Annotated in this window: 51 protein-coding genes (1 of these 51 only partly in view); 44 read left to right on the forward strand and 7 right to left on the reverse strand. The window is 39.0% G+C overall.

Annotated elements, in window-relative coordinates; all coding sequences use genetic code 11:
• The first annotated feature begins 10 nt into the window (after positions 1 to 10).
• The 12 genes from purE (at position 11) to purD (ending at position 12,881) form a co-directional block, all read left to right on the forward strand.
• Positions 11 to 499: a 5-(carboxyamino)imidazole ribonucleotide mutase gene (purE, locus tag MKY26_RS20260; protein WP_095370724.1), complete on the forward strand. Its 489-nt coding sequence runs from the start codon at positions 11 to 13 to the stop codon at positions 497 to 499.
• Positions 486 to 1,640 carry a 5-(carboxyamino)imidazole ribonucleotide synthase gene (gene purK, locus MKY26_RS20265; RefSeq protein WP_180317049.1) on the forward strand — a complete coding sequence of 385 codons (1,155 nt, stop codon included), beginning with the start codon at positions 486 to 488 and terminating at the stop codon, positions 1,638 to 1,640. The genes purE and purK overlap by 14 nt, the downstream gene beginning before the upstream one ends.
• 3 nt (positions 1,641 to 1,643) lie before the next feature.
• The gene (gene purB, locus MKY26_RS20270) at positions 1,644 to 2,936 is read left to right on the forward strand and encodes an adenylosuccinate lyase (protein WP_328198908.1); all 1,293 of its coding nucleotides are present in this window, start codon (positions 1,644 to 1,646) and stop codon (positions 2,934 to 2,936) included.
• 92 nt (positions 2,937 to 3,028) lie between these two features.
• Positions 3,029 to 3,748, forward strand: coding sequence for a phosphoribosylaminoimidazolesuccinocarboxamide synthase (purC, locus tag MKY26_RS20275; RefSeq protein ID WP_095370722.1), 720 nt, complete (start codon positions 3,029 to 3,031; stop codon positions 3,746 to 3,748).
• A complete protein-coding gene (purS, locus tag MKY26_RS20280) occupies positions 3,741 to 3,995 on the forward strand; it encodes a phosphoribosylformylglycinamidine synthase subunit PurS (RefSeq protein WP_095370721.1) in 255 nt (84 codons plus the stop codon). The genes purC and purS overlap by 8 nt, the downstream gene beginning before the upstream one ends.
• A complete protein-coding gene (purQ, locus tag MKY26_RS20285; RefSeq protein ID WP_322910217.1) occupies positions 3,992 to 4,678 on the forward strand; it encodes a phosphoribosylformylglycinamidine synthase subunit PurQ in 687 nt (228 codons plus the stop codon). The genes purS and purQ overlap by 4 nt, the downstream gene beginning before the upstream one ends.
• Positions 4,662 to 6,878 (forward strand): phosphoribosylformylglycinamidine synthase subunit PurL, encoded by a 2,217-nt coding sequence (purL, locus tag MKY26_RS20290; protein WP_322910216.1) that lies wholly within the window; start codon positions 4,662 to 4,664, stop codon positions 6,876 to 6,878. Before purQ ends, purL begins: the two co-directional genes overlap by 17 nt.
• Complete coding sequence (gene purF / locus MKY26_RS20295; protein WP_095370719.1) at positions 6,863 to 8,275, forward strand: amidophosphoribosyltransferase; 1,413 nt, start codon at positions 6,863 to 6,865, stop codon at positions 8,273 to 8,275. Before purL ends, purF begins: the two co-directional genes overlap by 16 nt.
• Before the next feature lie 128 nt (positions 8,276 to 8,403).
• Complete coding sequence (purM, locus tag MKY26_RS20300; protein WP_095370718.1) at positions 8,404 to 9,429, forward strand: phosphoribosylformylglycinamidine cyclo-ligase; 1,026 nt, start codon at positions 8,404 to 8,406, stop codon at positions 9,427 to 9,429.
• Between the two features lie 16 nt (positions 9,430 to 9,445).
• The gene (gene purN / locus MKY26_RS20305) at positions 9,446 to 10,018 is read left to right on the forward strand and encodes a phosphoribosylglycinamide formyltransferase (protein ID WP_095370717.1); all 573 of its coding nucleotides are present in this window, start codon (positions 9,446 to 9,448) and stop codon (positions 10,016 to 10,018) included.
• 31 nt (positions 10,019 to 10,049) lie between these two features.
• On the forward strand, positions 10,050 to 11,585 hold the full coding sequence (gene purH, locus MKY26_RS20310) for a bifunctional phosphoribosylaminoimidazolecarboxamide formyltransferase/IMP cyclohydrolase (protein WP_307315343.1): 1,536 nt from the start codon (positions 10,050 to 10,052) through the stop codon (positions 11,583 to 11,585).
• 18 nt (positions 11,586 to 11,603) lie between these two features.
• Complete coding sequence (purD, locus tag MKY26_RS20315) at positions 11,604 to 12,881, forward strand: phosphoribosylamine--glycine ligase (RefSeq protein WP_322910214.1); 1,278 nt, start codon at positions 11,604 to 11,606, stop codon at positions 12,879 to 12,881.
• Positions 12,882 to 12,928: 47 nt separating this feature from the next.
• On the opposite strand, the gene MKY26_RS20320 is transcribed toward purD, so the two are convergent.
• The gene (locus MKY26_RS20320; RefSeq protein ID WP_095370714.1) at positions 12,929 to 13,222 is read right to left on the reverse strand and encodes a YgaP family membrane protein; all 294 of its coding nucleotides are present in this window, start codon (positions 13,220 to 13,222) and stop codon (positions 12,929 to 12,931) included.
• A gap of 160 nt (positions 13,223 to 13,382) precedes the next feature.
• On the opposite strand from MKY26_RS20320, the gene MKY26_RS20325 reads away from it, so the two are divergent.
• From MKY26_RS20325 to MKY26_RS20360, 8 genes are all read left to right on the forward strand, one after another.
• Positions 13,383 to 15,125 (forward strand): adenine deaminase C-terminal domain-containing protein, encoded by a 1,743-nt coding sequence (locus tag MKY26_RS20325; RefSeq protein ID WP_180317018.1) that lies wholly within the window; start codon positions 13,383 to 13,385, stop codon positions 15,123 to 15,125.
• A 40-nt stretch (positions 15,126 to 15,165) separates the two neighbouring features.
• Positions 15,166 to 16,215 carry a DUF3048 domain-containing protein gene (locus tag MKY26_RS20330; RefSeq protein ID WP_322910213.1) on the forward strand — a complete coding sequence of 350 codons (1,050 nt, stop codon included), beginning with the start codon at positions 15,166 to 15,168 and terminating at the stop codon, positions 16,213 to 16,215.
• A gap of 23 nt (positions 16,216 to 16,238) precedes the next feature.
• Positions 16,239 to 16,547 (forward strand): YerC/YecD family TrpR-related protein, encoded by a 309-nt coding sequence (locus MKY26_RS20335; RefSeq protein ID WP_095370712.1) that lies wholly within the window; start codon positions 16,239 to 16,241, stop codon positions 16,545 to 16,547.
• Between the two features lie 434 nt (positions 16,548 to 16,981).
• Positions 16,982 to 17,668, forward strand: coding sequence for a heptaprenylglyceryl phosphate synthase (locus tag MKY26_RS20340; protein WP_341098446.1), 687 nt, complete (start codon positions 16,982 to 16,984; stop codon positions 17,666 to 17,668).
• A 72-nt stretch (positions 17,669 to 17,740) separates the two neighbouring features.
• On the forward strand, positions 17,741 to 19,969 hold the full coding sequence (gene pcrA / locus MKY26_RS20345; protein ID WP_341098448.1) for a DNA helicase PcrA: 2,229 nt from the start codon (positions 17,741 to 17,743) through the stop codon (positions 19,967 to 19,969).
• A gap of 18 nt (positions 19,970 to 19,987) precedes the next feature.
• On the forward strand, positions 19,988 to 21,994 hold the full coding sequence (ligA, locus tag MKY26_RS20350) for an NAD-dependent DNA ligase LigA (protein WP_095370707.1): 2,007 nt from the start codon (positions 19,988 to 19,990) through the stop codon (positions 21,992 to 21,994).
• 12 nt (positions 21,995 to 22,006) lie between these two features.
• A complete protein-coding gene (locus MKY26_RS20355; RefSeq protein WP_322910210.1) occupies positions 22,007 to 23,182 on the forward strand; it encodes a CamS family sex pheromone protein in 1,176 nt (391 codons plus the stop codon).
• A gap of 404 nt (positions 23,183 to 23,586) precedes the next feature.
• The gene (locus tag MKY26_RS20360; protein ID WP_095370705.1) at positions 23,587 to 24,048 is read left to right on the forward strand and encodes an SRPBCC domain-containing protein; all 462 of its coding nucleotides are present in this window, start codon (positions 23,587 to 23,589) and stop codon (positions 24,046 to 24,048) included.
• A gap of 66 nt (positions 24,049 to 24,114) precedes the next feature.
• Here MKY26_RS20360 and catA read toward each other — a convergent pair whose 3' ends face one another.
• Complete coding sequence (gene catA, locus MKY26_RS20365; RefSeq protein ID WP_307315322.1) at positions 24,115 to 24,765, reverse strand: type A chloramphenicol O-acetyltransferase; 651 nt, start codon at positions 24,763 to 24,765, stop codon at positions 24,115 to 24,117.
• A gap of 220 nt (positions 24,766 to 24,985) precedes the next feature.
• Positions 24,986 to 25,693, reverse strand: coding sequence for a class I SAM-dependent methyltransferase (locus MKY26_RS20370; RefSeq protein WP_445293131.1), 708 nt, complete (start codon positions 25,691 to 25,693; stop codon positions 24,986 to 24,988).
• A gap of 161 nt (positions 25,694 to 25,854) precedes the next feature.
• Here MKY26_RS20370 and MKY26_RS20375 point away from each other — a divergent pair, with 161 nt between their 5' ends.
• The 5 genes from MKY26_RS20375 to MKY26_RS20395 all read left to right on the forward strand — a co-directional run bounded on the left by MKY26_RS20375 (position 25,855) and on the right by MKY26_RS20395 (position 33,104).
• Entirely contained in the window at positions 25,855 to 26,085 is a 231-nt protein-coding gene (locus tag MKY26_RS20375) for a heterocycloanthracin/sonorensin family bacteriocin (RefSeq protein ID WP_095370703.1), read from the forward strand.
• Positions 26,086 to 26,280: 195 nt separating this feature from the next.
• The gene (locus tag MKY26_RS20380) at positions 26,281 to 28,179 is read left to right on the forward strand and encodes a putative thiazole-containing bacteriocin maturation protein (protein WP_341098453.1); all 1,899 of its coding nucleotides are present in this window, start codon (positions 26,281 to 26,283) and stop codon (positions 28,177 to 28,179) included.
• Complete coding sequence (locus tag MKY26_RS20385) at positions 28,179 to 30,107, forward strand: TOMM precursor leader peptide-binding protein (RefSeq protein ID WP_341098454.1); 1,929 nt, start codon at positions 28,179 to 28,181, stop codon at positions 30,105 to 30,107. Before MKY26_RS20380 ends, MKY26_RS20385 begins: the two co-directional genes overlap by 1 nt.
• A 24-nt stretch (positions 30,108 to 30,131) precedes the next feature.
• A complete protein-coding gene (locus tag MKY26_RS20390; protein ID WP_341098709.1) occupies positions 30,132 to 31,640 on the forward strand; it encodes a SagB family peptide dehydrogenase in 1,509 nt (502 codons plus the stop codon).
• Positions 31,641 to 31,883: 243 nt separating this feature from the next.
• Positions 31,884 to 33,104 (forward strand): MFS transporter, encoded by a 1,221-nt coding sequence (locus MKY26_RS20395; protein ID WP_341098455.1) that lies wholly within the window; start codon positions 31,884 to 31,886, stop codon positions 33,102 to 33,104.
• Between the two features lie 66 nt (positions 33,105 to 33,170).
• Here MKY26_RS20395 and MKY26_RS20400 read toward each other — a convergent pair.
• A protein-coding gene (locus MKY26_RS20400) for an IS3 family transposase (protein ID WP_224935613.1) occupies positions 33,171 to 34,519 on the reverse strand; the annotation gives its coding sequence in 2 pieces (ribosomal slippage) (positions 33,171 to 34,075 and positions 34,075 to 34,519; 1,350 coding nt in all).
• A 310-nt stretch (positions 34,520 to 34,829) separates the two neighbouring features.
• Here MKY26_RS20400 and pruA point away from each other — a divergent pair.
• The 15 genes from pruA (at position 34,830) to gatB (ending at position 51,791) form a co-directional block, all read left to right on the forward strand.
• On the forward strand, positions 34,830 to 36,377 hold the full coding sequence (pruA, locus tag MKY26_RS20405) for an L-glutamate gamma-semialdehyde dehydrogenase (RefSeq protein WP_095370698.1): 1,548 nt from the start codon (positions 34,830 to 34,832) through the stop codon (positions 36,375 to 36,377).
• A gap of 1,161 nt (positions 36,378 to 37,538) precedes the next feature.
• A complete protein-coding gene (gene aceA / locus MKY26_RS20410) occupies positions 37,539 to 38,834 on the forward strand; it encodes an isocitrate lyase (RefSeq protein WP_095370697.1) in 1,296 nt (431 codons plus the stop codon).
• 227 nt (positions 38,835 to 39,061) lie between these two features.
• Positions 39,062 to 39,835 carry a hypothetical protein gene (locus MKY26_RS20415; RefSeq protein ID WP_341098458.1) on the forward strand — a complete coding sequence of 258 codons (774 nt, stop codon included), beginning with the start codon at positions 39,062 to 39,064 and terminating at the stop codon, positions 39,833 to 39,835.
• A gap of 254 nt (positions 39,836 to 40,089) precedes the next feature.
• The gene (locus MKY26_RS20420) at positions 40,090 to 40,530 is read left to right on the forward strand and encodes a YueI family protein (RefSeq protein ID WP_095370695.1); all 441 of its coding nucleotides are present in this window, start codon (positions 40,090 to 40,092) and stop codon (positions 40,528 to 40,530) included.
• Between the two features lie 67 nt (positions 40,531 to 40,597).
• Complete coding sequence (locus MKY26_RS20425; RefSeq protein ID WP_233435316.1) at positions 40,598 to 41,215, forward strand: helix-turn-helix domain-containing protein; 618 nt, start codon at positions 40,598 to 40,600, stop codon at positions 41,213 to 41,215.
• A 156-nt stretch (positions 41,216 to 41,371) separates the two neighbouring features.
• On the forward strand, positions 41,372 to 42,637 hold the full coding sequence (locus MKY26_RS20430) for a hydroxymethylglutaryl-CoA reductase, degradative (RefSeq protein ID WP_095370694.1): 1,266 nt from the start codon (positions 41,372 to 41,374) through the stop codon (positions 42,635 to 42,637).
• 1 nt (position 42,638) lies between these two features.
• Positions 42,639 to 43,103 carry a hypothetical protein gene (locus MKY26_RS20435; protein ID WP_233435315.1) on the forward strand — a complete coding sequence of 155 codons (465 nt, stop codon included), beginning with the start codon at positions 42,639 to 42,641 and terminating at the stop codon, positions 43,101 to 43,103.
• Positions 43,100 to 44,455 (forward strand): tripartite tricarboxylate transporter permease, encoded by a 1,356-nt coding sequence (locus MKY26_RS20440; RefSeq protein ID WP_095370693.1) that lies wholly within the window; start codon positions 43,100 to 43,102, stop codon positions 44,453 to 44,455. Before MKY26_RS20435 ends, MKY26_RS20440 begins: the two co-directional genes overlap by 4 nt.
• 445 nt (positions 44,456 to 44,900) lie before the next feature.
• Positions 44,901 to 45,425 carry a GNAT family N-acetyltransferase gene (locus tag MKY26_RS20445; RefSeq protein ID WP_341054120.1) on the forward strand — a complete coding sequence of 175 codons (525 nt, stop codon included), beginning with the start codon at positions 44,901 to 44,903 and terminating at the stop codon, positions 45,423 to 45,425.
• Complete coding sequence (locus MKY26_RS20450; protein WP_095370691.1) at positions 45,418 to 45,987, forward strand: hypothetical protein; 570 nt, start codon at positions 45,418 to 45,420, stop codon at positions 45,985 to 45,987. The genes MKY26_RS20445 and MKY26_RS20450 overlap by 8 nt, the downstream gene beginning before the upstream one ends.
• Positions 45,988 to 46,090: 103 nt before the next feature.
• Entirely contained in the window at positions 46,091 to 46,861 is a 771-nt protein-coding gene (locus tag MKY26_RS20455) for a hypothetical protein (protein WP_341098461.1), read from the forward strand.
• A gap of 4 nt (positions 46,862 to 46,865) precedes the next feature.
• Positions 46,866 to 48,116, forward strand: a complete 1,251-nt coding sequence (locus MKY26_RS20460; RefSeq protein WP_341054126.1) for a glycosyltransferase family 2 protein — start codon at positions 46,866 to 46,868, stop codon at positions 48,114 to 48,116.
• Positions 48,117 to 48,582: 466 nt separating this feature from the next.
• The gene (gene gatC / locus MKY26_RS20465; RefSeq protein WP_095370688.1) at positions 48,583 to 48,873 is read left to right on the forward strand and encodes an Asp-tRNA(Asn)/Glu-tRNA(Gln) amidotransferase subunit GatC; all 291 of its coding nucleotides are present in this window, start codon (positions 48,583 to 48,585) and stop codon (positions 48,871 to 48,873) included.
• Positions 48,874 to 48,889: 16 nt separating this feature from the next.
• Complete coding sequence (gene gatA, locus MKY26_RS20470; RefSeq protein ID WP_341098464.1) at positions 48,890 to 50,347, forward strand: Asp-tRNA(Asn)/Glu-tRNA(Gln) amidotransferase subunit GatA; 1,458 nt, start codon at positions 48,890 to 48,892, stop codon at positions 50,345 to 50,347.
• A 16-nt stretch (positions 50,348 to 50,363) separates the two neighbouring features.
• Positions 50,364 to 51,791: an Asp-tRNA(Asn)/Glu-tRNA(Gln) amidotransferase subunit GatB gene (gene gatB, locus MKY26_RS20475; RefSeq protein ID WP_224939000.1), complete on the forward strand. Its 1,428-nt coding sequence runs from the start codon at positions 50,364 to 50,366 to the stop codon at positions 51,789 to 51,791.
• A 220-nt stretch (positions 51,792 to 52,011) separates the two neighbouring features.
• On the opposite strand, the gene MKY26_RS20480 is transcribed toward gatB, so the two are convergent.
• The 3 genes from MKY26_RS20480 to MKY26_RS20490 form a co-directional block, all read right to left on the reverse strand.
• Positions 52,012 to 52,542 (reverse strand): hypothetical protein, encoded by a 531-nt coding sequence (locus MKY26_RS20480; protein WP_341098467.1) that lies wholly within the window; start codon positions 52,540 to 52,542, stop codon positions 52,012 to 52,014.
• A gap of 293 nt (positions 52,543 to 52,835) precedes the next feature.
• The gene (gene eutH / locus MKY26_RS20485) at positions 52,836 to 53,930 is read right to left on the reverse strand and encodes an ethanolamine utilization protein EutH (protein ID WP_307315278.1); all 1,095 of its coding nucleotides are present in this window, start codon (positions 53,928 to 53,930) and stop codon (positions 52,836 to 52,838) included.
• 28 nt (positions 53,931 to 53,958) lie between these two features.
• Positions 53,959 to 54,501: a cupin domain-containing protein gene (locus MKY26_RS20490; protein ID WP_095370683.1), complete on the reverse strand. Its 543-nt coding sequence runs from the start codon at positions 54,499 to 54,501 to the stop codon at positions 53,959 to 53,961.
• A 99-nt stretch (positions 54,502 to 54,600) separates the two neighbouring features.
• On the opposite strand from MKY26_RS20490, the gene MKY26_RS20495 reads away from it, so the two are divergent.
• From MKY26_RS20495 to MKY26_RS20510, 4 genes are all read left to right on the forward strand, one after another.
• On the forward strand, positions 54,601 to 55,710 hold the full coding sequence (locus MKY26_RS20495) for a M24 family metallopeptidase (RefSeq protein WP_341098468.1): 1,110 nt from the start codon (positions 54,601 to 54,603) through the stop codon (positions 55,708 to 55,710).
• A gap of 207 nt (positions 55,711 to 55,917) precedes the next feature.
• A complete protein-coding gene (locus MKY26_RS20500) occupies positions 55,918 to 56,154 on the forward strand; it encodes a hypothetical protein (RefSeq protein ID WP_095370681.1) in 237 nt (78 codons plus the stop codon).
• 236 nt (positions 56,155 to 56,390) lie between these two features.
• Positions 56,391 to 57,527 (forward strand): N-methyl-L-tryptophan oxidase, encoded by a 1,137-nt coding sequence (gene solA / locus MKY26_RS20505; RefSeq protein WP_095370680.1) that lies wholly within the window; start codon positions 56,391 to 56,393, stop codon positions 57,525 to 57,527.
• Positions 57,528 to 57,643: 116 nt separating this feature from the next.
• Positions 57,644 to 57,671: the start of an MOSC domain-containing protein gene (locus tag MKY26_RS20510; RefSeq protein WP_341098469.1), read on the forward strand. Its footprint extends 698 nt past the window's final position; 28 of the gene's 726 nt are visible here — the first part of the coding sequence; its start codon is at positions 57,644 to 57,646; its stop codon lies beyond the right edge, outside the window.

The following is a 57,671-nucleotide window of genomic DNA, read 5'->3' on the forward strand; positions in this document are numbered from 1 at the left end:
GAGGAGAAGGATGAAAATCGAAGTTGCCGTCATCATGGGTAGTACATCAGATTGGGAAACGATGAAACATACTTGTGACATTTTAGATGAGCTTGAAGTCGGTTATGAAAAAAAAGTCGTATCTGCACATAGAACGCCTGATTTGATGTTTGATTATGCAGAAAGTGCAAGAGCTAAAGGAATCAAAGTCATTATTGCAGGAGCAGGGGGTGCCGCACACTTACCTGGCATGGTAGCCGCTAAAACAACGCTACCAGTCATTGGTGTCCCAGTTCAATCTAAAGCGTTAAACGGGATAGATTCCTTATTATCCATTGTACAAATGCCTGGCGGTGTCCCAGTTGCTACAGTTGCTATTGGTAAAGCAGGGGCAACAAATGCAGGGTTACTGGCAGGACAAATTTTAAGCGCCTTTGATGAGGAAATTGCTAAACGGTTAGAAGATAGGCGAGAAAGAACAAAACAACAAGTGTTAGAAAGTAGTGATGATCTTGTCTAAACAAACCATACTACCTGGTCAAACAATCGGCATAATTGGTGGAGGGCAGCTAGGTCGCATGATGGCATTATCGGCCAAAGCGAATGGTTTTCGCATAGCTGTACTGGATCCCACGGAAGATTCCCCATGTGGTCAAGTGGCTGATGTGAAGATTGTTTCAGCTTATGATGATATGAATGCAATAAAACAATTAGCATCTATAAGTGATATTGTGACATATGAATTTGAAAATATTAGTGCTGAGGCGCTTGATTGGCTTTGTGAGAATGCTTATGTGCCTCAAGGTTCACATGTATTATCACAGACACAGGATCGTATAAAAGAGAAGGTAGCGATCACAAAAGCAGGTGCGACTGTTGCCCCGTACGCAGAGATTCACGCAACGGAAGATATTTATGCTAATATAGAAGCGCTTGGCTTTCCTGCTGTTTTAAAAACAGCAAGAGGTGGATACGATGGCAAGGGACAATATGTAATTCATAACGAAGCTGACATAGAAAAGGCGAAAGAATTATTAAATCATGGTGCATGCGTCTTAGAGAAGTTCATTCCTTTTCAAAAAGAAATCTCAGTGATTGTTTTCAGGAATCCCAATGGTGAAACAGCTTTCTTGCCAGTTGGGGAAAATGTTCATAAAGATAATATTCTACATCAAACGATTGTACCGGCGAGAATTTCCAAATTAGCTTCTCAAACGGCCTTAGAAGAGGCGAAAAAAATTGCCGATGATTTTGAGCTAGTTGGTACACTTGCAGTGGAAATGTTCCTTGGAGAAAATGATGAGATCTATATTAACGAACTAGCCCCAAGGCCGCATAATTCTGGTCACTACTCTATTGAAGCATGTGAAACTTCACAATTCGAACAGCATATTCGTGCAGTTTGTAATTGGCCATTAGCAAATACAGAATTACTAAAACCAGCTGTAATGGTCAATATATTAGGAGAGCATGTTGAACCTCTTATTCGGTCCATTCCTACGGTAACGGATTGGAAGGTTCATTTATACGGGAAAGCAGAAGCGAAGTTTAAACGAAAAATGGGTCATGTGACATTGCTTCGCGACAATGTAGAGGAAGCTTTACGTGAAGTAGAACAAAGTGACATATGGCAAATTGCTGCAGAAAAGATCGGAGGATAAATCATGATTGATCGTTATACTCGCCCAGAGATGGGAGCTATTTGGACAGAACAGAACCGTTTCCAAGCTTGGTTGGATGTGGAGATTCTTGCTTGCGAAGCCTGGGCTGAGCTTGGAGATATTCCTAAAGAGGATGTAGCTAAAATCCGTGAAAAAGCTTCATTTGACATTGAGCGAATTAAAGAAATAGAAGAAGAAACAAGACATGATGTCGTTGCCTTTACACGTGCCGTTTCCGAAACACTCGGTGAAGAACGTAAATGGGTCCATTATGGCCTTACTTCTACAGATGTTGTCGATACTGCACTTTCATATATAGTAAAGCAAGCAAATGATATCTTACTAAAAGACCTCGAGCGTTTTGTAGAAATTCTTAAAGTAAAAGCACAAGAGCATAAAAACACAGTAATGATGGGACGTACACATGGTGTGCATGCGGAGCCGACTACTTTTGGTTTGAAAATGGCATTATGGTATGAAGAGATGAAACGTAACTTGGCACGCTTTAAAGAGGCGGCTGCTGGCGTTGAGTTCGGTAAAATTTCCGGCGCTGTCGGTACGTATGCGAACATCGATCCATTTGTTGAACAATATGTTTGTGAAAAGCTTGGTATTCAGCCAGCACCTATTTCTACACAAACACTACAACGTGATCGTCATGCACATTATATGAGCACGATTGCATTAATTGCTACGTCCATCGAGAAGTTTGCCACAGAGATACGGGGCCTGCAAAAGAGTGAAACACGTGAAGTGGAAGAATTCTTTGCAAAAGGACAAAAAGGTTCTTCAGCCATGCCTCATAAGCGTAATCCGATTGGATCAGAGAATATGACAGGGATGGCAAGAGTCATTCGTGGTTATATGATGACCGCGTATGAAAATGTGTCATTGTGGCATGAGCGTGATATTTCTCACTCTTCAGCGGAGCGCGTGATTTTACCAGATGCAACGATTGCATTGAATTATATGCTTAACCGCTTTGGCAATATTGTGAAGAACTTAACGGTATATCCTGAGAATATGAAACGAAATATGGATCGTACGTTAGGGCTTATTTATTCTCAACGTGTATTGCTCGCATTGATTGATAAAGGCCTTGTGCGTGAAGAAGCGTATGATACTGTTCAACCAAAAGCAATGGAATCATGGGAAAAACAAGTACCATTCCGCAGCTTAATTGATCAAGATGAAAAGATCACTTCCCTTTTAACAAAAGAAGAGATAGATGATTGCTTCGATTATCATCACCATTTGAAGCATGTAGATACGATCTTTAATCGTTTAGGTTTATAAAAAATAATGGGGAGAAGAAGTTTTTCCTCCTCTCCCCATTCATTTCACCTAGTAAGAATATTGCTAATTTTCATGATTGGGAGGCGCAAGTCATGCAAAAAGGTTCACTTGTTTATGAAGGAAAAGCAAAAAGGGTTTACAACACAGATGATGCATCTATCGTTTGGCTAGAATACAAAGATGCTGCTACTGCTTTTAATGGAGAGAAGAAAGCAAGTATTGACGGCAAGGGCCGTTTAAATAATGAGATTACTAGCTTGCTATTTTCAAAACTAAAGGAGCTTGGTATTGATTCTCATTTTGTGAAGCAAATTTCTCCGAATGAGCAACTTGTAAAGAAAGTGGACATCATTCCATTAGAAACTGTTGTGAGAAATACTTCAGCAGGCAGCTTTGCAAAAAGGCTTGGCGTGGAAGAAGGAAAACCATTAACAAGACCAATTGTCGAATTTTATTATAAGGACGATGATTTAGGTGATCCATTATTAACAGAGGACCATATAGAAATCATGGATTTAGCAACCGAAGAAGAAGTCGCATTTTTAAAAGAAAAAGCATTGAAAGTAAATGAATTATTATCACAATTTTTTAAAGAGTTGGGCATCCGCCTCGTCGATTTTAAATTGGAATTCGGTAAGGATGCATCAGGTGCTATTCTGTTAGCAGATGAAATTTCACCTGATACATGCCGCTTTTGGGATTTAAAAACGAATGAAAAGCTCGACAAAGATGTTTTTCGTCGCGACCTTGGCAATTTAACAGATGCTTATGAAAATATTTTATCCAGACTGGGAGGAAAACTTCATGTATAAAGTAAAGGTGTTCGTCACATTAAGAGAGAGCGTATTAGATCCACAAGGAAATGCTGTTAAGCACTCCTTGCATTCCATGAATTACAACGAAGTGTCAGATGTGCGCATCGGAAAATACTTGGAGCTTTCGATTGAAAAGTCAGAGCGTCCTGTTGAAGAAGTAGTAAAAGAAATGTGTGAAAGATTACTTGCGAATGTCGTGATTGAAGATTATCGTTTTGAAATCGAGGAGGCTGTTGCTCAGTGAAGTTTGCTGTGATTGTTTTTCCAGGATCGAACTGTGATATTGACATGTATCATGCAGTAAAAGATGAGCTGGGCTGTGATGTGGAATATGTTTGGCACGATGAAAAAAGCTTAGATGGTTTTGATGGCATTCTATTACCGGGAGGATTTTCATACGGTGATTATTTGCGAAGTGGAGCCATTGCACGATTTAGTCACGTGATGAAGGAAGTGATTAAAGCGGCTGAGGCAGGGAAACCGGTATTAGGCGTCTGCAACGGTTTTCAAATTTTACTAGAAGCAGGCTTACTGCCAGGGGCGATGAGAAGAAATGAAAGCTTAAAATTCATTTGTCGTCCAGTTCAATTAAAAGTCGAGAACAATCAAACAATGTTCTCGCAAGGATATGAACAAGATGAAGTGATTACCATACCAGTAGCTCATGGTGAAGGAAACTACTATTGTGATGAAGTGACACTTGCTAGTTTAAAAGAAAACAATCAAATTGTTTTTACTTACCATGATGCCAACCCGAATGGTAGCTTAAGTAATATTGCTGGTATTACGAATAAAGCGGGCAATGTGCTTGGCATGATGCCCCACCCTGAGAGAGCGGTAGATGAGCTAATAGGTGGCGCTGATGGGTTAAAACTTTTTCAATCAATTGTGAAACAATGGAGGGAATCACATGTCGTTAATGCTTGAACCAAGTCCAGAACAACTAAAAGAACAACAAGTCTATAAGGAAATGGGTTTGTCAGATGACGAATTTGCAATGGTTGAAAAGATTTTAGGTCGCCTACCTAACTATACTGAAATCGGACTTTTCTCTGTTATGTGGTCAGAACATTGTAGCTACAAAAACTCTAAGCCTGTATTAAGTAAGTTCCCTACAAAAGGCGAGCATGTGTTGCAAGGTCCAGGAGAAGGTGCCGGAATTGTTGATATAGGAGATGAACAGGCTGTTGTATTCAAGATTGAAAGCCATAATCACCCATCTGCGATCGAACCTTATCAGGGGGCAGCAACGGGTGTGGGCGGTATTATCCGCGATGTATTCTCGATGGGCGCAAGACCTGTTGCACTCCTCAACTCTTTACGCTTTGGAGAATTGGATACTCCTCGTGTTCGCTACCTTTTTGAAGAAGTAGTAGCGGGGATTGCTGGATATGGTAATTGCATAGGCATTCCAACAGTCGGTGGAGAAGTGCAATTTGACGCTTCCTATGAAGGGAATCCACTTGTTAATGCGATGTGTGTCGGCTTAATTGATCATAAAGATATTAAAAAAGGGCAAGCGCATGGGGTAGGTAACACAGTCATGTATGTGGGAGCCAAAACTGGACGTGATGGCATTCACGGTGCTACTTTTGCTTCTGAAGAATTAACGGATCAATCAGAGGAGAATCGTCCGGCTGTTCAAGTAGGTGATCCATTTATGGAGAAGTTGCTATTAGAAGCATGCCTTGAACTTGTAAAATCTGACGCATTAGTAGGGATTCAAGATATGGGCGCGGCAGGATTAACGAGTTCATCTGCAGAGATGGCAAGTAAAGCTGGTTCAGGGATAGAAATGAACCTAGACTTAGTTCCACAACGCGAAACAGGAATGACTGCTTATGAAATGATGTTATCGGAGTCACAAGAAAGAATGTTAATTGTAGTGACGAAAGGAAGAGAGCAAGAAATTGTTGACCTTTTCTCCAAATATGATTTAGAAGCAGTGGCAATCGGCCGTGTGACTGATGATAAACAACTACGTTTGATTCATAAAGGCGAAGTAGTGGCAGATGTACCAACAGATGCACTAGCAGAAGAAGCACCTGTATACCATAAGCCTTCCAAAGAACCAGCTTATTACCGTGAATTCCAGGCGATGGAAAATGATATTCCCGCAGTTGATGATCATAGAGAAACTCTAATGTCATTATTACAACAACCAACGATCGCTAGTAAAGAGTGGGTATATGACCAATATGATTATATGGTAAGAACCAATACAGTCGTAGCTCCAGGGTCTGATGCCGCAGTTATCCGTATCCGTGGAACGAAAAAAGGACTAGCGATGACTACGGATTGTAATTCACGCTATATGTATTTAGATCCTGAAGTAGGCGGAAAAATAGCTGTAGCTGAAGCAGCACGTAATATCGTTTGTTCTGGTGGCGCGCCGTTAGCAATTACGGACAACTTAAACTTCGGTAATCCGGAAAAGCCAGAAATCTTCTGGCAAATTCAAAAATCTGCTGATGGCATCAGTGAAGCTTGTCGTACATTAAATACGCCGGTCATTGGTGGTAATGTTTCATTATATAACGAAACAAACGGCACAGCGATTTACCCTACGCCAGTTATCGGGATGGTTGGTCTAGTGGAGGATATTGAGCATGTGACAACACAAGACTTCAAACAAGCAGGCGACCTGATTTATTTATTAGGTGATACGAGAGCAGAATTTGGTGGCAGTGAACTACAGAAGCTAAGCTACAAAAAAATCTTCGGGCAAGCACCAGCAATCGATTTAACAGTAGAAGCAGCCAATCAAGAAAAAGTCTTAACAGCTATTCACCAAGGGTTACTATCATCTGCACATGATCTTGCAGAAGGTGGGTTAGCAGTGGCAGTAGCTGAGAGTTTATTTGCGAATCAATTAGGTGCAAAACTTAAGTTAACTGGTGAAGCAACAACACAATTGTTCAGTGAATCTCAATCTAGATTCCTTCTAAGTGTGAAGAAGGAGAACAAAGAAGCATTTGAACAATTAACAAATGCTACACTCATTGGTGAAGTAACAAATGAGCAAGCACTTGAAATTACTGTAAACGACGAACTTGTAATCAAAGAGCAAACAGAAGTGCTAAATAAGGCGTGGAAGGGAGCTATACCAGCATGCTTGCAGAAATAAAAGGTTTAAATGAGGAATGTGGTGTCTTTGGTATTTGGGGTCATCCGGAAGCAGCACAGATTACTTATTACGGATTGCATAGCCTTCAGCATCGTGGTCAAGAAGGTACAGGTATTGTTGTAACAGATGGAGATAAGTTGAAGGGTGTAAAAGGAGAGGGCCTCGTCACTGAGGTTTTCTCTCAAGATGCTATTCAAGAACTAAAAGGAACTTCAGCAATTGGTCATGTCAGGTACGCTACTGCAGGTGGCGGGGGCTATGAGAATGTGCAACCACTTTTATTCCAATCACAAAATGGTGGTCTAGCTCTATGTCACAATGGAAATTTAACGAATGCTACAGCCCTTAAATATCAACTAGAAGCACAGGGAAGTATTTTTCAAACGAGTTCAGATACCGAGGTATTAGCTCATTTAATTAAACGAGGCGGTGTATCTTCTCATAAAGAGCGTGTGAAGAATGCCTTGTCCATGGTAAAAGGCGCTTATGCTTTCTTAATTATGACTGAAAATGAAATGATGGTTGCGGTTGATCCGAATGGTCTCCGTCCTCTATCTCTAGGCAAAATTGGGGATGCTTACGTAATTGCTTCCGAAACATGTGCTTTCGATATTGTCGGAGCTGAGTTTGTTCGTGATGTATTACCTGGAGAGTTATTAGTCATTGATGATAATGGGTTCCGTTCTGAAATGTTCGCAATGGCTTCAAATATATCTATGTGTGCGATGGAATATGTGTATTTCTCCCGACCAGATAGCAATATTAATGGCATCAATGTCCATACAGCGCGAAAAAATTTAGGGAAGCAGCTTGCTGTCGAGGTTCCGATTGAGGCAGATGTCGTAACTGGTGTACCTGATTCAAGTATTTCCGTAGCCATTGGTTATGCTGAAGCAACAGGGATTCCTTATGAGATGGGTCTCATTAAGAATAAGTATGTTGGTCGGACATTTATCCAACCATCACAGTCATTGCGGGAACAAGGAGTGAAGATGAAGCTATCACCTGTAAGAGGTGTTGTTGAAGGGAAACGAGTTGTCATGGTGGATGACTCCATTGTACGTGGAACAACGAGCCGCCGTATTGTGACGATGTTAAAAGAAGCAGGCGCGACTGAAGTACATGTAATCATCAGCTCGCCACCGATCAAAAACCCATGCTTCTATGGCATTGATACTTCAACAAAAGAAGAATTAATTGCTTCTGATCGTTCTGTAGAAGATATTCGCGAAATTATTGGTGCTGATACACTTACTTTTTTAAGTCCAAAAGGGATGATCGATGCCATTGGAAGAGAAGAAGAAGGCGAGACAAGAGGTCTTTGCTTAGCTTGCTTCACAGGGAAGTATCCAACGGAGATCTATCCAAGCACGCTACATCCGTACGAAAAAGTATAAATAATAAAGTAGCAACATGGTTTGCTACTTTTATTCTTAGAAATTAACAATACGTTTTGGTGCGAATACTTGGCGTATGATGCTAGATTGAAAGAATACCTGTTAATAAATTGGTGAGGTGGATAGGAATGGCGAATGCTTATAAACAAGCTGGCGTAGATATTGAAGCGGGTTACGAAGCAGTGAACCGTATGAAGAAGCATGTGGAGAAAACGATGAGACCAGGTGTAATCGGTGGTCTTGGCGGTTTTGGAGGCATGTTTGATTTGTCATCACTTGGCTTAAAAGAACCTGTGCTTGTATCAGGGACAGATGGTGTCGGAACAAAGCTGATGCTAGCTTTTATGATGAATCAGCATGACACAATTGGGATTGATGCCGTTGCTATGTGTGTCAATGATATCGTTGTTCAAGGTGCAGAACCTCTTTACTTCTTAGATTATATTGCTTGTGGGAAGGCTGAGCCAGAAAAGATAGAAGCCATTGTCAAAGGGATAGCTGACGGTTGTGAACAAGCAGGTTGCGCGCTTGTTGGTGGAGAAACAGCGGAAATGCCTGGAATGTACAGTGAAGAAGAGTATGATTTAGCGGGATTTTCTGTCGGTGCATGTGAAAAGAGTGATTTAATCGATGGTTCAAATATTCAAGAGGGTGATGTTTTAATCGGCCTTGCATCGAACGGAATCCATAGCAATGGTTATTCTCTCGTACGGAAGATATTTTTAGAGGATGCGAAACTCTCATTGCAAGAGTTTAGAGAGGAACTAGGGAGCACGTTAGGTGAAGAACTCCTAAAACCAACGCGAATCTATGTGAAATCAGTGTTATCGGCATTAAAGCAATTTGATGTAAAAGGCTTCGCTCATATTACGGGTGGCGGATTTATCGAGAATATCCCTAGAGTGTTACCTCAAGGCTTAGGAGCTGAATTAATCGAGGGTAGTTGGGAGATTCAGCCGATTTTCAAGCTGATGGAAGAAGTAGGTAAGCTTGAGCGTAAGGATATGTACAATATATTTAATATGGGCATCGGAATGGTGGCAATTGTTTCTGTTAAGGATGCTGAAAAAGTAGTCAATCACTTTAATAAGATTGGTGAAAAAGCAAGTGTGATTGGTAAAGTTACACAGCAAGAGGGGATTTCAATCCTTTAAATAGACGGAGGTTATCATGAAAAATATCGCCATTTTTGCATCTGGCAGTGGAACAAATTTTCAAGCGATTGTTGATGCCTTTAAAAACGATGAATTGCAGGTAGACATTAAACTACTGGTAAGTGATAAGCCAGAGTCTTACTGTATTCAACGTGCTGTAAATGAAGGGATTCCAACCTTTGCTTTTCGTGCGAAAGATTTTACGAGTAAAACAGCATATGAAGAACAAATATTAGTAGAATTAGAGAATGCAAACATAGATTTTATTGTTCTTGCAGGTTATATGCGTCTTATTGGGGATGTTCTTTTACGTGAATATGGCGGAAGAATTGTAAATATCCATCCTTCTTATTTACCAGCATTCCCTGGTAAAGATGCTATTGGACAAGCGCTTTCTGCAGAGGTGAAACAAACAGGTGTAACCATTCATTATGTAGACGAAGGGATGGATACGGGTCCGATTATTGATCAAAGAAAGGTAGCCATCCTACCAGGTGATACGAAAGAAGCATTGCAGAATCGAATTCATAAAGTAGAGCATCAATTTTATCCAGAAGTATTACAAAAGCTTTTAAACGAAAACGCCTAAGAGGAACATCTTACAGGGAGGAAAATGGACGATGAAAAAACGTGCGCTTATTAGTGTATCAGATAAAAATGGTGTAGCAGCATTTGCGAAAGAACTTCACGAATTAGGGTTTGAAATTGTTTCAACAGGTGGAACAAAAAAAGCAATAGCTGAAGCTGGGGTTCCGGTAATCGGTGTAAGTGATGTTACAGGATTTCCTGAAATTTTAGAAGGAAGAGTAAAAACATTAAATCCGCTTATCCATGGTGGATTACTAGCTAAGTTCGATGATTCATCTCATCAAGCACAGTTAGAAAAACATCAGATTAATCCGATTCAAGTGGTATGTGTGAATCTCTATCCTTTCCAACAGACCATTGCTAAGCCAGATGTGACAGTGGAGGATGCAATTGAAAATATTGATATCGGTGGTCCTGCGATGTTACGTGCCTCTGCTAAAAACCACGCACATGTGACAGTTGTTGTAGATCCCATTGATTACGAAACAGTCATTACACAATTAAAAGAAAATGACATTGTAGATGCTGCAACCAAACGCAAGCTAGCAGCAAAAGTATTCCGTCATACAGCTGCTTATGATGCAATGATAGCTGAATATATGACAGAATTAGCAGAAGAAGAGCAGCCAGAAAAGTTGACAGTTACGTATGAATTAAAACAAGCATTACGTTATGGAGAAAACCCTCATCAAAAAGCTTCCTTTTATCGCAAACCATTAGGGTCGGTCTTTTCGATTGCTAACGCTACACAGCTACATGGCAAAGAGCTGTCTTACAATAATATTAATGATGCTGATGCAGCGTTACAAATTGTTAAAGAGTTTGACGGACCAGCTGCTGTTGCAGTAAAACATATGAACCCATGTGGTGTCGGTATTGGCACAGATATTTATGATGCTTTCTCTAAAGCTTTTGCAGCTGATCCTGTGTCTATTTTTGGGGGGATTATTGCCCTTAACCGTGAAGTAAATGCACAAACAGCAACGAAACTTCATGAAATCTTTCTAGAAATCATTATAGCGCCTTCTTTTTCAGCGGAAGCACTTGAGATTTTACAAGGGAAGAAGAATTTAAGACTATTAACTATTCCTTTTGAAGGAAACAAAAAGACGGAAAAACGTCTAACTTCTATTGAAGGCGGTTTATTAGCGCAAGATTACGATACTTATGGTCTTGAAGAAGCGAATATTACTGTGGCAACAACAAGAGAACCAACGGAGGAAGAGTGGCAATCACTCAAACTTGGCTGGAAAGTAGTGAAGCATGTGAAGTCGAATGCGATTGTTGTCAATAATAGCGACCAAACATTAGGTATTGGTGCAGGCCAAATGAATCGTGTCGGCTCTGCGAAAATTGCGATCGAGCAAGCAGGAAAAGCAGTTGAAGGAGCAACAATGGCATCCGATGCCTTTTTCCCAATGAATGATACAGTTGAAGCAGCAGCTAAAGCTGGTATTACGGCTATTATTCAACCCGGTGGTTCGATTAAAGATCAGGAATCGATTGAAAAAGCAAATGAGTATGGCCTGGCAATGGTATTCACTGGTGTGAGACATTTCAAACATTAAACTGGGGGAGAACATGAAATGAACGTATTAGTAATCGGTAGAGGCGGACGTGAGCATGCCATCAGTAGAAAGTTAAGTGAAAGCAGCCAAGTGGAAACAGTGTTTGTTGCACCAGGAAATCCAGGAATGGAAGATGTAGCAACGATTATTGATATTTCCGAGAACGAACAAGAAGAACTGATTGCTTTTGCGCTCGATAATCATGTTGAATTAACAGTTATTGGACCTGAAGTTCCTTTACTTGAAGGTTTGGCTGATAAGATGGAGGGAGCTGGACTTACTGTTTTTGGACCGAAAAGTCGAGCGGCTGAAATTGAAGGAAGTAAATCCTTTGCAAAAGAGCTCATGAAGAAATATGCCATTCCAACAGGAAGCTATGAAGTGTTTGATCAGTATGAGGCTGCAAGTGCTTATGTGAAAGAACAAGGAGCGCCAATAGTTATTAAAGCGGATGGATTAGCTGCTGGAAAAGGCGTCGTTGTTGCGATGACAGAAGATGAAGCATTAGCAGCGTTAGCGGATATGTTAGTTGGAGAAAAATTTGGTGAAGCTTCTGCTACAGTCGTTATTGAAGAATTTTTAGCTGGTGAAGAATTTTCATTAATGGCTTTTGTTAATGGAGAGACAGTTATCCCCTTAGAAATTGCTCAAGACCATAAACGCGCTTTCGATGGAGATAAAGGACCAAACACAGGAGGAATGGGTGCTTATTCACCTGTTCCACATATCAGCAAGGAGACGGTTGAAACAGCGATTGAAACGATTTTAATTCCAGCTGCAGAAGCATTAGTTAAAGAGAATCGCAGTTTTTGTGGCGTTCTCTATGCGGGACTTATCGCAACAGAACAAGGGCCAAAGGTGATTGAATTCAATGCCCGCTTTGGTGATCCGGAAACACAAGTCATTTTACCTAGAATGAAGTCAGACTTATCCCATGTCATGTTAGAAGTAATTGCTGGAGGTAAACCAGTGATTGAATGGGATGAGGAGGCAATGCTTGGGGTTGTGGTCGCAGCCAATGGTTATCCGGAAGCATATGAGAGTGGTGCCGAACTAAAAGGAATCGAAAAAGTAGCAGAAGAAGCATTTGTCTTCCATGCAGGAACGGCGAAAAATGCCCAAGGTGCATTCACAACAAATGGCGGCCGAGTCTTACTTGTTGGTAGCAAAGCAAATGACTTAGTATCTGCACAAAAGCAAGTGTATGATGCGCTAACGTATCTAACAACAGAAGAAGTCTTTTACCGCAGGGATATTGGCTATAAGGCGATAGCACATTCGACTATAGAAAAATAGATAGGGAAAATGAAAATGCCCCCCAAAAAAATAAGGGGGCATATTTTTCATTCAAAATCAGTATCCTTTAATAACTTTTGCTCTTTTAAAAAATCCATAGGTGGTTTAAACTGGTGGTCAGAATCTTTTATATTCTCTTTCCCTTTTTCAAATAAGGCAATGATAGGACAATAGCGGACAATACCTTCTGCAACCTTCATTGCACCAAGTGAAATAAGAATGAGAAAGCGATCACTCCAAGGTTTTTTAACGAGCTTTGTGGCACTCCAAGCAATAATGGTTAATCCACAAGTAATACGGATTAATGCCTGAATGATACCAATATTGGGCTTAACATTCATAAAAGGACCTCCTTCACAAAAAATTAACAAATATTTGTTATTCTTTACTGCGTTAAAAAGTTATATATGTTATGATAATAGGCAACATGAATGCTGCTTCATTATCGTAAACGAAAAATAAAAATAGATAATTGTAGTTACCATAAAAGGAGGAAACAGAGTGCTAGAACAGCGATACCGTTGGAAAAACAAACATCTACGTGAACATGTATCTGTTCTAGATGGGCGTATTGCACCAACGATGTTACTGAAAAATGCTCGTTACTTAAATCAAGCAATTAAAAAATGGGTACATGCGAATATCTGGATTCTCGGTGATCGTATTGTTTATGTCGGTGAAAAGCTTCCTGATAAGTTAGAAGGCTGTGAAATTGTTGATTGTAATGGAATGACGCTTGTTCCAGGATATATTGAACCACATGCACATCCATTTCAGTTATATAATCCCCTTTCCTTTGCTCGTTATGCAGCGCAATTTGGCACGACCACTTTGATTAATGATAATATGGTGCTAGCATTACAATTAGAGAAAAAGAAAGCGTTTTCATTTTTGAAGGAAATGAGAAATATTCCTTCAACGATGTATTGGTGGTGCCGATTTGATGCGCAAACAGAAATTCAAAATGAAGAGACAACATTTTCGCATGGTAATATTAAATCTTGGTTAGAGCATGATGCAGTATTACAAGGTGGAGAGTTAACTGGCTGGCCAAAGTTACTCGACGGTGATGATTTAATGCTCCATTGGATGCAAGAAGCGAAAAGAATGAGAAAGCAAATCGAAGGTCATTTTCCTGGGGCGTCAGAAAAGACTTTAGCAAAGTTAATGCTGCTCGGGGCTGATTGCGACCATGAAGCGATTAACGGACAAGAGATTATGAATCGTTTGATGCAAGGATATACTGTATCGTTGCGCTATTCATCAATTCGACCTGATTTACCGCAGTTATTGGATGAAATGCATGAATTGGGCATTGATCATTATGAATCATTTATTTTTACGACAGATGGCTCCTCTTCATCCTTTTCCGATCAAGGGATTATTGATCAGATGATCCGAATTGCCCTTGAAAAAGGGGTACCGACAATAGATGCGTATAATATGGGTACAATTAACGTAGCTAAGTACTATAACATCCAACATCTGCATGGAAATATCGCTACAGGTAGAGTGGCTAATATCAATTTCCTAGAGAATGAAAGTAACCCAACGCCTGTTAGTGTGTTAGCAAAAGGTAAGTGGATAAGGAAAGATGGTGAAAATACACCATTTGAAGATAATATGCCATGGGAAGAGTATGGATTTGAACCGCTAGAAATGAACTGGGAGCTTACATCTCATGATATGCAATTTTCGATGCCGTTCGGTATTAAAATGGAGAGCGCTGTTATCACAAAGCCTTACTCATTAGCCATTGATATTTCCGGCGATGAGCTAAGTAGGGAGCATGACGAGTGTTTCTTCATGTTAATTGACCGCAAAGGCAAGTGGCGTGTAAATACGGTGATTAAAGGGTTTGCTAAGGAGCTAGACGGTTTAGCAAGTTCTTATTCTAATACCGGTGATATTATCTTAATCGGTAAAAGCAAGAAAGACATGATGAATGCTTTTAATCATATGAAAGAAATAGGTGGTGGAATTGTTATTTCTGAGCAAGGGAACATTGTTACAGAAATCCCACTTAAATTAAAGGGAATCATGTCGAATAAAAGAGTGGAAGATTTGATTGAAGAAGAAAGAACCTTATTAGCCTATTTGCGGGAAAGAGGTTATCGTTTTGCCGATCCAATTTATACATTATTATTTTTTTCCTCCACTCATCTCCCTTATATCAGGGTTACACAGCGAGGAATGTATGATGTCATGAATAAAACTGTACTCTTTCCAACTATGATGCGTTAAAATGTAAAAGAGGGAATCATATAGTGATAAGGGGTGCATCATGCTGAACAAATGGGTGACTACGTCTCTCGTAGCAATACTTTTGGTGACAGGATGCAGCAAGAATGAAACAGTTGAGGATCCAGCAAACGAAGAGTTAAATGGTGTGGATAATCAAGGTGAAGAAAGTATGGATTCGCCTGAAGAAAAGACAGTTTATCCTCTCACAGGCATAGCTCAAGAGGGAAATGGGAATCAGCGTGCTATAGCAGTTATGATTAACAATCATCCGAAAGCAAGACCACAATCAGGATTGACTCAAGCGGATATTGTTTATGAATTACTGGCTGAAGGTGAAGTCACGCGATTCCTTGCTATTTTTCAAAGTGAGCAACCGGATAGAGTTGGGCCAGTACGCAGTGCCAGAGAATATTATATTGAACTGGCGAAAGGGTTTAATAGTCTTTATATTGCTCATGGAAATAGTCCAGAGGCAAAGAAGATGCTTGCTGATGAATATGTGGATCATTTGAATGGCTTATACTATGACGGCACACTTTTTGAACGTGTGAGCGATCGCCAGGCACCTCATAATTCATATATTTCTTTTGCGCATATTGAACAAGGGGCTAAGGAAAAGAATTATGAGCTGGACGGGGCACCAGCTGCTTTTGCTCATTTAACTGACGAAGAAGCGGATAAACTGAGTGGCTCTGTGGCGGGAGAGATTGCAGTGAGTTATGGAAAAGATGAACGTTTTGATGTCACATATGATTATGATGAAACAACGAAAGCATACAAAAGATCTTCAGATGGTGAATGGACAACAGACTATGACACAGGTGACCCTGTGTTATTAAGCAATATTTTAATCATAGAAGCGAAGCATACAGTGATAGATGGAGAAGGCCGACATGACATTGATTTGACTTCAGGGGGTAAAGGTTATCTTATTCAAAGAGGTATGATGTCTGAAGTGAACTGGGTGAATAAAGAAGGAAGAATTTATCCAGTAATCGATGGAAAAGAACAACCACTTGCTCCGGGGAAAACATGGGTGAATGTCATTCCACAAGAGCCAGGAATCAATCAGTCGGTAACAATTAACTAAAAAATGAAAAAGGGGTAAATATTATGCAAATTAATAAACTAAGAGGACAAGAATTAGATCAATTATTTCAGGCGGTATTATCACTAAATGATTTAGACGAATGTTATCGATTTTTTGATGACTTATGTACTGTGAACGAGATCCAATCATTAGCGCAAAGACTAGAAGTAGCTCGTATGCTTAGAGAAGGAAAAACTTATCATAAGATTGAAACAGAAACAGGTGCAAGTACTGCAACAATCTCGCGTGTGAAACGTTGCCTAAACTACGGAAACGATGCCTACGAAATGGCATTAGAAAGAATTAAAGAAGAAGAAACAACAGAAAAATAATAGAAACCACAGCAATGGAAACGACCGAACCGAGGGAATCAGCACCCACGGTTTTTTTGTTTTGGAACGGAGATTTAGGTACTAGTAGGAAAAGCGCGATTGAAATAAGAGAGAAAGCGAGTCAGAACCTGGACTTCAAGAGGAAATTTGATTGGATTAGAGGAGAAGCGAGTCAGGACCTGGACTTTATGAGGAAATTTGATTGGAATAAATGAGAACCGCGTCAGAAACCTGAATCCAAGAGAAAATCTGATTAGCCAAAACAGAGTTTGCATCCGAATCCGAATGAATCATTTACATGGTGAATGGCAATGTCTGCAATGATGTTAATTTAGCCAAATAAATCCATTCTTACTTCATTAGCGGTTTCCTTTTTGAAATGCTCCTCAAATGATATAATGATTGAATGGAAAGATAGAATGGAGGAACTATGTATGTATGATGTTCGCGCGTGGCACCATGCGTTTAAGCTCGACCCTAATAAATATATATCTGATGAAGATTTAGAGAAAGTGTGCGAGTCTGGCACGGACGCGATTATTATTGGGGGGACAGATGGCATTACGCTTGAGCGGGTGCTTGATCTTATGGGGCGTGTTCGTAGATATACAGTTCCATGTGTGTTAGAGGTTTCCACAATTGAGTCGATTACACCTGGGTATGATTTGTTTTTTATCCCGACGGTTTTAAATAGTAAAGATTCCAAATGGATTAATGGAATGCACCATCAAGCAGTTAAGGAATTTGGCGAGATCATGAATTGGGACGAGATTCTTATGCAAGGATATTGCGTGCTAAATGAAGATTGTAAAGTCGCTCAATTAACGAGTGCGGATACGAATTTAACGATTGAAGACGTCAAAGCCTATGCCATGATGGCGGAAAAAATGTTTCAATTACCGATTTTTTATCTGGAATATAGCGGTACTTACGGCAATGTAGAAATAGTGAAAGAAGTAAGTCGAACATTAGAAGAAACAATATTATTTTATGGTGGCGGGATTACCTCTGTGGAACAAGCAAGAGAAATGGGCGCTTATGCAGATGTAGTTGTCGTTGGAAATGTCGTTTATGATGATATTAAAATCGCATTAAAAACAGTAGAAGCTGTGAAACAATAAATCTTGATTAACCAAATTAATCAAGATAGACTAAAAATAGAACAAATGTTTGTATGGTGGTGAAGAAAAGGAATGCAATATTTATCTAATAAATTATTAAATGGTTTGAATAAGGAGCAGCAACAGGCTGTAAAGGCAACAGATGGACCTTTGCTTATTATGGCTGGAGCAGGAAGTGGTAAGACGCGTGTACTTACCCATCGCATTGCTTATTTAATGGTAGAGAAGGGCGTGAATCCATATAATATTTTAGCAATCACGTTTACGAATAAGGCCGCAAGAGAAATGAGAGATCGTATTCGTGCGATGATGGGCGGTGTGGCTGAAGAAATCTGGATTTCTACTTTTCACTCTATGTGTGTGAGAATATTACGTCGTGATATTGATCGGATTGGGTTCAATCGTAACTTCACAATATTAGATTCTACTGATCAGCAATCTGTTATTAAGAATATCTTAAAAGAGCGGAATTTAGATCCGAAAAAGTTCGATCCTAGAGCAATTTTAGGGACGATTAGTTCTGCAAAAAATGAACTAATTGAACCAGAGGAATTCGCCAAGACTGCCGGTGATTATTTCTCCCAAGTGACAAGTGATGTGTATACAGATTATCAAAAACGTCTGCGAAAGAATCATGCATTAGACTTTGATGATCTTATTATGAAGACGATTCAATTATTTAATCGCGTCCCTGAGGTATTAGAATACTATCAACGTAAATTCCAGTATATTCATGTGGATGAATATCAAGATACGAATAGAGCGCAATACATGCTAGTAAAATTATTAGCGAATCGTTTCCAAAATATATGTGTGGTTGGAGACTCGGATCAATCTATTTATAGATGGCGCGGGGCAGATATTGCCAATATCTTATCCTTTGAAAAAGATTATGCGCAAGCACAAGTCATTTTGCTAGAACAAAACTATCGATCCACACAAAGAATTTTAAACGCAGCTAACGGTGTCATTGATAAAAACATGAATCGTAAAGCGAAAAACTTATGGACGGAAAATCCTGAAGGAAATAAAATTCAGTATTACCGTGCAGATAGTGAGCAAGGCGAAGGACAATTTGTCGTAAGTAAAATAAAAGAATTAGCGCAAAGTCAGAATCGTAAGCTTGCCGATTTTGCTATTCTATATCGCACAAATGCCCAATCCAGGGTCATGGAGGAAATGCTATTAAAGTCGAATATTGAATATGCGATTGTTGGCGGAATTAAGTTCTATGATCGTAAAGAAATTAAAGATGTATTGGCTTATTTACGATTAATTGCCAACCCTGATGATGATATTAGTCTACAGCGAGTGATTAATGTGCCTAAAAGAGGGATTGGTTCTGGATCAGTTGATAAGATTGCTAATTTTGCAACCATGCATGATATGACAATGTTTGAAGCACTCGAATCCATCGAATTAATTGGCTTAAGCCCAAAAATCACAAAATCTGCTATAGAGTTTCGTGATTTAGTAAAGAATTATACACAAATGCAAGAATACTTATCTGTGACAGAATTGGTAGAGGAACTGTTGGACAAGTCAGGCTATCGTGACATGTTAAAAGCGGAGAAATCGATCGAGTCTCAAAGTCGTTTGGAAAACTTAGATGAGTTTCTATCTGTAACGAAGAATTTTGAAGATGCGTCCGAAGATAAAACACTTGTTGCCTTCTTAACAGATTTGGCGCTTGTTGCCGATATTGATAAATTGGATGATGACGGTGAGAAAGCGGATGCAGTTGTATTAATGACGCTTCACTCTGCAAAGGGATTAGAATTTCCAGTTGTCTTTTTAATGGGTATGGAGGAAGGTGTATTCCCTCATAGCCGTTCATTAATGGAAGAAGCAGAAATGGAAGAGGAACGTCGCCTTGCTTATGTAGGGATTACGAGAGCAGAAGAGCAGTTATTTATAACAAATGCGCAAATGCGTACACTATTTGGCCGTACAAACATGAACCCACCGTCCAGATTTATTCAGGAAATTCCGGCTGATTTATTAGAAGGATTAGAGCCAAAAGCAAAACCCCTTAATCGAGGTCAGTCCACGTTTAATAGTTCTTCAGGAAATCGTATGCAACCTGCTCTTAAAGCGGTTGTTCGCCCAGCTGTACAAAATACAGGTGGTAGCGGTATGAATTGGATAGTTGGAGATAAAGCTGTGCATGGTAAATGGGGTACTGGAACAGTTGTAAGTGTCAAAGGTGAAGGTGATGGAATGGAGCTTGATATTGCTTTTCCAAAGCCAGTAGGTATTAAAAGATTACTTGCTAAATTTGCCCCGATTTCGAAAGGTTAAAGGAAAGGGTTGAACGTCTTGGAGGAAAAGAAGGTAGAACAAAGGGTCAAGGATTTGCAAAATCTCCTTAATCAATATAATTATGAATATCATGTACTTGATCAACCATCTGTGCCTGATGCAGAATATGACCAGCTTCTTCATGAGCTAATTGCACTTGAAGAGCAACATCCAGAGTTGAAAACAGAAGATTCCCCAACGCATCGGGTCGGTGGGCAAGTATTAGATATGTTTGAAAAAGTTGAACATCGCACGCCGATGCTCAGTTTAGCCAATGCATTTAATGAGCAAGACTTAAGGGATTTTGACCGTCGTGTTCGCCAGGCAGTGGGTGAGAATATCTCATATGTCTGCGAGTTAAAAATTGATGGACTGGCTGTCTCTCTTCGCTATGAAGATGGATTGTTTGCAATCGGAGCAACGCGTGGAGATGGCTCCATTGGTGAAAACATTACCGTTAACCTTCGCACCATTCGTTCCATTCCTCTGCGGGTAAAGGAAACGGTAACCTTTGAAGTACGCGGAGAGGCGTTCATGCCTAGAAAATCGTTCTTAAGTTTAAATAAAGGAAAAGAAGAACGAGGTGAGGAACCCTTTGCGAACCCTCGAAATGCTGCTGCGGGTTCACTTAGGCAATTAGATCCAAAAATCGCTGCATCAAGAAATTTAGATATATTCGTTTATGCTATGGCTGACGAGGGGAAAACGGGTATTCGTTCTCATAGTGAAGGTCTGGACTTTCTTGACTCTCAGGGGTTTAAAACGAACAAAGAGCGCCAGAAGTGTAAAAATATAGATGAGGTCATTCAATATATCGAGAAATGGACAGAAAACCGACCAGACTTATCGTATGATATTGATGGAATCGTTATTAAAGTCGATTCATATGACCAACAGGATGAACTCGGGACAACAGCAAAGAGTCCGAGATGGGCGATTGCTTATAAGTTTCCTGCTGAAGAGGTAGTCACGCAGTTAAGAGATATTGAATTAAGTATCGGTCGCACCGGTGTAGTGACGCCAACAGCATTACTTGAACCTGTTAGAGTTGCAGGTACTACCGTGCAACGTGCATCCCTTCATAATGAAGACCTTATTCGTGAGAAGGATATTAAGCTAGGTGATTACGTTGTGATTAAGAAAGCAGGCGACATCATCCCTGAAGTTGTCAATGTATTACCTGAAAGAAGAACGGGAGAAGAAGTTGATTTTCATATGCCAACTCATTGCCCGGCATGTGAAAGTGAACTTGTGCGTTTAGAGGAAGAAGTCGCACTTCGTTGTATTAATCCGAAATGTCCTGCGCAAATAAGAGAGGGGCTTATTCATTTTGTCTCACGAAATGCGATGAATATTGACGGGCTAGGGGAAAAAGTAATTAGCCAATTATTTGCAGAAAAGTTAATTGAAGATGTGGCAGATATTTATCATCTTACGTATGAACAGCTTATTCAATTAGAGAGAATGGGCGAAAAATCTGTTAACAACTTGCTAAAGGCCATTGAAGTCTCTAAGGATAATTCTTTAGAAAAATTATTATTCGGACTAGGGATCCGTCATGTGGGGGCGAAAGCGGCAAAAACACTTGCGCAAACATTTGGAGAGATGGGCAAAATCCAGCAGGCAACCATGGAGGATTTTATTAGCATTAATGAAATAGGCGATAAGATGGCTGATGCACTCGTCACATATTTTGAACAAGAAGAAGTAACATCTCTCATTCAAGAGTTACAAGATGTTGGAGTGAATCTGACTTATAAGGGACCAAAACCTGTAAATATAGCGGAATCTGATTCTGTTTTTGCTGGTAAAACCATTGTGTTAACGGGTAAATTAGAACAGCTTGCTAGAAATGAAGCCAAGGAAAAAATTGAAGCTCTAGGAGGCAAGGTCTCTGGCAGTGTAAGTAAGAAAACAGATTTAGTCATTGCCGGAGAAGACGCAGGCTCGAAATTAACCAAAGCTCAGGAATTAGGCATTACTATTTGGGACGAGGAAAAATTGATTGAGGAATTAAATTCGTAAGAGGTGAAAATCGTGAAAAAACTCATGGCAGTGTCGCTGTCATTCGTTCTTTTACTCGCCGGTTGTGCACCTAGTTTTAACCAGCAAGAAGAGGTTGTGCAAAATGAAAATGAGAGCAGCGAAGAAGAACAGGCGATCATACCAAACTTTAAAATATCCGATTCGTACTATCGGACAATCCTACCTTTTAAGCCAAGTGAGTCACGCGGTTTAGTCGTTAATAATGTGAATACAAAATATGATATTAATGAATTCGAAACAGGTTTAATGAGAGTGGCTCAGAACCATTTTGATACGGAAAAGTTCTTCTTCCAAGAAGGACAATACCTTGATAAAACCACGATTTCATCATGGTTAAGTCGCCAATATACGAAAGAACAATTAGAAGAAAAAGATATGACGGAGGAAGAGAATCTCGGTCTAAACCCTGTTGATGATGGGAAAGGGACTAAAGAAGAAAGAAACGCCCGTGCACCTCTTTATTTAGCCCATATTTTAGAACATAACTATCTTGTAAAAGATGGCGATAATAAGGTGAAGCTTGGCGGTGTCGTCATTGGTTTGGCACTTAATTCCGTCCATTATTATCAAAAAGAAGCCTACGGTGCCACGTATGAAGAAGATATTTCTCATAGTAAAGTAGAAGCAGAAGGCAAAAAGATGGCTGAGGAAATTATAAAGAGATTAAGACAACAAGAAGGGCTTGAGAACGTACCGATTACCATTGCCCTATTTGAACAATCGGAAAGAACGTCTGTCGTCCCAGGAAACTTCTTCGCCTATGCGCATGCCGCTGAGGGGAGTAACCAGCTAAGTGGTTGGGAAGATGTAAAGGAAGACTATATTTTATTCCCATCTAATACAGCCGAAGAGAAGTATCGTGAAGACTATACGAATTTCTTGAATTTCAAGCAAGATGTTGAAAAATATTTCCCTAATTTTAACGGTGTCATTGGAAAAGGTTTCTATATTGGTGATCAATTGCAACAGCTAAATATAGATATACCTATACAATTTTACGGTAAGTCAGAAAGTATCGGATTCACCCAATATGTAACAAGCAAAGTTGTTAGTATGTTTCCAGAATATATCTCTGTCCAAGTAAGTGTCACATCAGTTAACGGACCAGAATCATTAATCGTCCGAAACGCAAACGAAGCTGAACCATTTGTTCATATTTATCAATAAAACGAAAAAACGCCGCTATTTTTAAACGGCGTTTTTTTATTTGCAATGGGATTAAGGTGGTTTGAACAAAAAGACAAGGATTAAGTGCCCCAACATACTTTTCGAAGATTTTTAGAGAGTACTCTAAAGGTAGCGGAACGAATTCCACCCGCAACTAGGTATTATTCCGACAGTGACAACAAATGATTTTGCCTGTGCACTTGTACACCCCGCGTGAATCGGTCCAACCAAGGTGAAAGCAATCGAAGAAATCCAGCTATCAATATCGTCATTATGATCAAATAGGTCAGCTTAGCTGAGGAAGGAGTAATCTATGCTTCCGTAGAAGAAATAGTAGAACTTTAAGGTTATTTGTGATATCAACATTTATTGCATAGAAATGATAGACCGAAGGAGGTTTTGTTATGGAAAATAGAACAGATACAGCTTCAAGAGTGATCATGGCAGAATCACACACGATTTATGAAGCATTTCTCCATCCGAAAGCTTTAGTATCATGGCTCCCACCTAAAGGAATGTCAGGTTATGTTGAAGATTTTGATCCGCGGGAAGAGGGAACTTACAAAATGACACTCTTCTATGAAGGAAACCAACCCTCATATGGAAAAACAACTGAGAACAGTGATGTGTATCAAGGGAAATTTTTAGAATTAGTTCCTGATAAAAAGATAATACAACTAGTAATATTTGACTCAGAATCGCCGGAATTCACTGGTGAAATGAAACAGACATGGCTATTTGAACCTCTTGCAAAAGGGACAAAAGTCACCATTATATGTGAAAATGTCCCTAAAGGAATAAACAAGGCAGATCATGATATCGGTTTACATTCAACATTAGAAAATCTAGCTCTATTTGTGGAATAATTTTAGGTATGACCTTTACTAAAAAAACACCGACTAAATTTATGTAGTCGGTGGGTTATTTCTCATTCACTTAAGCATTTGTTTAGGATTTCGAACAAGGCGCTGAAATGTGTCCATAAAAAGAGCGGTGTGATAACCGTCACAGACAGCATGATGAACCTGTAGTGAAAGTGGTAAATAAATATTTTCATTCTTATTGAAAAATTTACCCGCAGTAACTATTGGCAGGAGGTAATTTGGATTTGTATTTATATTTAAGTTAAATCCAGTGAAAGTAGTCCATGGAATCATAGATATATTAACGACATTTTCAGGTACGGGTGCTTTAGGAAACAATTTTCCTGTACCAGTATATAACTCAGTATCGGTCACATAATCCATGTGGAACCTTTCAAAGCCTTCATCGATATCGGTGAAAATAGCGGAAAATAACGCTGACTCCTTGTCAAAAATCGTATACATAGGAATCACTCTGTTCCAGTACCCTAACTCACCTTTAGCAGTAACATTCATTCTAAAATGTTTATTTGTATTGACAACTTGTGTGATTAAAAAAATAAAAGCAGGATAAAATTGATATCCTTTTTCTTTAGTAAATTGGTATAGCTCAGTAATATCAATGTTATTAGTGATACTAAAGCTAGTTTGTTGGTTTAAGAAATGATTGAAAACCTCTTTACGTTCCCAATTATTTATGTCGATTTTAGTGAATTTCATCTTTTAATGCCTCCTAAAATATATTCTGATTTTAGGAGGCTATAAGAACTGCTTTTTTCATTGGTCCCATTCCTTTAGTTTATTTAAATAATCCTAACATATGTAATATGCTTTAGCACCTATATATATGCAATCTATATTCAAAAAAGGAGTAGCCACCCGTTGGAACTCCTATTAACAATGAAATCATGTATATCACGGGTGGGTAGATAATAATTGTTTATTTTCCACATGCAAATATCCGGTAGCCCAATAGCTCATTATATTTCAATAATAGGTTAAAATGTTCGTTCATTACAGTATAAAGCTCTGGTTCAATGTGCTTTGAATAAAGAAAATCAGGGTTGGGATTGTATTGGAGCATCGAATGATTTTGACCACTTACGCGAATGTTCGTAAATCCTGCCCCTTCAAATAAATGCTGCCATTCTGCTTCGGTGAGGACAGAGTTGATCCCATAGAATCGATTGATTTCATCTGCTATCCATGGAGGGAGTGAGACATTGGCAGTAAACTCATTAGAAATAAACCGCCCCCCTTTTTTTAATAAACGAAAAATCTCTTTAAGCGCTTTCGGTTGATTGACAAAAGTAAGGACTGATTCGCACATAATTAAATCAAATTTCTCATCTTCAAGTGGGAGTGCCTCGATAGAACCTTGGAAAATACGTACTGGAAGTTTAGCTTCCTTCATTCTATGGGTTGCTTTTTCCACCATGATAGGATTAATATCAACCCCAGTTACGTTTGCCCCTGACTGAGCAGCCAAAAAGGCGGCTGTTTGGCCAGTTCCGCAGCCTACATCTAAAATTTCCGACATAGCGTCTAATTCTTCATTCATAAGAAGCGCCTTTGTTAGTTCAAAACCACCCGGGTGCGCTCCTCCAACACCAAACTTTGATAAGAAATCTAAATAAATGGGAACCACCTCCTTTTGTATTTCTATAAGGTATGAAAAAAACAAATCTAATGTTCTTTGCCAAATGGGCTTTTACATCAGTAACAACTACCTAAAAACATCATAGTTTGTTACAGAGAGCGGTTTTAGACTCTCTTTCTACGGACTAAACCTAAAAAGGGGAAGAAAAAATGCAAAATTTTCAAAATGAACTTCAATCACTTGGAATGGATCAATATCAGGTGGGTGAATTAACACCTATTCAATATCAAGCACCAGTACCAGTTCAATTTAATGATATGCGTCGCTGTGGCGGCTGTGGTGGTTGCGGAGGTTGTGGTGGTTTTCGCTGTGGTGGTTGTGGCGGTTTTAGATGTGCAGGCTGTTTTGGTTGTTTTGGTTGCTTCGGGTTCTTTATTTAACAATTCCTTTTTTAAAGGCAAGTGTCAGTGTAAGTTACCTTCGTTCTCTCGTCACAAAATGAATAATGAAGCGTGTGTAAACACTCTAGAAGTCCCTATGTTAGGGGCTTCTTTTTCGTTATTCATAATGGACAAATACAAATACATAAATTATAAGGAATATTTAATGAATGCTCAGATCGAAGGAGGGGCTACATGACGAAATTGAAAGCAACCTCACGTCTCAAAGTGAAGAATGATACATTTTATCTACCAGACCCAAAGGGAGGCGTCTATTTTAGGAATAACGCCAGTTCATTTTGGATGGATGGAGGCACTATTTATCAATGGATTGAAAAGCTGATCCCTATGTTTAATGGAAATCATACTTTGGAAGAACTCACTGCGGGTTTGACCACTCCCTATCGAAACAGAGTATATGAAATTGGTGAGGCTTTACTGACGAAAGGTTATGTTAGAGATACGAGTCAAGATCAATCACACCAATTACCAGCAAGTGTTCTAGAAAAATACGCTTCACAAATTGAATTCATTGAGAGTTTTGTTGATTCAGGTGCGTATCGTTTTCAAAGGTATCGCCACGCAAAGGTATTAGTGATGGGATCTGGTTCTCTATTCATTTCGCTGACATCTGCATTGTTGGAATCAGGGCTACCAACCTTTCATGTGATGAGGACAGAAGCAGTCCCAACAGACCATAAGCGGATTAATGAAATAGTGAATCATGCCAAAAAGGATGATCCTACCGTGAAAGTGGAGGAAATTCCTTACAGTAAGAATTGGAGAGAAGTAGTACAATCATTTGATTGGATATTATATGTTTCCCAAAATGGAGATATAGACGAAGTGAAGGAGATTAATCAGGTTTGTAAAGAAGAAAAGAAAGCCTTCCTTCCTGCTTTATATCTAAAGCAGGTGGGAATGGCAGGGCCTGTAGTTGATTCAGAAACAGAGGGATGCTGGGAATCTGCATGGCGTCGAATGCATGAGGCAATATTGGAACAAGAACGTAAACAACAGCCTTATTCTTCGACCGCAGGTGCTTTATTGGCGAATATTATTGTTTTTGAGTTTTTTAAGCAGGTGACAGGAGCAATGGATAAGAAAGAAAACAATCAATTCTATTTGCTAAATCATGAAAGTTTGCAAGGTGAATGGATTTCGTACTATTCACATCCATTAGTTGAAAATCTTACTTTTAAACCTGAACTTGTCGATGATTTAAACACCCGACTTCTGAGAGAGAATACGGAACAGCCCAACACAAACAGACTGTTAGAATATTTTAGTTTATTAACTGCTAAAGAAACAGGGATTCTTCATATTTGGGAGGAAAAGGACTTAACACAGCTTCCGCTTTCACAATGTTATGTTCAAGCAGTAAATCCATTGGCAAAAGGACCGGCTACTCTTTTGAAGAAGGCTTTATGCTCGGGTCTAACACATGAAGAAGCAAGAAGGGAAGCAGGGCTTACTGGACTGGAGATGTATGTTTCACAAATAGTGAGAGGTAGAATAAGTGGATTTATGGGCATTGGTGCTGGTGAATCCCTTGCAGAAGCGGTTTGTCGTGGACTACAAGCGTATTTGGAAGAGGAAAGGCGAGGTCTTCCAGTTGACCAGCAACAATCGCTGTTACCAGTAAATCTTGAGAGGATAGAGGATCGTAGTTGTAGATATTATTTACAGTCACTGACCACCTTAAATGGTCCACCCACTATCCGTATGGGAAATGAAATATTAGGCTTTCCTGTTATATGCATAGAGTCAAATGGTTTTAAATATAGTAGTTCTGGTTTAAATATCACACTGGCTCTAAGTCACGCTTTGCAAAAAGCAGTATCGAATGTACAAAATGAGGCAACGTTCCATAAGGGGGAAATAAACTCTCATTATGGTATAAGAGGGAAAGAGGCAAAACTAAACATTCCTTCATGTGAGCATTTGACAAAAAAGGAGTTATTACAATCTGCTATTTACAAATTAAAAGAGGGCCATAAAGAGATCGTTGTTTACGATCTTTCTTTTGAACCATTTTTAAGAAAAGAGTTAGCTGGAGTTTATGGTGTACAGATTTGTAAGGAGGTACGCTAATGATTGTCATCGTCGGTAATGGTAAACTGGCCGATTTTGTCTATAGGCAATTGTCTAGTAATTATACAGTCGCGCGGCAAGATCTATTAACGGATTTCCCTGAAGATACAACATTGGCGCTCGTATTGCATGATAATTGGCAGCCCTCCGTTCATCAACAAGCAGAAGAAAAATTCAGAAAGGAAAATATTCCATGGCTCCGTGGCTTTGTTTCTTTTGGTGAGGGAATTATTGGTCCATTTGTACAACCGGGAAAACGGGGATGTTCACGTTGCGCCGATGTAAGGCGCATCATAGGAGGTACAGATTCTAAAGAAATGTGGGGGCTTTATTATAAATTATCAGGAGAAAGTCGCCCGCAAGACGCATGGGCATCACGAACGGGACTTTGGCAAATGACAACTTTATTATGTACAGAAGTGGATTATATTCTTCAAGGAGAGATCAATCATTTAGAAAATCAACTGTTCATTACAAATCTTAAAACGTTCATGCATTCATCTCATCATTTTTCCTTTGATCCAATGTGCCCAATATGTGGAGACATTCCAGAAGATTCAGCGGAATTAGCAGAAATTAAGTTGCAATCTAGTCCGAAAATTCAAGGTGCTGGTTATCGCAGTCGTTCAATTGAAGAATTAGAAACCGTGCTATTAAGAGATTATTACGATCATCGGACGGGGGTAATCAATGGAAAAATACAGGATTGGACACTTCCTTTTGCTGATGTTCTTATGAATATGCCACTGTTTGGTGCAAGCGAGGGAGTGGCTGGAAGATCTAACTCTTATCGAATGAGCGAGTTAACAGCTATTTTGGAAGGCTTAGAGCGGTATTGCGGTATCGAGCCTAGGGGAAAAAGAAGGGTTGTACGAGGAAGCTATCTAGATGTTATGGATCAAGCCTTAAACCCTTCAACTGTTGGTTTACACTCACCTGAGTATTATGAGAATCCTCATTTTCCGTATCAATCATTCGAACCTAATAAACCAATGAATTGGGTTTGGGGTTATTCATTCTTACAAGAACGATCTATTCTTGTCCCAGAATTACTTGCTTATTACAGTTTAGGTTGTGGGGAAGGTTTTGTTTATGAGACTTCAAACGGATGTGCAATCGGAGGTAGCCTGGAGGAAGCTATTTTTCATGGAGTAATGGAAGTCGTTGAGCGAGATTCCTTTTTACTCACTTGGTATGCGAAACTGCCATTGCCACGTCTTGATTTAAGTTCTGCAGATGACAAGGAATTGCAATTGATGGTTGATCGGGTACGTGAGGTGGCAGGGTACGACCTTCATTTTTACAATTCGACGATGGAACATGGTATCCCAAGTGTGTGGGCAGTAGCAAAAAATAGAAAAGAAACAGGTGTAAATATTATTTGTGCTGCAGGTGCTCATATGGACCCAGTAAGGGCTGTCAAAAGTGCCATCTATGAGCTAGCGGGCATGATGTTTGTTCATGATGAGAAATTAGCAACAAATAGGCAAAAATACGAGGAGATGCTTGAAGATCCGTTTAAAGTAAGAACAATGGAGGATCATGGCATGTTGTACGGTCTACCCGAGGCGGAAGAATACCTAACGTTTATTTTGAATAATCAAGGGCCATTACGTACATTTGCTGAAGAATTCAAGAAGCCACCAGTATACAACGATTTGAAAGATGACCTTCACGAAGTTCTTCAGACGTTCCGTGAAAATAATCTAGAAGTGATTGTCGTTGACCAAACAACACCAATTATTCAAGAGAATGGATTGTATTGTGTGAAGGTCATTATTCCTGGGATGTTGCCAATGACATTTGGTCATCACCTGACACGGGTGAAAGGATTAGATAGAGTACTAAAGGTGCCAAAGCAGCTAGGGTATAGGAAGAAGCACTTATCGTATGAAGAGCTGAACCCACTTCCTCACCCGTTTCCGTAATGGAAGGAGAGGAGGATGAAAGAATTGGAGTTAGATACATTTATACACAATCTCCACTTTGATACAGAGAAACTTGCTCCACCCGATTGGCAGGTCGATTGGGAAGGGGCCCCCCTTCCGTATAAATTGTACCGTGGGTTACCAGCTATTCCGTTAAACGCTAATGTACCTTCAACCCTTCACCAAAATCTAATGCCTACATTGAAGGAGATTGGGCATTTGCTATGGTATACCTATGGAATAACTCAATATGTCCGGCTCCCTCATGACACTCAATCATTGCGGAGATTTGTCCCCTCCGGTGGGGCGCTTTATCCTAATGAAATATATGTATATATGAAACTTGAAGATGCTAAAACAGGCATCTACCATTATGATGTTGCTCATCACCGCCTCATTTTGTTACGGGAGGGAAATTTTGATACATTCGTTTCCAAAAGTTTGGGGACAGTGATTGAAGATTGTTTTTGCACTGTTTTTATTTCAACCTTCTTTTGGAAAAATTTTTATAAATACAATCATTTTTCCTATCGATTACAGGGACTAGATACTGGGGTGCTCATTGGACAATTATTAGAAGTAGCAGATCAATTAGATTACAATACGAAAGTTTGCTATCAGTTTTTAGACGGAGCAATGAATCATTTACTAGGTCTAGCTGAAGAAGACGAAAGTGTGTACGCAGTCATTCCGATATCAACTAAAGCCATCGACCAAACGACTAAAGAAATGGTGTCCTCCCATACATTGTGCGGCGAAATAGCGCAATTAGGTCACCTACCTCATAACCTGTCAAAGACTATGGACTATCCGTTACTTAGAAAGCTCAATGAAGCTGCCATGTTCGATTCAACAGTGTCTTTTAGAAAGGTAAGGTGCCAGGGTGAAACATTCACTTCTGGTACTGATATAACCTTGCCAAATACACAAAACTATTCATATGATTTCTCATCGATTTGTAAGAAGCGGTTTTCTCCAGATGCAGACTTTATGATGGGGGAAATAAGGCAAACGACTCTAGCAACCTTGCTAAAGGAGACATGTTCCTTCACTTATCATCACGATCTTGATGATACCGACGGCCATGTTGCTGCGCGTGTAACTTTATACGGCAGCCTATACAATGTGGAGGGGATACCGAACGGGGCTTATGCTTATGACAATGAAAATCATATGCTTCGTCTATTGAAAGAAGGTGATTATCGCCCGTTTTTACATTCGGGCTTAGTGATGCCTAATGTTAATTTATATCAAGTGCCGCTTTGTATGCATGTAATAGGGGATAAAAGCCATTACAAAGATTCATTGGGTTACCGAGGATACCGTATTCAACAGATGGAGGCAGGCCTACTAACACAACGATTACTCTTGCATGCGTCTGCCTTAGATTTGGGAGGGCATCCACTATTGGGTTATTCTGTCAGTCAATGCGATCAACTCTATGAACTCGCTTCTAAAGGGAAAACGAGCTTAATTCAAATCCCGGTTGGCATGCACCGGCCTCGTGCTTGGTTGAAAGGAGGATTACGTTGATGTAGTTTACTCATCAATAACGTACCCTCTCAAATTCTTGGTAATGAAAACAAGCCTTCTAACTCAACTTAGAAGGCTTTATCAAGTATTAGTTTGCAACAAATATCTCTCTTGCCTTCTTTTCTTACCCTTTTAAACCACAATCATCTATAAAAAAGTATTTTCTATTAGAAAAAGCTTGCATCTCACGTTACGTTATCTTCTATGATTGGGTGTAGATAGAATGAGAGAGGCAGGGTATGAATGGAACAACGATATTCTTTAATGAGAAACACACCTTTTATTTTCTTATTTATAGGTAGCTTTTTGGCGATTATTGGATTTAGTATGTTTTTCATGACAACTACTTGGTTTGTAATTTCAGATTTAGGGTCTGCTAGTTCACTAGGCATGATTCTCATTGCCATTACTGTACCTAGAGTAGTTATGATGGCATTTGGTGGAGTACTTGCTGATAAATATAAGAAGACGACCATTATGTTCACTACGAGTACCATTCAAGGTGTTTTACTCGTACTCATTTTTTTACTAAACAATGCCGGTCAATTAACATTTGTTTATTTGCTTATTTTGGGGTTCTTTTTTGGAACACTAGATGCTTTTTCTGGACCAGCCGGAACCTCGTTAATTCCCAAGTTGGTACAAGTACAACAGATCAAACAAGCGAACGCAATCATTCAGGGGTTAGGTCAAATTGGTTTTATTGTTGGTCCAATTATTTCTGGGAGTATCATGGAGTTCGCTGGCGTAACAACAGGTTATTTAGTTTCAGCTATTATTGTTCTGTTGTCTGCTTTCTTTATGTTTCCACCATTCTTAAAAGAAGGTCCAGTAGACAATACAGTCAAACAAACACCACTGAAAGATTTGATCGAAGGGTTTTCTTATGTCAAAGCGAGCAAATTTTTGATTACAGGCATTCTTATTTTAATCACGTTAAATTTCTTTGCCTTTGGTGCGATTTCTATTGCGATTCCCATCTTAGTAGAGACGTACGGAGGTTCACCAATCAATCTTAGTTACATTGAATCAGCATTAGGAGTGGGGATGTTAGTTAGTACTGCTATTATTGGGATGGTTAAAATACGCCGTAGGGGGTTCACTTCTATTGTTGGTCTAATTGCAACACTAATTGTTGCGATAGCATTTAGCCAAATTCCCAATTTGTATATATTGACAGCTTTAGCTTTCTTTATTGGATTTACGATGACATTTGTTTCTATTCCATTCTTCACTTCAGCACAAGAAGATACAGACCCAAGGATTATGGGAAGAGTGATGAGTATTGTTTTCTTAGCGATGAACGGCTTTGACCCGTTGGCTTATGCCACTGTCACTTTACTCGTGTCTAAGGGAATTGATATCCAATTAGTCATTTTGTCCTTTTCTGTTATTGGATTAATCATTACTCTAGTCACTTTATGGAAAGGAAAGACGTATAGAAATTACGAGTCAACTTATTAATGTATTTAAAACAAGAGACCACTTTAATATAAATGTAGTGACCCCTAAAAGTTAGACACAGTTATTTCATGAGGCAACTTGTTCAAAATGAGTTCGGTATTGTACCGGACTCATTTTCAATTTTCCCTTTAACCGTTTCCTATTATAGTATTCTATATATTTTTCTAATTCTAGTTTAAAGTGGTTCACACTTTCAAATTCCTTAAAATAAAGCAATTCTGACTTCAGTATCCCAAAGAAGTTTTCCATTACAGAGTTATCGTAACAGTTACCTTTACGTGACATACTCTGTTTAACCCCTTTTGCTTGAAGCAAGTTGCGATATTGGTTCATTTGATAATGCCATCCTTGGTCGGAATGCATGAGTAATTGATGCCTTTCTGGTAAGGATTCTAATGCTTTTTCTAACATGTCCGAAACTAATGAATACGTTGGTCGAGAACCGATGGTATACGTAATAATTTCACCATTAAATAAATCTAATACAGGCGATAGATACAGCTTTTCACCAAATAGCTTGAATTCTGTAATATCTGTTACCCATTTTTCATTCGGTGCGTCCGCACTAAATTGACGGTCTAAATGATTTGGCGCTATTTTACCGACTGTGCCTTTATAAGATTTATACCTTTTCATCCGCACTAGGCATCTTAAACCCAGCTCTTTCATGATTCGTTGAACCTTCTTATGATTTACTTTTTTCCCACGATTCACTAGCTCATCCCGAATACGACGGTAACCGTAACGACCTTCATGTTCTTCATAAATGGCTTGGATTTCTCCTTTTATATCGGTGTCTGGATCAAGTCGATTCATTCGTTTTACTAAATTATAATAGGTGCTGCGTGGAATGCCAGCGAGTTTTACGAGTGACTTCACCGAATACTTATGCCTTAACTCATAGACTACTTGTGCTTTGTCTTGTTTGGTGATTTTTCCTTGTTTTGAACTAAGGCATTCAACTTTTTTAAATACTCATTTTCCATTTCCAGTTGTTTTATTCGATTTTCTAGTGCTTCAAAAGAACGGTCAGTAGAACTTTGTTTATTTGAATCTTTTTTCATGGATAGACGCCCCTGTTCCTGTGACTGAAGGGCATCTATCCCTTGTGTTTCAAACTTTCTTTTCCATACAGCTAGAGTGGAATGCGCTGGGATATTAAAAATAGCTGCCGTTTCACATAGAGAAGTACCATTTTCAGTCATATATTGTAGTACTTCTAGTTTAAACATTTGTGTATAACTTGTACAACGTTTCACCAATGCCTCTGCACCATTGTAGTTGTATTGTCTTACCCATTTAACAATCGATTTGTGATCTATTCCAATAGATTCTCCAATTTCTCTGTAACTTTCTTTTCCGCTTAAATAGCGAGTCACGGCTTGTAGCTTCATTTCCGCAGTAAATTTGGACAAAAAAACTGCACCTCCAATAGTTGTAGATAGTGTCTAACAATTGGGGTGCAGTTCATAAAAGAAGTGGTCTTTTGATCACTAACATACTATTGTGAATCAACTAGGTAGATCCTTGATCAATAGGAGAAAAAAATCAATTTAATAGAAACTTTATTATTTTTCTAAAAATAGTATTAGTAGAATCATTGCTGAATTTTCTCTAATTATGGTAGTATAATAATTGTTAGGGTTAATCTTTTCACAGTCTGAAATGTGCCAATTGTAGCAACATTTCAAAATGACTGATGTGAACTTATAGGAGGATGAAAAAATGGTACAATCTTATAAGCATGAGCCATTTACTGATTTTAGCGTTGAGCAAAACCGTGAAGGGTATTTAAAAGGTTTAGAAACGGTTAAAGGTTATTTAGGTCAAGATTATGATTTATTAATCGATGGAGAACGTATCTCTACTGAAGATAAAATCGTTTCTGTAAACCCAGCGAATAAAGAAGAAATCATTGGTCGCGTTTCAAAAGCGAACCAAGAGCTAGCTGAAAAAGCGATGCAAGCTGCAGTTAAAGCCTTCCAATCATGGAAGAAAGTGAAGCCAGAAACACGTGCAGATGTGTTATTTAAAGCAGCAGCCATCATTCGTAGACGTAAACATGAATTCTCTGCCTTATTGACAAAGGAAGCAGGGAAGCCATGGAATGAAGCAGATGCTGATACAGCTGAAGCGATTGATTTCTTAGAGTATTACGCGCGTCAAATGCTTGCAATTAAAGATGGTGTGCCTGTTAACAGTCGACCAAATGAATTTAATCGTTATGATTATATTCCTCTTGGCGTTGGTATCATCATTTCTCCTTGGAACTTCCCATTAGCGATTATGGCAGGTACAACCGTTGCTGCTATTGTTGCAGGGAATACCGTTCTATTAAAACCCGCTTCTACAACGCCAATTGTGGCTGCGAAATTCGTAGAAGTTATGGAAGAAGCCGGTCTACCAAAAGGTGTACTGAATTTTGTACCAGGAAGTGGCGCAGAAGTAGGTGACTATTTAGTAGATCACAAAGATACGCGTTTCGTATCATTTACAGGATCTCGTGATGTTGGCCTTCGTATTAACGAACGAGCTTCAAAATTAAATGATGGTCAAATCTGGATTAAACGTGTCATTGCTGAAATGGGCGGTAAAGATACCATTGTTGTAGATAAAGAAGCAGATTTAGAGCTTGCTGCTCAATCAATCGTAGCTTCAGCCTTTGGTTTCTCTGGTCAAAAATGTTCTGCATGTTCACGTGCAGTCATCGTTGAAGATGTTTACGACCAAGTGTTAAATCGTGTAATCGAAATTACAAAAGAGAAACAAGCTGGTAATCCGGAAGACACAAGCAACTTTACAGGACCGGTTATTGACCAAGCTGCGTATGATAAAATCATGAGTTATATTGAAATCGGTAAACAAGAAGGAAGATTAGTAGCCGGTGGAGAAGGCGATGACTCTAAAGGTTATTTCATTCAACCAACAGTGTTCGCTGATCTTGACCCAGAAGCTCGTCTCATGAAAGAAGAAATCTTCGGCCCAGTTGTCGGTTTCACAAAAGCAAAAGACTTCGACCATGCAATTGAAGTGGCAAACAACACGGAGTATGGTTTAACGGGTGCTGTTATTACAACCAACCGTGAACATATCCAAAAAGCACGTGAAGATTTCCATGTCGGAAACCTTTACTTCAACCGTGGTTGTACAGGGGCGATTGTCGGTTACCAACCATTCGGAGGGTTCAATATGTCAGGAACAGACTCAAAAGCGGGTGGCCCTGACTACATCATGCTACACATGCAAGCAAAAACAACATCTGAAATGTATTAATCTGTCTAATCAAAGGGTGCTCACCAAAAATACGGTGAGTGCCTTTTTTTATGTACGTACCTTTACCAAATCTACTGGCAAAAGTTGACGTAGTAGTGAGTGGATGACAAACATTACTCGGCAATCCTTAACCAGGATTATGAGTAGAGTTTTACTGAAATCTGGTTGGATAGCGAGTATTAAAGAGTTTGCTCGGATAACATTGTAGGAAAATGGCAAGATAGCGGAGGAAAGCGAGATAGCGATTCCGACCGTAAGAAGCCGGGAAGATAGCTGGGGAAAGTGCGATTGCGCGTGCAACTGTATGGGAAACTGGGAAGATAGCTGGGGAAAGGACGATTGCACGTGCAACTGTATGGGAAACTGGGAAGATAGCTGGGGAAAGGACGATTGCGCGTACAACTGTATTGGAAACGGGAAAGATAGCGTAGGAAAGTGCGATTGCGCGTGCAACTGTATGGGAAACCGGAAAGATAGCGTAGGAAAGTCCGATTGCACGTGCAACTGTGTGGGAAAATGGAAAAGGTAGCTGGGGAAAAGACGATTGCGCGTACAACTGTGTGGGAAACTGGAAAGATAGCGTAGGAAAGTGCGATTGCACGTGCAACTGTGTGGGAAAATGGAAAAGATAGCTGTGGAAAGTGCGATTGCACGTGCAACTGTGTGAGAAAATGGAAAGATAGCGGAACAAAGTGAGATAGCGCGTGCAAATCTGCAGAAACCGGAAAGATACCCGAGCAGAGCGAGTTTACTCATACAAATTGAAAGAAAAATAGCAAAGCAAAAGAGGTTTTCTTCGCTATCCTTAAAGAATCTCCTACAGTCAAAAGAGCAAAACCCTCAAGACTCCTCATTAGCAACTTCAACTCTTCATTAAAATAGAACTAATTCCAAACAAATGAAAGTTTTCTAGTTTGTAATTTTGAATGTTTTTTAATCTGTATTATAACAATCTCAAATTATAATCCCTTTGAAAACATTGGTATATCAATGTTTTGATCGTTGTTGTCGATATTTGTCGAAAATAATATCAGATTATTTTGAATAAAACAGTTCCAATAACGGATTGTCTGTTATATAATACAAATTGTTAAGAGGTTATTGTAATACAACAATAAAGACGGGTTTTTTATTCAAATGATTAAAGGGAGGATTTAACAGATGGCGAATGAAAGAGTTAAACAATTACAAGAGGCTTGGGCAAATGATTCACGTTGGATGGGGATTGAAAGACCTTATTCTGCAGAAGAGGTTATTAAACTAAGAGGATCAATTGATATCGAATATACGCTTGCTCGGAGAGGGGCTGAGAAGTTATGGAAGCTCATTAATGAGGAAGATTTCATAAATGCTTTAGGTGCATTAACAGGCAATCAAGCGGTACAGCAGGTAAAAGCGGGGTTGAAGGCGATTTATTTAAGCGGGTGGCAAGTTGCTGCTGATGCGAACCTTTCTGGACAAATGTACCCAGACCAAAGTTTATATCCAGCGAATAGTGTACCAAATGTAGTGAAACGTATTAATCAAGCACTACAAAGAGCGGATCAAATTCACCATATGGAACAAGATGAATCAATTGATTGGTTTGCGCCAATTGTAGCGGATGCAGAGGCTGGTTTTGGTGGACAGCTGAATGTGTATGAACTCATGAAAGGCATGATTGAGTCAGGTGCAGCTGGGGTCCATTTTGAAGATCAATTATCCTCGGAGAAAAAATGTGGACACCTTGGAGGGAAAGTATTACTTCCTACACAAACGGCAGTGAAAAACTTAATATCTGCTAGATTAGCAGCAGACGTGATGGGTGTACCCACACTAGTCATTGCAAGAACCGATGCGAATGCCGCTGATTTAATTACTAGTGATGTTGATCCATATGATGCCGCTTTTATTACTGGGGATAGAACACCGGAAGGGTTTTACCGGACCAAAGCAGGCTTAGATCAAGCAATTGCAAGAGGACTTGCTTATGCACCATATGCTGATCTTATCTGGTGCGAAACATCAGAGCCAAGCTTAGAAGAAGCAAAAGCATTTGCAGATGCTATTCACGAGAAGTTCCCTGGTAAACTACTAGCGTACAACTGCTCACCTTCATTTAACTGGAAGAAGAAATTGGATCAAGAAACGATTGCTAAATTCCAAGTTGAGTTAGGAAAAATGGGTTACAAATTCCAATTCGTGACATTAGCTGGTTTCCACTCATTAAATCACAGCATGTTTGAACTTGCACTAGGTTATAAGGATCGTGGAATGGCAGCTTACTCTGAACTTCAACAACGTGAATTTACTAGTGAAGCAGATGGTTACACGGCAACAAGACATCAACGTGAAGTAGGAACAGGTTATTTCGACCAAGTTTCCATGACTATTACAGGTGGTACATCATCCACAACCGCACTAAAAGGCTCAACCGAAGAAGAACAGTTTACGAAGGATGAAGAAGTTCAAGTGTAATTTTTTGTATTGCCCTAATAATAACTCCAATTTTTTGCCTCCCTATTTTAGATGGGGAGGTCTTTTTTGTGTAAAGGAGAAGGTGGCTACAAAAGTAATCTAATGCCGTTAGGGCGGAAAGAAATAGGGATTGCGAGTCACACAGAAGGAAAAGTGGAGCTGAGAGAGTAGCAAAAGAGGTTAGCGAGTCACTCAGAAGGAAACCGGAAGTTGAGTGCGTAGCAAAAGTGGTTAGTAAGTCGCTCAAGAGGAAAAGTAGATATGAGCGCGTAGCAAAAGGTGTTAGCGAGTCACTCAAAAGAAAAGCCGGAGCTGAGCGCTTAGCAAAGTGGATTAGCAAGTCACTCAGAAGAAAAAGTGGATATGAGAGAGTAGCAAAAGAGGTTAGCAAGTCACTCAAAAGGAAACCGAAAGTTGAGCGCGTAGCAAAGGTGGTTAGCAAGTCACTCAGAAGGAAAAGTGGATATGAGAGAGAAGCAAAAGTGGTTAGCAAGTCACTCAGAAAGAAAAGAGGAAATGAGCGCGTAGCAAAAGTGGTTAGCAAGTCACTCAGAAAGAAAAGAGGAAATGAGCGCGTAGCAAAAGTGGTTAGTAAGTCGCTCAGAAGGAAAAGAGGAAATGAGCGCGTAGCAAAAGAGGTTAGCGAGTCACTCAGAAGGAAACCGGAAGTTGAGCGCGTAGCAAAAGTGGTTAGCAAGTCACTCAGAAGGAAAAGAGGAAATGAGCGCGTAGCAAAAGTGGTTAGTAAGTCGCTCAAGAGGAAAAGAGGAAATGAGCGCGTAGCAAAAGTGGTTAGCAAGTCACTCAGAAGGAAAAGTAGATATGAGCGCGTAGCAAACGAGGTTAGCAAGTCACTCAGAAGGGAAACCGGAGCTGAGTGCGTAGCAAACGAGGTTAGCGAGTCGCTCAGAAAAAAACCGGAAGCTGAGTGCGCAGCAAACGAGATTAGCAAGTCACTCAAAAGAAAAACCAAACCTGAGTGGACAACGAAATCCAATTAAGCATATTTTCTAGGATGTTTTAGTCCAGTCTAGAATAATTGATAATGTACATTTGTGTTCCTCTCATGACTGATTGTACTACGATTCCAAATCCTCCAAAGAAAAGTAAATAATTACAGATCCACTAATCACCTTTTGCCCAAATTTTCATACGCTTAAGTGAAAGAGTTGAGTTCAAGTCAATGGGCACGTATACTAAAACGAACATATCCATTAATCAAACGTTTGATTGATGAGGTGGAGGTAATAACGGTATGGCTGAGAAGGTTGATGATTATATTACACAAGGAATTTATGGAAAAAAAGAAACGAAGCCAGATGAACGTAGAAAATTTCTGGGCACATTGAGAGAAAGAACCGTTATCGCTTTGACACAGGCGCAAGTAAGGAAACCGGGTATCATGAAAGAAGTAAAAGAAGCGATGACAAAAAATAAACAAGCACGCGTATATTTAAATGGTCATATTGCTTATCGTGACATATCGAAGTATGCCAAACTAGCGTCTGAACAGCATATGTCATTTACCATTGTCACGAACAAGGACTACAACTCGGACCTTGGTCTTGTTCTCGCATATGATTATGCCATTGATCAAGATGACATTTATGTGCAAGAACAAAGTAAGGTTTATAAAGAAGCGAATCAAACTGAGGCTGGATTTAAACAGTGGATGAAAAAAATATTTAGAAAATAAAGGGAGAAAGGTCGTGGGATAACGGCCTTTTTCTAATTCAACTTTGTTGAAAAGAATGAAACTTTATTTGAAACCATCCAAACCTCATTATATAATTTTATTAAAAGATATGAGGGAGAGGTTTCTAATCGAGTTAAGGCAAATAGGTAAGAGAGTTAAGCAAGCTAGATTAAACAAGCAAATGACACAACAAGATTTAGCAGAAAAATGTGGGCTAACGAAAAGTCTAATTTCTAAAATAGAGAATGGTCAAACAGCATCTGCTGTGGCAACTTTGTTAAAAATTTCTAATCAACTAGATATTCCCTTATCTTGGGTGCTTGAAGAAAATGAAAGTAAAAATTTAGTGCTTTCTCCGAGTCAAAGCCGCACGACAAAGGTTGGCAATAAGGAAATGGGCTATCTATATGAAACATTAGCTAATCGATCTCCGTTCAGTAAGATTGATCCAGTTGTTGTGACGGTTTTGGAGGACTCAGCTAAAGAAGGTCCATACACACATTTAGAAGACGAATTTATATACATATTAAAAGGTTCAATTTATCTCTCTTATGATGGAGAAAAATACTTATTACATGAAGGTGATAGTGCGTATTTTGCTGGTACCATTCCACATGTGTTTTTACCAGTAGAAAAAAAGGAAGCAAAAGTATTAACCATTTTTATACAAGCAGATGAAAGATAATAGTAGGGTTTTGGATGATCTTCTCAAGAGATTCCAAAACCCTTTATAATTTTCAGATTTTTTATTTACTTTTACAGAAAGGGGGTGTAATATTTTATTTAATATCATTCAACTTAGTTGAATGATATTAAATAAAAGTACTAAGGAGTGAATGGAATGAATAGTCGTCTATCTGGTTTTCATCGATTTTCGGTTGAGGAGAGACTTCAAATAATATCAGAAGCGTGTCATTTGACAGAGGAAGATAAGGAAATACTTATTGGCAAACAACCCCTTTCTATTAGTACGGCTGATGCCATGATTGAAAATGTGTTAGGTTCAATTTCAATTCCTGTTGGGGTAGCAACGAATTTTAAAATTAATGGTAAGGACACTTTTATACCGATGGCAACTGAAGAGCCTTCCGTAGTCGCTGCCGCAAGTAATGCAGCGAAGGCATCCTATGATAAAGGTGGTTTTTTTGCATCATTAAGTGGATCGGTAATGATTGGTCAGATACAAGTTATAGGTGTTGAAGATCCATATGCTGCAAGATTAAGGGTGTATGATAAGAAATCAGAAATTTTGAAAATATGCAACGAAAAGGATCCAACTCTAGTAGCTATTGGTGGAGGCGCAATAGACATAGAGGTAAAGATTATCCAAACGGTGAATGAGGTTTTACTTGTGGTTCATTTATTAGTAGATACAAAGGATGCAATGGGGGCGAATGCTGTCAATACAATGGCGGAATCAATTGCTCCATTGATAGAGAATATTACTTCAGGAAAAGCGCTTCTTAGAATTATTTCTAACTTGGCTGACAGACGATTAGCTAGAGCTCATGCGGTATTTTCAAAGGATCTACTTGGTGGAGAAGAAGTTGTGCGAAAGATTGTAAACGCTTACGAGTTTGCAGATGCTGATCCTTATCGAGCGGCTACACATAATAAAGGAATTATGAATGGTATATCTGCCGTTGTACTCGCGACTGGGAATGATACAAGGGCAGTTGAGGCCGGCGCCCATGCTTTCGCTGCAGTAACAGGGCAATATCGTTCCCTTACGAAATGGGAAGAAAATCGAGCAGGTGACTTAGTTGGATCTATTGAACTTCCGATGCCTGTTGGCATTATTGGTGGCGCTACAAAGACTCATCCGGTTGCCAAAGTAAATTTAAAAATATTAGATATTCAATCAGCAGAAGAGTTAGCTTGTTGTATTGCATCCGTTGGTTTAGCGCAGAATCTAGCTGCGATGAGAGCTTTAGCAACTGATGGCATTCAAAAAGGTCATATGGCCCTTCATGCAAAAAACTTAGCTGTTATGGCTGGTGCAACAGGGGATGAGATTGGTCGAGTCGTTGCTGAAGCAGTAAAGGAAAAAGATGTAAGGTTTGATCGAATCCTACAATTAACAAAAGAGATACAAGGGAGGATTTAATATGGCTCCTAATTTACATGTGGATAAGGGGAAGCAAAGCATAGAACTAGATAAAATAAATGAAGCACCTAAATATCTTGAAATATTAGGTGATACAGTTTTACCTCGTAATATTATTCTAGCAATTATTATAAGTATCATTCTTAGTTTAAGTGGATACCTTTTAGGGGAAAGATTATTTCCTCTGTTTGCCAGCGAAAAGATGGTATCGTCGTATTCTTTATTGCTTGGTATTGGCGGTAGTGTATTATCACTTGCTTTATGTGCCTTTATATTTAAACCTAGTAGAGTGCTGACAGAAGAAGAAACTTCTCTTGAAAGTATGGAAGAGATTTTTAAAGATATGCAGTTAGATCCAAAGGAAGAATATTTATTAATTGAAGAAGATCCTGTTACGAGAAAAGAAATGGAAGCACTTGGCGTTCTCGATAAGTTTAGGACAATTGGGGAGGACGATAAGAAATGAGTATTCTCCTCATATCTATTTGCTTAGCTTTAATTGGTGCTATTCTATTTTCTTTAATTGGGTTAATCTCTGGAACAGATGAAACGGCTATAATGGTGCCATTTACCTTATTAGTTATCTTGTTAGGAGCTCCCCCGGCAGCTGTGTTTGCCTTTTTTATGGCAGCTGTACTTGCCAAACACTTAACTCATGCCGTTCCTACCGCGTTAATGGGTATTCCGGGAGATACAACTGCTGTCCCATTAATTGATCATGCCTCTGCTTTAAGAAGGCTAGGGATGCCTCATATTGCATTAAGGAAAATGGTATCGGGTGGTGTGATTGGTGCTTTTATCGCCTTACCGACAGCCGTCTTATTAGGACAATTCCTTGGACAATTTGCTGACTTTTTCAAATCAGCTTCAGGATTGATTTTTACGTTAGCGGCCATTTTAATTGCTTTTTTCTCAAAAGGAAAATGGGTAAGTGTTTTGATGATTATCCCGTTAGCTTTTTTTATTAAAAGTTTAGATGTATTAAGTTTTAGCATATTAGATAAGCATTTAACCATTAGTTTCTTTTTAGGAATTGCCATTGGTCCAATGTTTACTGATATTTTGTTTGCACTGTCAGGAAATGCACGACAGACCATTCAAAGAGATCGTCCTAAAGAGTATCATTTGGCACCAGATAATAAATCATGGGCAGGATTTTTTCCTAATCCATTTAAAATACTGACAAAAAGGCAAACGATGCAAACGACTGGTACAAGCTTTATTTCTTCTTTGACATTTGTATTTAGCCCTGTAGGAATGACTTCCTTAATGGGGGAAATTGTGGGTTCGAGATCGAAAGGGATTTATAAAAAATCAACGTCCAGTTTAACCACAATGAATGGAGTCACAGAGTCAACCTATATTGCCGAAGCAATCATTCCTTTAATAGCATTTGGTATTCCGTTGAGTCCTGTTGCATTAGGACCAGCATCGCCGTTATTTAATGCACCACCAGTGTTTACAAGTGATCCGGTTAATAATCTCCATAATTACCTAGATCCTTTAGATTTTCTTTTATATGGAGCGATTGGTCTTATCATTGCCACTCTAATTGCTTATCCGTTTTCAATGAATTACGCGAGAAAGGCAACCGTTTTGGTCATGCGCTTTATTAGTCAAGAGGCAATCGTTGCTATGTTTATTGGTTTAGCCTGTTTATTGGCTTTTCACGAAGCAGGATTAGTCGGTATCGTACTCACCTTTACAATGGCTGCAATTGGGGGGCTTTTGAATAAAATCCTCGGAATTGGTTCAGGCGTTCAGTTTATGGTATTTTATGCATCAGCCTGGTTAATTAGTGTTTTATTTGGTTTTTAAGAAAGGATTTTTTTATGAAAATGAAGAAATGGATAGAAAGTCGGGAGAGGGGACCGTATGCATACGGTCTCTTTTTAATGGTGATAAGAAAATGTCTCCGTCAGCAAAAAGTGAGGAGCCAGATTGCGGATATGGCTGAAGGGATGCTGTCAATTAGGCTAAAACGAGTAAATGCCTGCTGATTACATACAAATAAGAGATCCTTTTCAAGCGAATGAGGATGAAATGGATGCTTCCAATTATTTTTCTAATGTAATTCATTCGTTTTTAATATCTAGATAAGTTAAATGTTTTTAAAACCGATGAGAAAACTTTACACTTAGTTGTACATGAAGATAGTACTGAATTGTTAGAAGATAATTTTGTTGTGACCGTACAAGTGGTTTAGAGGAAGCGTTACAACTTTGGTATAGGTTTGCAAAAGTGGTAGAAAGGAAGAAAATGAATGGAAACGAGAATTTTTCATATTCGTAAAGCGACAGTGATGGATGCGGAACAATTATCTCAGTTAAGGTTGATTGTGGACGGTGAGACGGATAGCTTTGACAGGGAACGAGGAGAAGATTTTTTAAGTACGGCAGATTTTGAAGAGATGATACGATCTGAGTCAGTTGAAAAGAATAGTATATTTTTAGTAGCAGAAGTCAAAGGTCACCTTGTGGGTTTCCTAAGAGCTAAAGGGGGCAAATTAAAGAGGACTTCACATCGATTGGAGTTTGGTGTTGCTGTGAAAAAACAATATTGGGGACAATCTATAGGAAAAAGTCTTATTCAAGTAATGTTGCAATGGGCAGATCAAAAAGGGATTAGAAAAGTAACGCTGCAAGTATTAGAAACAAATAAAAAGGCGATTGCACTGTATGAACGACTTGGTTTTATCGTAGAAGGAGAATTAAAGGATGATAAAAAAATAGGCGATATCTATTATTCTACGATCTTAATGGGGCGGAGGAATGAGAGTAATGGATAAAAGGACGTTACTTACGGAAAATTTTTTAAAAAAGGTTATTCAAGGAAAGCGAGTGGGTGATTTCTACCCTTTTATACAAGGTGGTGATACCGAGATGGAACAATACATCTCCCATTTGGTAGGAGAGATAGGTGGATTAAAAGGGTTGTTGTATGAAGCAGATTTTGACCATTATGGCAGTGGATTTGCCTCGTATGTTAGTGTGTTTCTCTGGAAAAAGGAAGAGGAAGAAGTATTAGCAAATGGTGAAGTATCTATGAAGGGTTTATGGTTATATATTTCAAGGTTAGCGCCGGTAGTTATTATGGGTAAAGGTGAAATGACGAGACATGGTAGTAGTGGAAGTAGCGACTTTTTAGCAAGTCATACTGTGTGTGAATGGCCATCTGAGACATGGAGTAAACAAATTTGGGCAATAAAAAAAATCGTAGAAGCATATCATTATGTTATTTTGACAAAAGCAGATGTAGATCAGTATTTAGATTTTCAGATAGACATCCCAACAATACTCAGTGAACCGCCATACAAAGTCTTTGACGCGCATTTTTATTGGGAAGATTGATTAACTGTTGTGAAATAAAAGTTTACCAAAGATTATGCAATGAAAATCGTAAGACAATCGAGTATGATGAGAGAAGTTTGAGTTTGATCACGGAGGCTATGGGATGATTATTCGGAAAGCTAACTTCTCTTTATTATTGTTTCTCTTTATGATAGGAAATTTCTTATTATTTGCGATCGCCATTCACTCCTCATCTCTTGAGGTCTTTTTTTTCCATTGGGCAGTTCTACTAGCTAGTGTTATGGTTATACTTTTCCTTTCACCAAAATGGTCTTATATAGTTATAAGTGCACTCACTGTGTTATATGGTTTTCTATTATGTTATTTCAGTTATTTACAAACGGTTTTTAATCAGATGCAATTGATTTCTTTATTTATATCTTATGTATTATCTGTTGTCCCTCTCCTTTTTATCAGGCATAGCTTTTTAAGTATGGACATCCGCATGAAAGAATTATTAGCGGAAACGGTTGCTTTAAGAAAATATATGGACTCAGACGGGCTAATGCTTACAAAACAGGAGTTTTATGAACGTAGCAAAATAACATTGCGGGGAATGAATAGAAGGAATGAAACAGGTTTCCTATTAAAGGTATCTGTTTTAAGTAATGGAGTGACGCAAAAAGCTTGGCAAGGCTTAGTACAAAATGTAATAGAAGAAACCATTCGGAGTGATTTCGATTTCTTTATGAGTGAGGGTGCGTCTTTCATTATTTTCTTGCAAAATACGAATGAAGAAGGCGTCATTAAATTTCAAAACAGACTATTAAGTAATTTACGTCTGCAAATGAACATGATTCAGCCACCTATCCAATTTCGCGATTATGCTATAGTCGATTTTGACGAGGTCTATCAGATGTTGCTGGAGGAGTAGTCGAATGTTTAAGGTTGTGTTACTCTTGATTATGGCTTTCTTTTGGTTTTTGCTTTTTTATTATTCGATTTTATTAGTCTCTGGTGTTTTGCATTATAAAAGGGAAAGAGAAAGAAAGCGTAAACCTCTTTTGAAATATCCTTCTGTTGCTATTTTAATCCCTGCTCATAATGAAGGGTTAATTCTTGAGGATACGCTGAATGTTATGATGAAATTAAGGTATCCTGGTCATCTTGATGTATTCTTATTAGACGACCAGTCGATAGATCAAACAGCGGCAGTGGCTAGAAGTTTTGCAGAAAACTTTTCGCGTATTCACTATATTAAGGTCCCGCCTGGCGAACCTAAGGGAAAGTCGAGAGTGCTTAATTATGGATTGAGTATTAGCCAATCTGATTATTTTCTTGTGTACGATGCGGATAATCAGCCAGACTCGGATGCTGTGACAAAGCTAGTAGAAATAGCAGAACAAACAGAGAATGCAGCCGGAGCTGTCGGAGTAGTTCGTACCCTTAATCAAAATAAAAATTTGCTCACGCGGATGATTTCAATAGAGTTTCAAGTATTTCAATTGACAATGCAAAGCGGTAGGTGGAAATTGTTTAACCTTGGCTCTTTACCGGGAACTAATATGCTTTTAAGACGTTCTGTCATTGAAGAGCTAGAGGGGTATGACCCGTATGCACTTGCGGAAGATGCAGAGTTGACGATACGAATTACCCAGAAGGGATACGTATTACCGATTGTTCCATATGCACAAACGTGGGAACAGGAACCAGAGAATCTTCAAACCTTTTTAAAACAAAGAACAAGATGGCTCATTGGTAATCTTTATTTACTAGAGAAGAGCTTCAAGGATATTCATTTTTGGAAAGGTAAAACTTTCTTCCATAGTTTGCAACATCTTTTAACCTATTTTGTATTTATATTTTTCTTAATTACTTCAAATGTTATTTTTGTCGGTAGCTTATTCGGTATTAATTTTCCCGAAATGACCGCCCCTTTATTGATGATTTGGTTAATGAGTTATGTGGTATACTCCATCCAAATTATAAGCAGTTTAGCAGTAAATCAACAGCTCTCGCTAACAAGCCTATTTGTTGGGGCAATTATGTATTTTACGTATGCCCAACTATTCGTCATCTTACTTATTCGCGCGTTTGCGATTTATCTTTATCATCGTGTGAGAGGCTTAACGATTGGATGGGATAAAACAACACGCTTTAAAGCAGACGAGAAAGATGAAGCAGCATAAAATGGCTTCATCTTTTTTATATGGATGTGGTTCACTTTTATTGTCGAGTTGTGGTAGAGATAAATGCTTGGGGCCTGATAAGAATTACTGGTTGCAAATGAAGACGCAGAGGTGAGTGCGTCCAAGGGGGAATTGTTGGTCACATGTAATGAATCAGAATTATTGAAGAAAATCTTGGTTTTCTGATGGTTCTTCAACCCTATGAACCACTCATCCCTACTTTGCCATTGATCTTACTCTATAGCTAACTAAACTACAAACTACGTAATCCTTCCCCTCTATCTGGAAGTTCTTTGACCCCTTTATCAAAAATCAATTTCTATTATTTGTCCATTAGGCGATCTATTGAACTCGTGGTAAAATAAAGGGTGGTGAAAACGATCAGATCTTCATGTTGCTTTAACGCGTGAAAGTTTGATATGATCAATATAATTGTGTATTTTTATTTGAATTTGGAGGTGTCTATATGTCTAGAATTACAATTGATGAGGTTAAGCATGTGGCGAACCTAGCGAGATTAGCGATTACGGAAGAAGAAGCAGAGCAATTCCAACATCAGCTAGATGCAATTATCTCGTTTGCCGAAGAGTTAAACGAGTTAGATACCGATCATGTGGAACCGACTTCCCATGTGTTGGATATGAACAATGTATTACGTGAAGATGAGGCAACAAAAGGACTGCCGCAAGAGGAAGTTCTGAAGAATGCACCTGATTCACAAGGCGGCTATATTAAAGTGCCGTCAATCATGGATTAGTTGGAGGGGAAACATTTTGAGTTTATTTGATCATAAAGTGTCTGAGCTTCATGAGCTTTTACATAAAAAAGAGATTTCAGCGACTGATTTAGTCGACGCATCTTATAAAAGAATTGCTGAAGTAGATGACAAAGTAAAAGCCTTCTTAACATTAGATGAAGAGCATGCACGTCAAGTAGCAAAAGAAATCGATGGTAAATTGGGAACGGACGAACAAAAAGGTCAGTTATTCGGGATGCCAATCGGTGTCAAAGATAACTTAGTCACAAAAGGTTTAAGAACAACTTGTGCGAGTCAAATATTAGATAATTTTGATCCAATCTATGATGCAACGGTTGTTTCGAAATTAAAAGAAGCAGAAGCCATTACGATCGGTAAATTAAACATGGATGAGTTCGCTATGGGATCTTCAAATGAAAACTCAAGTTACAGAGCGACACGTAATCCATGGAATATCGAAACGGTTCCTGGTGGTTCGTCTGGTGGATCAGCTGCAGCGGTTGCGGCAGGAGAAGTATTATTTTCACTAGGATCAGATACGGGTGGTTCGATTCGTCAGCCAGCATCTTTCTGTGGGGTTGTTGGGCTTAAACCTACATATGGTCGTGTATCTCGCTTTGGTTTAGTGGCGTTTGCTTCATCTCTTGACCAAGTGGGACCAATTACACGTACAGTTGAAGATAATGCGTATCTTTTACAGGCGGTATCTGGCGTTGATCCAATGGATTCTACTTCAGCTAATGTGAGTGTACCGAATTTTGCTGAAGGCTTAACCGGTGATGTGAAAGGATTGAAAATCGCTGTTCCGAAAGAATATTTAGGCGAAGGTGTGCAAGAAGATGTCAAACAATCGGTGCTTGCTTCCCTTAAAGTATTAGAAAAATTAGGAGCAACATGGGAAGAGGTTTCCCTTCCGCATTCTAAATATGCACTTGCAGCCTATTATTTACTTTCTTCTTCTGAAGCTTCAGCTAACTTAGCACGATTTGACGGTGTACGTTACGGTTACCGTACTGAAAATCCAGAGAACTTAATTGACCTTTATAAAAAGTCTCGTTCTGAAGGATTTGGTGATGAGGTAAAACGCCGTATTATGCTTGGTACATTTGCCCTGAGCTCAGGTTATTATGATGCGTATTATAAAAAGGCGCAAAAGGTTCGTACACTAATTAAACAAGATTTTGAAAACGTCTTTGAAAAGTATGATGTAATTATCGGACCAACAACGCCAACACCGGCATTCAAAATCGGTGAGAAAACGAAAGACCCATTAACAATGTATGCGAACGATATTTTAACCATTCCTGTGAACCTTGCTGGTGTACCAGGTATTTCTGTACCTTGTGGATTCTCAGAAGGGTTACCATTAGGGTTGCAAATTATCGGTAAGCACTTTGATGAAAGCACGGTTTATCGTGTTGCCCATGCATTTGAGCAAGCAACTGATTTCCATAAACAAAAACCGGAGCTGTAAGGGGGGACAAGGAATAATGGAATTTGAAACAGTCATCGGACTTGAAGTCCACGTTGAATTAAAAACAGATTCAAAAATTTTCTCTGCGAGTCCGAACCATTTCGGTGCAGAGCCAAATACAAACACAACTGTTGTTGACCTTGGTTACCCAGGTGTACTGCCAGTAGTCAACAAAAAAGCAGTTGAATACGGGATGAAGGCATCTATGGCCCTAAACTGTGAGATTGCACCAGTGACGAAATTCGATCGTAAAAACTATTTCTATCCGGACAATCCAAAGGCCTATCAGATTTCTCAATTCGACAAACCGGTTGGAGAACATGGCTGGATTGAGATTGAAGTAGATGGCTATAAGAAAAAAATCGGGATTACGCGTATTCATCTAGAAGAAGATGCGGGTAAACTAACACATGGCAAAGGGTATTCTTTAGTCGATTATAACCGTCAAGGAACACCTTTAATTGAGATTGTCTCTGAGCCGGATATACGCACACCAAATGAAGCCTATGCGTATTTAGAGAAGCTAAAATCAATCGTACAATATACTGGTGTTTCTGATTGTAAGATGGAAGAAGGTTCCTTACGTTGTGATGCCAATATTTCATTACGACCTGTCGGCCAGGAGGAATTTGGTACAAAAACAGAACTGAAAAACTTAAACTCTTTTAACTTTGTTCGTAAAGGATTAGAGTACGAAGAGAAGCGCCAAGCAGAAGTCCTTCGTGAGGGTGGTGTCATTGAACAAGAGACACGCCGTTTTGATGAAGCTACTGGGAAAACATTGTTGATGCGTGTGAAGGAAGGTTCTGACGATTATCGTTACTTCCCAGAGCCGGATTTATTAGATATTGTGATTGATGAAGATTGGAAAGCCCGTATTCGTGCGGAAATTCCTGAACTACCAGATGCACGTAAAACACGTTATATCGATACGTTCGGCTTACCTGCCTATGATGCAGGTGTCCTTACCGTAACAAAGGAAACAGCGGATTTCTTTGAGGCGACTGTTGCAGCGGGAGCAGAGCCGAAACAAGCTTCAAACTGGATCATGGGTGAGGTATCAGCCTATCTTAATGCAGAAGGGCTCGAACTCCATGAAACAAAGCTAACAGCAGAAGGGTTAGCAGGAATGATTGCGTTAATTGAAGATGGAACGATTTCTTCAAAAATTGCTAAAACTGTTTTCAAAGAATTAATTGAGAATGGTGGAGAAGCAAAGAAAATCGTTGAAGATAAAGGATTAGTGCAAATTTCAGATGAATCAGCGCTACTCGCTATCGTTACTGAAATCCTTGATAATAACCCACAATCCATTGATGATTTCAAAAATGGGAAGAAAAAAGCAGTCGGCTTCCTTGTTGGTCAAATGATGAAAGCAACAAAAGGACAAGCGAATCCACAAATCGTAAATAAATTATTAATGCAGGAAATACAAAAGCGTTAATCAAAAAAATCCGGACAATTGTTCGGATTTTTTCGTTTAGTAATGGCAATGCAATAAAGTTGATTAATTTAATAAAGTCATTACATTTTGTATAAATGGTGCCAGAAACTGAAATGAAAAGAGTAATTTTAACGGATAGAAATTTTGTACAGCTCAATAGCAGGAGTTTGGGAGTCAAAAGATGGAATCGCTTGAGATATAAGCAAATAGAGAATCTATACTAAAGAAAGGGTAGCTGCCAAATAAGTAGTGTAATCAAGGGAATCGCGACTGATAAAAGAGTCGCTGTTAAATAAGTAGGGCAACCAAGAGAATCGCGACTGATAAAAGGATTCCCTGCTATATAAGTAGCGTAACCCGGAGAATCGCGACTAAAAAAAGGATTCCTTGTTATATAAGTAGCGTACCCAAGAGAATCGCGACTAAAAAAATGATTCGTTGACATATAAGTAGCGTAACCTGGAGAATCGCGACTTAAAAAAGGATTCCGTGCTATATAAGTAGCGTAACCCGGAGAATCGCGACTGATAAAAGGATTCTTTGCTACATAAGTAGCGAAACTAAGAGAGTCGCGACTAAAAAAAGGCTCCCACGCCATATAAGTAGCGTAACCTGGAGAATCGCGACTTAAAAAAGGATTCCGTGCTATATAAGTAGCGTAACCCGGAGAATCGCGACTAAAAAAAGGCTCCCACGCCATATAAGTAGCATAACCCGAAGAATCGCGACTGATAAAAGGCTCCCACGCCATATAAGTAGCACAACCCGAAGAATCGCGACTAAAAAAGGCTCCCAAGCCATATAAGTAACACAACCAAGAGAACCGCTACAAATAAAGGCTCTCCTGTCATACAAGCACTGCAAAAAAAAGAAAACACATGCTAACATAAACTGATCTTCAACGATAATCTATCCAAAACGAACAACTCAGTTGTATTTACTACCATTATCAACACCAGAAATTACTATTAATCCCCGTCTCTATACAAATATGAAAATTCCCCTAGCACTTAAGTTTATCATCAGTTGAGAGGATGACGCGCTTTAGCGAAATGTATGCTGCTTCTTCAGGTCCCTACTTACAATCATTGCTAATAAAACGGCACTAATGCCTGCCACTAACTTGCCAATAATCATGGCAAATACGACTTCTTTCTGAATACCGGCAACAAAGGCTAAATGACTTCCTAGAACAAAGGCTCCGCTTACAGCAAAAGCAACATTAACGACCTTGCCTCTCGGTTCCATATCTTTTAGCATGATCAACATGGGAATATTATGAGCGAGTGAAGCAATCAACCCAGCTGTTGATTTATCACTTAGTTTTAACCAAGATCCCACCTTACTGAGTGGTTTCCTGAAATATTTCGAAATAAAAGCTACTAAAGGAAAAGCGCCCGCTAAGAAAATAGCAATCGAACCGACTGTTTGAACCCCTTCCTCAATTGGCGTTAAATGGGGGATCAGTGTTAGGTCTGTTAATGTTTCAAATATAATCGCTGTAAGACCAATAATTGCAATGATTTCAATGAATTTACCGAAGATGGCAAATCCTCGAATCATGTTCTCAGGCTTTTTCCATAATCCCCAAGCAATTAGCAAAGAGAATACAATGGTAGGAATCAAGTTTTTGATAATCATAAAAAACGGCAATCCAGCAACTAGGCCTCCAGCTAAACAACCAAAAGGTACAGTAATAAGTCCCACTAGAATACCCCTCGCAAAATAAGGTTGGTCTTCTTTTTCTATGAGTCCTAAGGCAACAGGGATTGTAAATACGATAGTCGGTCCCATCATAGTGCCAAGGAAGACCCAAGCGAAAAGTTCTGAATCCGCACTAATGGACATCTCAGTGGCTAGGGAATAGCCCCCCATATCAATGGCGAGAATAGTATTGGCGAACGCTGCTGGGTCAGCGCCTACGAATTCATAAACGGGAGAAATCACAGGTGTTAAAATGGCTGCTATGACGGGTGCTAAAGAAATAATCCCAATCATAGATAACGCGAGGGAGCCCATCGTCATCATTCCTGCAGTGAATCGCTCACCTAGTCCTAATTTATTCCCGCATATTTTATCAAGTGCACCGACACAAAGGAAAGCGGCAACAATAAAAATAATCAAATCATTTATGCTCATCTTGTTTCTCCATTCGAAATGATGTTTATTAGAAAATTGCAGGGGTTGTAATTGAAATAATGATTGTTTCTTGATTGAGTGGGTTTTCCCACATATGAGGTACGGTTGATGGAAAATGTATGGTTTCTCCTTCGTTTAGATGATATTCCTCATCCTCCACTCTCACAATAAGTGCCCCCTGTAATATATAGAAAAACTCTTCACCTGGGTGCCTTACCAGTTCAACATCTTTTTGTCGAGGTTTTAACTTTACGATGAATGGTTCCAATTTCCGTTCAGGAAAATGACCACTTAGTTTAATAAATGTAGAGTCCGAGCTTTCCATTTTAAATGGTCGTTGGTGCTCTTTTTTCATCACATAATGAAAATCATCATCTTCTTCAAAGAAATGAATCATTTTAACCCCAAAAGCATCAGCAATCCTTTTTAAAGAAGTGATAGCTAATGAAGAGGTACCTCTTTCAATTTGTGATAAAAAACTAACAGATAGCTCCGTTTTCTCACTTAGTTCTTTCAATGTCATGCCTTGCTCGTACCGAAGTTGTTTAATCTTCTTATATATATCATCCATTGAGGTGACATCCTTTCTTTTTTTGCTTTTTTATCTTATCATGTTTTATACAGTAATAGTATAATAATTTTACCTATACTATAAAAGGGGGAATTAAAAATGAGTATTTACCAAAAAAGGTTAAAACAATTACAGTTATATTTAAATGAGCAGAAACTTGATTTTGCTATCGTCACTCAACCTAAAAACATATTCTATTATTCTGGGTTTAATAGTGAACCGTATGAAAGATTCATGGCGATTGTTATTGATCTACAAAAGAGTGAGGAGTACTTATTTGTGCCAGCATTAGACTATGAAGCAGCTAGCGAGCATTCGTATGTGAAAAACATTATTCCGATTAGTGATGATGAAAATCCATATGAAAAATTAAAATCAGTCATCCAAGTGAATAATCAAATAGTAGGATTGGAAATAAAAGAGATCACACTTTATCAACAAGAACAACTTAAAAACGTTTTTCCGCATTTTAATTATCAAGATATAGGTAGGTTCATAGCAAACCAAAGAATGCTGAAAACGCCAGCTGAACGGACAAAGGTTTTACATGCAGTAACAATTATTGAAAAAGTACTGGCTGATGGATTGAAGAAAATTGAAAAAGGGATGACAGAGCTCGATTTGGTATCAGAGTTTGATTATTTAATGAGAAAGTTCGGTGCCGATGGTCCTTCATTTTCTACAACGGTCCTCTCAGGTGCAAAATCATCTTTACCACATGGGCATCCTGATCAGAACAAGCTCCAAAAAGGTGACTTTCTTTTAATTGATATGGGGGTTGTTGCGGATGGGTATTGTTCCGATATCACACGTACTTTTGTTCTAGGAGAACCAACGACTAAGCAAAAGAATATCTATGAAATTGTAAGGCAGGCTACACTTTCGGGTGTTTCAACAGCTCGTGCAGGTATCCCAATCGGCTCGATTGATAAAGCAGCTCGCCGTGTGATCCAAGAGGCAGGCTATGGACAATATTTTAATAATCGCGTGGGCCATGGATTAGGTATTGATGTTCATGAAGAGCCTTCTATTCATGAAAAGAACGATCGTTTAGTTGAAAAAGGTTTACTTTTCACGGTAGAACCTGGGATTTATATACCGGGATTTGGTGGGGTGAGAATTGAAGAAGACGTCTATATAAACGAAGAAGGAACGGCCGAAATTCTTACATCTTTCCCAACAGCATTGCAAGTAATTGACCGTTTTTAACTTAGTTTAACGATCGTTTTTATCGAAATAATTTGGATTACAACCACTTTACTTATGGTAAAAGGTAGTTTATCGAAATAACTTGCAGATCTTCTATATTAAAATGCCATACATATCTCGTTTGGATATTTTATCCTTTCTTAATCCACGTATAAGAGTACCTCGCTAGTTTATGTTATTATGGTTAAAACGAAGCGGAGGGAAGGTGTGAACCTTTTGCATTGGATGATTCTATTCATCATTGTTTCCGGTTTTATCACAGTTGCTTCTATGAAAAAAAGGATGGAGAATAAACTCGCGAGGCTAGTGGCTCAAGGTGAAAATGGGGCGTACAAAAGAAATAGAGATATGCAAGCAATTATATACTGGATTTTAGGTACAGTAGCCTGGGGTGTCGTAAGTATCTTTCTTATTATATGGTCATTTAATGATTTCTTCGAATAACAGATTGGTTTGTAAAATAAAACACTTTGATTGTTTAGGAGTTTATATTTTATAGAATCAATCTTTTTTTTGTTAATTTTTCCTACACGACTACTTCCTTTAAGAGATTGTTAAACAATTGCAACAAATTTCGACAAAAGTCTTCCCGTTCCTGTGGTATATTGGCTAATGGTGATAGTATTTAGAAAATTAAATAAAAGAACACTTATAGTTTAGCATCTTGGAGGGGATAAAAATTGCATTACGATACAATTATTATCGGCGCAGGTTCGATGGGGATGGCTGCAGGTTATTATTTAGCGAAAGAGGGCAAAAAGGTTTTGCTTATCGATGCAAATAGGCCACCTCATCAGAAAGGAAGTCATCATGGTGAGACGAGAATCATTAGATATGCTTATGGTGAAGGACATGCTTATGTGCCACTCTTGTTAAAGGCTAAACAACTATGGGAAGAAGTAGAGAAAGAATCCGAAATGGAGTTGTTTTTACAAACAGGTGTTTTAAATATTGGTAGCGAGACTTCTCTTTTTATGAAGGAGGTCAAAACAAGTGCGGAAAAATATCAGTTACCACTTGATGTTTACACACATGAAACGGTCAATACTAAATGGAGTGCATTACATTTAGATGATGGAATGGTTGCTTATCATGAGCCGACATCTGGGGTTTTGAAGTGTGAAGATTGTATTGAGGCTTACCGGAGACTTTCTTTGTCCTATGGTGCTAAAATCGTGACTGATAGCGTAATTACTGACTTATCTATTATAGAAGGGATTGTTAATATTGCTACACAGGATGGTCATTATTCAGGAGACTCGTTAATTGTATCAGCAGGAGCTGGCACAAATTCCATCCTTAGTTATCTGGACTTGCAGCTTCCATTAAATCCGATTCGGAAAACTTTCGCTTGGTATGAAGCACAAGAGGATGTTTATGAGGCGAAACAGTTTCCAGCCTTTACATTTGAATCGCCATTAGGTCATTATTATGGCTTTCCTAGTATAGATGGTTCAGGATTGAAACTAGGAAGGCATGATGGAGATGTTCAGAGAATAGAGAGTAAACAAGAAGTGCAGCCTTTTAATGAGGATGATGAGAGAGAGCTTACAACATTTCTAGGGAGATATTTCACTGAAAAAACAAATTTACAATTTGGTAAAACCTGTATGTACACAATGACACCAGATGAGCATTTTATTATTGATCAACATCCTCAATATGAGAATGTTGCAATTGCAGCGGGATTTTCCGGTCATGGATTTAAATTTAGTAGTGTAGTTGGTCATGTTTTAAGCGAACTAATCCAAGGAAAAACTTCGTCAGTGGATATTTCCCCTTTCACAATTGAGAGATTTGCTGAATTGAAGCGATAATAATGAGGGAAATGTCGTTAATCAGATACTTTCCTGGGAAATAAGAGGAATTATGTCGGAGAGGGATAGAAGAAGGTTCAAGTTTCGACACCAGGTCATAGAGGAGGTGTAAGAGCATGCAAAAAATTGGTGTTCTTTCGTCAT

It is taken from the genome of Cytobacillus sp. FSL R7-0680 (assembly GCF_038009245.1).
Classification (GTDB): domain Bacteria; phylum Bacillota; class Bacilli; order Bacillales; family Cytobacillaceae; genus Cytobacillus; species Cytobacillus kochii.

Excerpts from the sequence above, each read along its gene's own strand:
- aceA (WP_095370697.1), top strand. The coding sequence starts at position 37,539 with ATGGCGAATGAAAGAGTTAAACAATTACAAGAGGCTTGGGCAAATGAT.
- MKY26_RS20435 (WP_233435315.1), top strand. The coding sequence starts at position 42,639 with ATGGCTCCTAATTTACATGTGGATAAGGGGAAGCAAAGCATAGAACTA.
- gatB (WP_224939000.1), top strand. The coding sequence starts at position 50,364 with ATGGAATTTGAAACAGTCATCGGACTTGAAGTCCACGTTGAATTAAAA.
- purS (WP_095370721.1), top strand. The coding sequence starts at position 3,741 with ATGTATAAAGTAAAGGTGTTCGTCACATTAAGAGAGAGCGTATTAGAT.
- purD (WP_322910214.1), top strand. The coding sequence starts at position 11,604 with ATGAACGTATTAGTAATCGGTAGAGGCGGACGTGAGCATGCCATCAGT.
- MKY26_RS20445 (WP_341054120.1), top strand. The coding sequence starts at position 44,901 with ATGGAAACGAGAATTTTTCATATTCGTAAAGCGACAGTGATGGATGCG.
- MKY26_RS20340 (WP_341098446.1), top strand. The coding sequence starts at position 16,982 with ATGTATGATGTTCGCGCGTGGCACCATGCGTTTAAGCTCGACCCTAAT.
- MKY26_RS20335 (WP_095370712.1), top strand. The coding sequence starts at position 16,239 with ATGCAAATTAATAAACTAAGAGGACAAGAATTAGATCAATTATTTCAG.
- MKY26_RS20395 (WP_341098455.1), top strand. The coding sequence starts at position 31,884 with ATGGAACAACGATATTCTTTAATGAGAAACACACCTTTTATTTTCTTA.
- MKY26_RS20450 (WP_095370691.1), top strand. The coding sequence starts at position 45,418 with ATGGATAAAAGGACGTTACTTACGGAAAATTTTTTAAAAAAGGTTATT.
- MKY26_RS20455 (WP_341098461.1), top strand. The coding sequence starts at position 46,091 with ATGATTATTCGGAAAGCTAACTTCTCTTTATTATTGTTTCTCTTTATG.
- MKY26_RS20440 (WP_095370693.1), top strand. The coding sequence starts at position 43,100 with ATGAGTATTCTCCTCATATCTATTTGCTTAGCTTTAATTGGTGCTATT.
- purN (WP_095370717.1), top strand. The coding sequence starts at position 9,446 with ATGAAAAATATCGCCATTTTTGCATCTGGCAGTGGAACAAATTTTCAA.
- purK (WP_180317049.1), top strand. The coding sequence starts at position 486 with ATGATCTTGTCTAAACAAACCATACTACCTGGTCAAACAATCGGCATA.
- MKY26_RS20330 (WP_322910213.1), top strand. The coding sequence starts at position 15,166 with ATGCTGAACAAATGGGTGACTACGTCTCTCGTAGCAATACTTTTGGTG.
- MKY26_RS20380 (WP_341098453.1), top strand. The coding sequence starts at position 26,281 with ATGACGAAATTGAAAGCAACCTCACGTCTCAAAGTGAAGAATGATACA.
- MKY26_RS20480 (WP_341098467.1), bottom strand. The coding sequence starts at position 52,542 with ATGGCGTGGGAGCCTTTTATCAGTCGCGATTCTTCGGGTTATGCTACT.
- purM (WP_095370718.1), top strand. The coding sequence starts at position 8,404 with ATGGCGAATGCTTATAAACAAGCTGGCGTAGATATTGAAGCGGGTTAC.
- purB (WP_328198908.1), top strand. The coding sequence starts at position 1,644 with ATGATTGATCGTTATACTCGCCCAGAGATGGGAGCTATTTGGACAGAA.
- purL (WP_322910216.1), top strand. The coding sequence starts at position 4,662 with ATGTCGTTAATGCTTGAACCAAGTCCAGAACAACTAAAAGAACAACAA.
- gatC (WP_095370688.1), top strand. The coding sequence starts at position 48,583 with ATGTCTAGAATTACAATTGATGAGGTTAAGCATGTGGCGAACCTAGCG.
- purH (WP_307315343.1), top strand. The coding sequence starts at position 10,050 with ATGAAAAAACGTGCGCTTATTAGTGTATCAGATAAAAATGGTGTAGCA.
- MKY26_RS20430 (WP_095370694.1), top strand. The coding sequence starts at position 41,372 with ATGAATAGTCGTCTATCTGGTTTTCATCGATTTTCGGTTGAGGAGAGA.
- pruA (WP_095370698.1), top strand. The coding sequence starts at position 34,830 with ATGGTACAATCTTATAAGCATGAGCCATTTACTGATTTTAGCGTTGAG.
- MKY26_RS20360 (WP_095370705.1), top strand. The coding sequence starts at position 23,587 with ATGGAAAATAGAACAGATACAGCTTCAAGAGTGATCATGGCAGAATCA.
- MKY26_RS20385 (WP_341098454.1), top strand. The coding sequence starts at position 28,179 with ATGATTGTCATCGTCGGTAATGGTAAACTGGCCGATTTTGTCTATAGG.
- MKY26_RS20495 (WP_341098468.1), top strand. The coding sequence starts at position 54,601 with ATGAGTATTTACCAAAAAAGGTTAAAACAATTACAGTTATATTTAAAT.
- purC (WP_095370722.1), top strand. The coding sequence starts at position 3,029 with ATGCAAAAAGGTTCACTTGTTTATGAAGGAAAAGCAAAAAGGGTTTAC.
- pcrA (WP_341098448.1), top strand. The coding sequence starts at position 17,741 with ATGCAATATTTATCTAATAAATTATTAAATGGTTTGAATAAGGAGCAG.
- MKY26_RS20320 (WP_095370714.1), bottom strand. The coding sequence starts at position 13,222 with ATGAATGTTAAGCCCAATATTGGTATCATTCAGGCATTAATCCGTATT.
- eutH (WP_307315278.1), bottom strand. The coding sequence starts at position 53,930 with ATGAGCATAAATGATTTGATTATTTTTATTGTTGCCGCTTTCCTTTGT.
- MKY26_RS20490 (WP_095370683.1), bottom strand. The coding sequence starts at position 54,501 with ATGGATGATATATATAAGAAGATTAAACAACTTCGGTACGAGCAAGGC.
- catA (WP_307315322.1), bottom strand. The coding sequence starts at position 24,765 with ATGAAATTCACTAAAATCGACATAAATAATTGGGAACGTAAAGAGGTT.
- MKY26_RS20375 (WP_095370703.1), top strand. The coding sequence starts at position 25,855 with ATGCAAAATTTTCAAAATGAACTTCAATCACTTGGAATGGATCAATAT.
- purE (WP_095370724.1), top strand. The coding sequence starts at position 11 with ATGAAAATCGAAGTTGCCGTCATCATGGGTAGTACATCAGATTGGGAA.
- MKY26_RS20420 (WP_095370695.1), top strand. The coding sequence starts at position 40,090 with ATGGCTGAGAAGGTTGATGATTATATTACACAAGGAATTTATGGAAAA.
- purF (WP_095370719.1), top strand. The coding sequence starts at position 6,863 with ATGCTTGCAGAAATAAAAGGTTTAAATGAGGAATGTGGTGTCTTTGGT.
- MKY26_RS20460 (WP_341054126.1), top strand. The coding sequence starts at position 46,866 with ATGTTTAAGGTTGTGTTACTCTTGATTATGGCTTTCTTTTGGTTTTTG.